At 34.1% G+C, this 57,118-nt stretch carries 75 protein-coding genes, 2 tRNA genes and 1 other annotated feature (1 of these 78 cut by a window edge); all 77 genes read left to right on the forward strand.

Going from position 1 to position 57,118, the window contains the following annotated elements; genetic code table 11:
- Positions 1–24 precede the first annotated feature (24 nt).
- Positions 25–1,134 carry a PIN/TRAM domain-containing protein gene (locus tag CLORY_RS13275; RefSeq protein WP_079425235.1) on the forward strand — a complete coding sequence of 370 codons (1,110 nt, stop codon included), beginning with the start codon at positions 25–27 and terminating at the stop codon, positions 1,132–1,134.
- 237 nt (positions 1,135–1,371) lie between these two features.
- A complete protein-coding gene (gene proS, locus CLORY_RS13280) occupies positions 1,372–2,811 on the forward strand; it encodes a proline--tRNA ligase (protein ID WP_079425237.1) in 1,440 nt (479 codons plus the stop codon).
- Positions 2,812–3,076: 265 nt separating this feature from the next.
- Positions 3,077–3,523: a Mini-ribonuclease 3 gene (locus tag CLORY_RS13285; protein WP_423236524.1), complete on the forward strand. Its 447-nt coding sequence runs from the start codon at positions 3,077–3,079 to the stop codon at positions 3,521–3,523.
- Positions 3,507–4,319: a 23S rRNA (guanosine(2251)-2'-O)-methyltransferase RlmB gene (gene rlmB, locus CLORY_RS13290; protein WP_079425241.1), complete on the forward strand. Its 813-nt coding sequence runs from the start codon at positions 3,507–3,509 to the stop codon at positions 4,317–4,319. The genes CLORY_RS13285 and rlmB overlap by 17 nt, the downstream gene beginning before the upstream one ends.
- Positions 4,320–4,341: 22 nt before the next feature.
- Complete coding sequence (locus CLORY_RS13295) at positions 4,342–4,851, forward strand: NYN domain-containing protein (RefSeq protein WP_079425243.1); 510 nt, start codon at positions 4,342–4,344, stop codon at positions 4,849–4,851.
- 88 nt (positions 4,852–4,939) lie between these two features.
- Positions 4,940–5,563, forward strand: a complete 624-nt coding sequence (gene sigH / locus CLORY_RS13300) for an RNA polymerase sporulation sigma factor SigH (RefSeq protein ID WP_139376037.1) — start codon at positions 4,940–4,942, stop codon at positions 5,561–5,563.
- Positions 5,564–5,628: 65 nt separating this feature from the next.
- Positions 5,629–5,699, forward strand: a tRNA-Gly gene (locus tag CLORY_RS13305).
- Between the two features lie 9 nt (positions 5,700–5,708).
- Positions 5,709–5,781, forward strand: a tRNA-Thr gene (locus tag CLORY_RS13310).
- A 65-nt stretch (positions 5,782–5,846) separates the two neighbouring features.
- On the forward strand, positions 5,847–7,040 hold the full coding sequence (tuf, locus tag CLORY_RS13315; protein WP_079425247.1) for an elongation factor Tu: 1,194 nt from the start codon (positions 5,847–5,849) through the stop codon (positions 7,038–7,040).
- 171 nt (positions 7,041–7,211) lie between these two features.
- Complete coding sequence (gene rpmG / locus CLORY_RS13320; RefSeq protein WP_079425249.1) at positions 7,212–7,361, forward strand: 50S ribosomal protein L33; 150 nt, start codon at positions 7,212–7,214, stop codon at positions 7,359–7,361.
- A 31-nt stretch (positions 7,362–7,392) separates the two neighbouring features.
- Positions 7,393–7,626: a preprotein translocase subunit SecE gene (secE, locus tag CLORY_RS13325; protein WP_079425251.1), complete on the forward strand. Its 234-nt coding sequence runs from the start codon at positions 7,393–7,395 to the stop codon at positions 7,624–7,626.
- Positions 7,627–7,676: 50 nt separating this feature from the next.
- Positions 7,677–8,198, forward strand: coding sequence for a transcription termination/antitermination protein NusG (gene nusG / locus CLORY_RS13330; protein WP_079425372.1), 522 nt, complete (start codon positions 7,677–7,679; stop codon positions 8,196–8,198).
- A gap of 86 nt (positions 8,199–8,284) precedes the next feature.
- Complete coding sequence (gene rplK, locus CLORY_RS13335) at positions 8,285–8,710, forward strand: 50S ribosomal protein L11 (RefSeq protein WP_079425253.1); 426 nt, start codon at positions 8,285–8,287, stop codon at positions 8,708–8,710.
- Between the two features lie 67 nt (positions 8,711–8,777).
- Entirely contained in the window at positions 8,778–9,467 is a 690-nt protein-coding gene (gene rplA / locus CLORY_RS13340; RefSeq protein WP_079425255.1) for a 50S ribosomal protein L1, read from the forward strand.
- 34 nt (positions 9,468–9,501) lie between these two features.
- Positions 9,502–9,628, forward strand: a sequence feature (ribosomal protein L10 leader region).
- Between the two features lie 31 nt (positions 9,629–9,659).
- Complete coding sequence (gene rplJ, locus CLORY_RS13345; RefSeq protein ID WP_139376038.1) at positions 9,660–10,160, forward strand: 50S ribosomal protein L10; 501 nt, start codon at positions 9,660–9,662, stop codon at positions 10,158–10,160.
- A 26-nt stretch (positions 10,161–10,186) separates the two neighbouring features.
- Positions 10,187–10,552: a 50S ribosomal protein L7/L12 gene (gene rplL, locus CLORY_RS13350; protein ID WP_079425257.1), complete on the forward strand. Its 366-nt coding sequence runs from the start codon at positions 10,187–10,189 to the stop codon at positions 10,550–10,552.
- A 248-nt stretch (positions 10,553–10,800) separates the two neighbouring features.
- Entirely contained in the window at positions 10,801–14,508 is a 3,708-nt protein-coding gene (gene rpoB, locus CLORY_RS13355; protein WP_079425259.1) for a DNA-directed RNA polymerase subunit beta, read from the forward strand.
- A 22-nt stretch (positions 14,509–14,530) separates the two neighbouring features.
- Positions 14,531–18,082 carry a DNA-directed RNA polymerase subunit beta' gene (gene rpoC, locus CLORY_RS13360; RefSeq protein ID WP_079425260.1) on the forward strand — a complete coding sequence of 1,184 codons (3,552 nt, stop codon included), beginning with the start codon at positions 14,531–14,533 and terminating at the stop codon, positions 18,080–18,082.
- Between the two features lie 116 nt (positions 18,083–18,198).
- The gene (locus tag CLORY_RS13365) at positions 18,199–18,450 is read left to right on the forward strand and encodes a ribosomal L7Ae/L30e/S12e/Gadd45 family protein (protein ID WP_079425262.1); all 252 of its coding nucleotides are present in this window, start codon (positions 18,199–18,201) and stop codon (positions 18,448–18,450) included.
- 46 nt (positions 18,451–18,496) lie between these two features.
- Positions 18,497–18,874 (forward strand): 30S ribosomal protein S12, encoded by a 378-nt coding sequence (gene rpsL, locus CLORY_RS13370; RefSeq protein WP_079425264.1) that lies wholly within the window; start codon positions 18,497–18,499, stop codon positions 18,872–18,874.
- Between the two features lie 146 nt (positions 18,875–19,020).
- Positions 19,021–19,491: a 30S ribosomal protein S7 gene (gene rpsG / locus CLORY_RS13375; protein WP_079425265.1), complete on the forward strand. Its 471-nt coding sequence runs from the start codon at positions 19,021–19,023 to the stop codon at positions 19,489–19,491.
- Positions 19,492–19,565: 74 nt separating this feature from the next.
- On the forward strand, positions 19,566–21,629 hold the full coding sequence (gene fusA / locus CLORY_RS13380) for an elongation factor G (RefSeq protein WP_079425267.1): 2,064 nt from the start codon (positions 19,566–19,568) through the stop codon (positions 21,627–21,629).
- 96 nt (positions 21,630–21,725) lie between these two features.
- Positions 21,726–22,919, forward strand: a complete 1,194-nt coding sequence (gene tuf / locus CLORY_RS13385; protein ID WP_079425270.1) for an elongation factor Tu — start codon at positions 21,726–21,728, stop codon at positions 22,917–22,919.
- A gap of 302 nt (positions 22,920–23,221) precedes the next feature.
- Positions 23,222–23,530 (forward strand): 30S ribosomal protein S10, encoded by a 309-nt coding sequence (rpsJ, locus tag CLORY_RS13390; RefSeq protein ID WP_079425271.1) that lies wholly within the window; start codon positions 23,222–23,224, stop codon positions 23,528–23,530.
- A gap of 66 nt (positions 23,531–23,596) precedes the next feature.
- Positions 23,597–24,226 carry a 50S ribosomal protein L3 gene (gene rplC / locus CLORY_RS13395; RefSeq protein ID WP_079425273.1) on the forward strand — a complete coding sequence of 210 codons (630 nt, stop codon included), beginning with the start codon at positions 23,597–23,599 and terminating at the stop codon, positions 24,224–24,226.
- A gap of 26 nt (positions 24,227–24,252) precedes the next feature.
- The gene (rplD, locus tag CLORY_RS13400) at positions 24,253–24,876 is read left to right on the forward strand and encodes a 50S ribosomal protein L4 (protein ID WP_079425275.1); all 624 of its coding nucleotides are present in this window, start codon (positions 24,253–24,255) and stop codon (positions 24,874–24,876) included.
- Positions 24,873–25,166 carry a 50S ribosomal protein L23 gene (rplW, locus tag CLORY_RS13405; protein ID WP_079425277.1) on the forward strand — a complete coding sequence of 98 codons (294 nt, stop codon included), beginning with the start codon at positions 24,873–24,875 and terminating at the stop codon, positions 25,164–25,166. Before rplD ends, rplW begins: the two co-directional genes overlap by 4 nt.
- 64 nt (positions 25,167–25,230) lie before the next feature.
- Positions 25,231–26,064: a 50S ribosomal protein L2 gene (rplB, locus tag CLORY_RS13410; protein ID WP_079425279.1), complete on the forward strand. Its 834-nt coding sequence runs from the start codon at positions 25,231–25,233 to the stop codon at positions 26,062–26,064.
- Between the two features lie 61 nt (positions 26,065–26,125).
- The gene (gene rpsS / locus CLORY_RS13415; RefSeq protein WP_079425281.1) at positions 26,126–26,407 is read left to right on the forward strand and encodes a 30S ribosomal protein S19; all 282 of its coding nucleotides are present in this window, start codon (positions 26,126–26,128) and stop codon (positions 26,405–26,407) included.
- 23 nt (positions 26,408–26,430) lie between these two features.
- The gene (gene rplV / locus CLORY_RS13420; RefSeq protein ID WP_079425283.1) at positions 26,431–26,766 is read left to right on the forward strand and encodes a 50S ribosomal protein L22; all 336 of its coding nucleotides are present in this window, start codon (positions 26,431–26,433) and stop codon (positions 26,764–26,766) included.
- Between the two features lie 16 nt (positions 26,767–26,782).
- Complete coding sequence (rpsC, locus tag CLORY_RS13425; RefSeq protein ID WP_079425285.1) at positions 26,783–27,448, forward strand: 30S ribosomal protein S3; 666 nt, start codon at positions 26,783–26,785, stop codon at positions 27,446–27,448.
- Positions 27,449–27,465: 17 nt separating this feature from the next.
- On the forward strand, positions 27,466–27,909 hold the full coding sequence (gene rplP / locus CLORY_RS13430; protein ID WP_079425287.1) for a 50S ribosomal protein L16: 444 nt from the start codon (positions 27,466–27,468) through the stop codon (positions 27,907–27,909).
- Positions 27,899–28,111: a 50S ribosomal protein L29 gene (rpmC, locus tag CLORY_RS13435; protein ID WP_079425289.1), complete on the forward strand. Its 213-nt coding sequence runs from the start codon at positions 27,899–27,901 to the stop codon at positions 28,109–28,111. Before rplP ends, rpmC begins: the two co-directional genes overlap by 11 nt.
- 20 nt (positions 28,112–28,131) lie before the next feature.
- Entirely contained in the window at positions 28,132–28,386 is a 255-nt protein-coding gene (rpsQ, locus tag CLORY_RS13440) for a 30S ribosomal protein S17 (protein WP_079425291.1), read from the forward strand.
- A 26-nt stretch (positions 28,387–28,412) separates the two neighbouring features.
- Entirely contained in the window at positions 28,413–28,781 is a 369-nt protein-coding gene (gene rplN, locus CLORY_RS13445; RefSeq protein WP_079425293.1) for a 50S ribosomal protein L14, read from the forward strand.
- A 21-nt stretch (positions 28,782–28,802) separates the two neighbouring features.
- Positions 28,803–29,120 (forward strand): 50S ribosomal protein L24, encoded by a 318-nt coding sequence (gene rplX, locus CLORY_RS13450; RefSeq protein ID WP_079425376.1) that lies wholly within the window; start codon positions 28,803–28,805, stop codon positions 29,118–29,120.
- A 22-nt stretch (positions 29,121–29,142) separates the two neighbouring features.
- Positions 29,143–29,688: a 50S ribosomal protein L5 gene (gene rplE / locus CLORY_RS13455; protein WP_079425295.1), complete on the forward strand. Its 546-nt coding sequence runs from the start codon at positions 29,143–29,145 to the stop codon at positions 29,686–29,688.
- 12 nt (positions 29,689–29,700) lie between these two features.
- Positions 29,701–29,886, forward strand: coding sequence for a type Z 30S ribosomal protein S14 (locus CLORY_RS13460; RefSeq protein WP_079425296.1), 186 nt, complete (start codon positions 29,701–29,703; stop codon positions 29,884–29,886).
- 31 nt (positions 29,887–29,917) lie between these two features.
- Positions 29,918–30,316, forward strand: coding sequence for a 30S ribosomal protein S8 (rpsH, locus tag CLORY_RS13465; protein WP_079425298.1), 399 nt, complete (start codon positions 29,918–29,920; stop codon positions 30,314–30,316).
- Between the two features lie 120 nt (positions 30,317–30,436).
- Positions 30,437–30,979, forward strand: coding sequence for a 50S ribosomal protein L6 (gene rplF / locus CLORY_RS13470; protein WP_079425300.1), 543 nt, complete (start codon positions 30,437–30,439; stop codon positions 30,977–30,979).
- Between the two features lie 19 nt (positions 30,980–30,998).
- Positions 30,999–31,361 (forward strand): 50S ribosomal protein L18, encoded by a 363-nt coding sequence (gene rplR / locus CLORY_RS13475; RefSeq protein WP_079425302.1) that lies wholly within the window; start codon positions 30,999–31,001, stop codon positions 31,359–31,361.
- Between the two features lie 15 nt (positions 31,362–31,376).
- A complete protein-coding gene (rpsE, locus tag CLORY_RS13480) occupies positions 31,377–31,874 on the forward strand; it encodes a 30S ribosomal protein S5 (RefSeq protein WP_079425304.1) in 498 nt (165 codons plus the stop codon).
- A gap of 12 nt (positions 31,875–31,886) precedes the next feature.
- Complete coding sequence (gene rpmD, locus CLORY_RS13485) at positions 31,887–32,066, forward strand: 50S ribosomal protein L30 (protein ID WP_079425306.1); 180 nt, start codon at positions 31,887–31,889, stop codon at positions 32,064–32,066.
- Between the two features lie 53 nt (positions 32,067–32,119).
- Entirely contained in the window at positions 32,120–32,560 is a 441-nt protein-coding gene (gene rplO / locus CLORY_RS13490) for a 50S ribosomal protein L15 (RefSeq protein WP_079425308.1), read from the forward strand.
- A gap of 1 nt (position 32,561) precedes the next feature.
- Positions 32,562–33,842, forward strand: coding sequence for a preprotein translocase subunit SecY (secY, locus tag CLORY_RS13495; protein ID WP_079425310.1), 1,281 nt, complete (start codon positions 32,562–32,564; stop codon positions 33,840–33,842).
- Between the two features lie 22 nt (positions 33,843–33,864).
- The gene (locus CLORY_RS13500; RefSeq protein WP_079425378.1) at positions 33,865–34,515 is read left to right on the forward strand and encodes an adenylate kinase; all 651 of its coding nucleotides are present in this window, start codon (positions 33,865–33,867) and stop codon (positions 34,513–34,515) included.
- Positions 34,516–34,670: 155 nt separating this feature from the next.
- Positions 34,671–34,967 (forward strand): KOW domain-containing RNA-binding protein, encoded by a 297-nt coding sequence (locus tag CLORY_RS13505; RefSeq protein ID WP_079425312.1) that lies wholly within the window; start codon positions 34,671–34,673, stop codon positions 34,965–34,967.
- A 9-nt stretch (positions 34,968–34,976) separates the two neighbouring features.
- Entirely contained in the window at positions 34,977–35,195 is a 219-nt protein-coding gene (gene infA, locus CLORY_RS13510; RefSeq protein ID WP_079425314.1) for a translation initiation factor IF-1, read from the forward strand.
- Between the two features lie 15 nt (positions 35,196–35,210).
- Positions 35,211–35,324, forward strand: a complete 114-nt coding sequence (rpmJ, locus tag CLORY_RS13515; RefSeq protein ID WP_009524358.1) for a 50S ribosomal protein L36 — start codon at positions 35,211–35,213, stop codon at positions 35,322–35,324.
- A 113-nt stretch (positions 35,325–35,437) separates the two neighbouring features.
- The gene (rpsM, locus tag CLORY_RS13520; protein ID WP_079425316.1) at positions 35,438–35,809 is read left to right on the forward strand and encodes a 30S ribosomal protein S13; all 372 of its coding nucleotides are present in this window, start codon (positions 35,438–35,440) and stop codon (positions 35,807–35,809) included.
- Positions 35,810–35,824: 15 nt separating this feature from the next.
- Positions 35,825–36,220, forward strand: coding sequence for a 30S ribosomal protein S11 (gene rpsK, locus CLORY_RS13525; protein ID WP_079425318.1), 396 nt, complete (start codon positions 35,825–35,827; stop codon positions 36,218–36,220).
- A 27-nt stretch (positions 36,221–36,247) separates the two neighbouring features.
- On the forward strand, positions 36,248–36,868 hold the full coding sequence (gene rpsD, locus CLORY_RS13530) for a 30S ribosomal protein S4 (protein ID WP_079425319.1): 621 nt from the start codon (positions 36,248–36,250) through the stop codon (positions 36,866–36,868).
- A 123-nt stretch (positions 36,869–36,991) separates the two neighbouring features.
- A complete protein-coding gene (locus CLORY_RS13535; protein WP_079425321.1) occupies positions 36,992–37,939 on the forward strand; it encodes a DNA-directed RNA polymerase subunit alpha in 948 nt (315 codons plus the stop codon).
- Between the two features lie 12 nt (positions 37,940–37,951).
- Entirely contained in the window at positions 37,952–38,293 is a 342-nt protein-coding gene (rplQ, locus tag CLORY_RS13540; RefSeq protein WP_079425323.1) for a 50S ribosomal protein L17, read from the forward strand.
- A gap of 123 nt (positions 38,294–38,416) precedes the next feature.
- The gene (locus CLORY_RS13545) at positions 38,417–39,262 is read left to right on the forward strand and encodes an energy-coupling factor transporter ATPase (RefSeq protein WP_079425325.1); all 846 of its coding nucleotides are present in this window, start codon (positions 38,417–38,419) and stop codon (positions 39,260–39,262) included.
- Positions 39,247–40,113, forward strand: coding sequence for an energy-coupling factor transporter ATPase (locus CLORY_RS13550; protein WP_079425327.1), 867 nt, complete (start codon positions 39,247–39,249; stop codon positions 40,111–40,113). The genes CLORY_RS13545 and CLORY_RS13550 overlap by 16 nt, the downstream gene beginning before the upstream one ends.
- The gene (locus tag CLORY_RS13555; protein ID WP_079425330.1) at positions 40,110–40,919 is read left to right on the forward strand and encodes an energy-coupling factor transporter transmembrane component T family protein; all 810 of its coding nucleotides are present in this window, start codon (positions 40,110–40,112) and stop codon (positions 40,917–40,919) included. Before CLORY_RS13550 ends, CLORY_RS13555 begins: the two co-directional genes overlap by 4 nt.
- A gap of 19 nt (positions 40,920–40,938) precedes the next feature.
- A complete protein-coding gene (gene truA / locus CLORY_RS13560) occupies positions 40,939–41,673 on the forward strand; it encodes a tRNA pseudouridine(38-40) synthase TruA (protein ID WP_079425331.1) in 735 nt (244 codons plus the stop codon).
- Between the two features lie 154 nt (positions 41,674–41,827).
- Positions 41,828–42,262, forward strand: coding sequence for a 50S ribosomal protein L13 (rplM, locus tag CLORY_RS13565; protein ID WP_079425332.1), 435 nt, complete (start codon positions 41,828–41,830; stop codon positions 42,260–42,262).
- A 24-nt stretch (positions 42,263–42,286) separates the two neighbouring features.
- The gene (gene rpsI, locus CLORY_RS13570) at positions 42,287–42,679 is read left to right on the forward strand and encodes a 30S ribosomal protein S9 (RefSeq protein WP_079425333.1); all 393 of its coding nucleotides are present in this window, start codon (positions 42,287–42,289) and stop codon (positions 42,677–42,679) included.
- Between the two features lie 343 nt (positions 42,680–43,022).
- The gene (locus tag CLORY_RS13580; RefSeq protein ID WP_079425337.1) at positions 43,023–43,292 is read left to right on the forward strand and encodes a type II toxin-antitoxin system prevent-host-death family antitoxin; all 270 of its coding nucleotides are present in this window, start codon (positions 43,023–43,025) and stop codon (positions 43,290–43,292) included.
- Positions 43,273–43,608 carry a type II toxin-antitoxin system RelE/ParE family toxin gene (locus CLORY_RS13585; protein WP_079425339.1) on the forward strand — a complete coding sequence of 112 codons (336 nt, stop codon included), beginning with the start codon at positions 43,273–43,275 and terminating at the stop codon, positions 43,606–43,608. The genes CLORY_RS13580 and CLORY_RS13585 overlap by 20 nt, the downstream gene beginning before the upstream one ends.
- A gap of 868 nt (positions 43,609–44,476) precedes the next feature.
- Complete coding sequence (locus tag CLORY_RS13590; RefSeq protein WP_079425340.1) at positions 44,477–44,935, forward strand: hypothetical protein; 459 nt, start codon at positions 44,477–44,479, stop codon at positions 44,933–44,935.
- Complete coding sequence (locus tag CLORY_RS13595) at positions 44,922–45,887, forward strand: hypothetical protein (RefSeq protein WP_079425342.1); 966 nt, start codon at positions 44,922–44,924, stop codon at positions 45,885–45,887. The genes CLORY_RS13590 and CLORY_RS13595 overlap by 14 nt, the downstream gene beginning before the upstream one ends.
- A gap of 198 nt (positions 45,888–46,085) precedes the next feature.
- A complete protein-coding gene (locus CLORY_RS13600; protein ID WP_079425344.1) occupies positions 46,086–46,322 on the forward strand; it encodes a helix-turn-helix domain-containing protein in 237 nt (78 codons plus the stop codon).
- A gap of 1 nt (position 46,323) precedes the next feature.
- On the forward strand, positions 46,324–46,620 hold the full coding sequence (locus CLORY_RS13605; RefSeq protein WP_079425345.1) for a hypothetical protein: 297 nt from the start codon (positions 46,324–46,326) through the stop codon (positions 46,618–46,620).
- Entirely contained in the window at positions 46,620–46,820 is a 201-nt protein-coding gene (locus CLORY_RS13610; protein ID WP_079425347.1) for a hypothetical protein, read from the forward strand. The genes CLORY_RS13605 and CLORY_RS13610 overlap by 1 nt, the downstream gene beginning before the upstream one ends.
- Positions 46,821–46,876: 56 nt before the next feature.
- Positions 46,877–49,333 (forward strand): hypothetical protein, encoded by a 2,457-nt coding sequence (locus CLORY_RS13615; protein ID WP_079425349.1) that lies wholly within the window; start codon positions 46,877–46,879, stop codon positions 49,331–49,333.
- Between the two features lie 702 nt (positions 49,334–50,035).
- The gene (ltrA, locus tag CLORY_RS13620) at positions 50,036–51,856 is read left to right on the forward strand and encodes a group II intron reverse transcriptase/maturase (protein WP_079425352.1); all 1,821 of its coding nucleotides are present in this window, start codon (positions 50,036–50,038) and stop codon (positions 51,854–51,856) included.
- Between the two features lie 30 nt (positions 51,857–51,886).
- Positions 51,887–52,558 carry a hypothetical protein gene (locus CLORY_RS13625; RefSeq protein ID WP_079425354.1) on the forward strand — a complete coding sequence of 224 codons (672 nt, stop codon included), beginning with the start codon at positions 51,887–51,889 and terminating at the stop codon, positions 52,556–52,558.
- A 137-nt stretch (positions 52,559–52,695) separates the two neighbouring features.
- Positions 52,696–53,514 carry an alpha/beta fold hydrolase gene (locus CLORY_RS13630; protein ID WP_079425356.1) on the forward strand — a complete coding sequence of 273 codons (819 nt, stop codon included), beginning with the start codon at positions 52,696–52,698 and terminating at the stop codon, positions 53,512–53,514.
- Between the two features lie 124 nt (positions 53,515–53,638).
- Positions 53,639–53,872, forward strand: a complete 234-nt coding sequence (locus tag CLORY_RS13635; RefSeq protein WP_079425358.1) for a hypothetical protein — start codon at positions 53,639–53,641, stop codon at positions 53,870–53,872.
- Positions 53,873–53,891: 19 nt separating this feature from the next.
- Positions 53,892–54,692 (forward strand): GGDEF domain-containing protein, encoded by an 801-nt coding sequence (locus tag CLORY_RS13640; RefSeq protein ID WP_079425360.1) that lies wholly within the window; start codon positions 53,892–53,894, stop codon positions 54,690–54,692.
- Between the two features lie 20 nt (positions 54,693–54,712).
- Positions 54,713–55,006 (forward strand): hypothetical protein, encoded by a 294-nt coding sequence (locus tag CLORY_RS13645; protein ID WP_079425362.1) that lies wholly within the window; start codon positions 54,713–54,715, stop codon positions 55,004–55,006.
- Positions 55,007–55,653: 647 nt separating this feature from the next.
- Positions 55,654–56,256, forward strand: a complete 603-nt coding sequence (locus CLORY_RS13650) for a YdcF family protein (protein ID WP_079425364.1) — start codon at positions 55,654–55,656, stop codon at positions 56,254–56,256.
- 167 nt (positions 56,257–56,423) lie between these two features.
- A complete protein-coding gene (locus tag CLORY_RS24235) occupies positions 56,424–56,717 on the forward strand; it encodes a GNAT family N-acetyltransferase (RefSeq protein ID WP_079425366.1) in 294 nt (97 codons plus the stop codon).
- Between the two features lie 59 nt (positions 56,718–56,776).
- Positions 56,777–57,118 carry the 5' portion of a hypothetical protein gene (locus tag CLORY_RS13660; protein WP_079425368.1) on the forward strand. It continues 258 nt past the right edge of the window, so only the first 342 of its 600 coding nucleotides appear in the window; the start codon lies at positions 56,777–56,779; the stop codon falls past the right edge of the window.

Here is a 57,118-nt window from a genome sequence, read left to right on the forward strand (position 1 = left end):
GATAAATATTGAGGAGGTGTAAATATGTTAAGAAGAGTATTGAGAGGAATATATACCGTTATTGGACTTATTATTGGATTTATATTAGGTACCATATTATTAAAAACTGATTATCTAAAAAATTTAAAATACTTCAAGGATAATTCGGTAGACTCAGTATTGCTGCTATTATTTTTAGCTTTATTTGTTGCCGCTATAATGTTTTTAATAACACCAATAATAAATAACGTAATGAAGAAAATGCTTGATCACATTGAAAAAAGTATACAGAAGTTACCTGCTAATGTAATTTTATTTGGTACCATCGGTGCAGTTGTAGGACTTATTATTGCATCACTTATAACAAACGTTTTAAATAGAATACCATATATAGGTATTCTAATATCACTAATTGTTAATTTGCTAATGGGGATTATTGGCGCTGATATAGCTATTAAAAAGAGAGACGATATAATACCTATCTTTTTTAATATAAAAAAGATAGGTACGGGGAAAGAAAAGAAAGCCAAAGCCGCTATAAAATCCCCTCCAAAGGTTCTAGATACTTCTGTAATAATTGATGGAAGAATATTTGATATCTGCCAAACTGGATTTATTGAAGGACCACTCGTAATACCTAATTTTGTACTTATAGAACTAAGACACATAGCCGATTCGGCAGATGGACTTAAACGTAATAGAGGAAGAAGAGGATTAGATGTTCTTAATAAGATACAAAAGGAATTGGATTTAGATGTAATAATAAGCGAGAAGGACTTTCCTAATATAGCAGAAGTGGATAATAAATTATTAAAGTTAGCTCAAAGTATGGATGGCAAAGTAATAACTAATGATTATAATTTAAATAAAGTTGCTGAATTTCAAGGAGTGAGCGTATTAAATATAAATGAACTAGCTAATGCAATAAAGCCCATAGTTCTTCCAGGAGAAGAAATGACGATACAGATTGTAAAGGATGGCAAGGAATCAGGACAGGGAATAGCATATCTTGATGATGGTACAATGATAGTAGTTGAGGGTGGAAGAAAATTTATGGGTGCCACAATAGATGTTATTGTTACATCAGTTCTTCAGACGGCTGCAGGCAGAATGATATTTGCTAAACAGAAGGATGCGTTAGAACGAGCAAATTAATTTCGCAGAATTGTATAAATAGTTGTAACAGAACAATTTATAGTATTAGATGCATGTTCAAAGTAGTTTATCGAAAGTTTAATGTCGGCAAATACGTTAATATATGAGTTACAACTTAGTAAGTACCATGATTAAATTCGCCCCTAAAAAGTGGGCGGATTTTTCATTGTATAACAAATCATAGATTAGTTTAAATCAATGATAATTATTAATATATGATGTTTGGAGGAAATACTAATGTCTAAGAATAGTAAGAAAATGGTTGAAGCAATAACTGACATGGAAAAGGATTTTGCGCAATGGTATACAGATATTGTTAAGAAAGCAGAGCTGATTGATTATGCCACAGTAAAAGGATGCATGATAATAAGACCTTATGGATATGCTATATGGGAGAATATACAGAAAGATCTCGATAGAAGATTTAAGGAAACTGGACATGAGAATGTATATATGCCCATGTTTATTCCTGAATCGCTACTTAAAAAAGAAAAAGATCATGTAGAAGGTTTTGCGCCAGAGGTTGCATGGATTACACATTTCGGAGAAGACAAACTGTCAGAAAGACTTTGTGTAAGACCCACTTCAGAAACTTTATTCTGTGAACATTATTCTAAGATAGTTCAATCATATAATGACTTACCTAAATTATATAATCAATGGTGTTCTGTAGTAAGATGCGAGAAAACTACAAGACCGTTTTTGAGAACTACTGAGTTCTTATGGCAGGAAGGTCACACTGTACATGCTACTGCTGAAGAAGCTGAAGAAGAAACAATAAGAATGCTTAATCTTTACGCCAAACATTGTGAAGAAGTACTTGCTATACCGGTAATAAAAGGTCAAAAAACTGATAAAGAAAAATTTGCGGGAGCTAAAGCTACTTATACCATTGAGAGTCTTATGCATGATGGAAAAGCACTCCAGACAGGTACTTCGCATAATTTTGGAGATAATTTTGCTAAAGCATTTAACATACAATATACTGATAAAAATGGTAAATTACAATATGTAAGTGAAACTTCATGGGGTATGACGACAAGATTAATAGGCGCTGTAATAATGGTTCATGGAGATAATAATGGATTAGTTTTACCTCCTAAGATAGCACCTATTCAGTTGGTAATAGTCCCTATCGCACAACATAAAGCAGGTGTTCTAGAAGAAGCAGATGAACTAAATAAAAGACTTAAAAGCATTGTAAGAACTAAACTTGATAAGACTGATAAGATGCCGGGTTGGAAATTTGCGGAGTATGAGATGAAAGGTGTACCGTTGAGACTTGAAATAGGACCTAAAGATATAGAAAATAATCAATGCATACTTGTGAGAAGGGATACATTGGAAAAGGTGACTGTTTCTTTAGATAAAACAGAGGAAATTATAATAGACTTATTAGATAAAATACAAAGAGATATGCTACAGAGGGCTAGAAAAAACAGAGATGAGCATACTTATGCGGTAAAGACTATGAAAGAGTTTGAAGAAAAAATAGAAAAGACACCCGGATTTATTAAAGCTATGTGGTGCGGAGAAAAAGAATGCGAGGATAAGATAAAAGATGAGACAGCAGCCACTTCCAGATGTATTCCATTTGAACAGGAAACAATAAGCAATACATGTGTATGTTGCGGTAAAAAGGCAAAATATATGCTATATTGGGGTAAGGCATATTAAATTAGATAACTGCAGTGATAAATAGACTGCAGTTTATTTATTCATTAGGTGGAAGATATGGCTCAGGAAGCGTTTTGTTCTTGTTGATGCTGTATAAGGTAAGATATACTATTAATATTATAAAGGATGAGAAGCTATAATAATTAAGAAAGTTGTAGAGTTAATGAGATTAGAAGTGATATAATTAGAATACATGTTATCAGCAAATTGATAAACATATGCAACATAAATATATATTTTAATGAAAATTGGGAGTTATAAATTGATTAATAATTATTTTGATAAGTTATTGACTAAAAATGAAGCACGAAGAATGAATCCATTATCTTTAGCTTTTATAGGAGATGCAGTTTTTGAAATTGTTGTAAGAAAGAAATTAATACTTGAGAATAGTGAGTTGTCTGCTCATAAATTACATGTTAAAGCTATAAGTTATGTTAAAGCACATGCACAGAGTTCATTCATGAAAGTACTAGAAGCTCATTTGAATGATGAAGAAAATATGATGTATAAAAGAGGCAGAAATGCAAAATCACCAACTGTACCTAAAAATGCTAATGTTACAGAATATAGAGTTGCTACTGGTTTTGAAACACTTATGGGATATCTTTATATTATTGGTGATTATAAAAGAATAGAGGAACTTATAGATATAATATTCAATCAGCAGGATGATGAAAAGGAGATAGATAAGAATGGCGTGGGACGATAGTAAAAGTAGATACTCAAAGAATAAAAATGATAAAACAGATAGAAGAGAAAAGGATTATATTGATGAGAATATCATACAAGGAAGGAATGCAATAATTGAAGCAATTAAAAGTGGTAAGACTATAGAAAGTATTTTAATTGCTAAAGGCGAGAGAGAAGGAAATATAAATGTAATATACGCTTTGGCTAAGGAAAAAGATATTGTAATAAAAGAGGTAGATAAGAGAAAACTTGATGCATTATGCGGTCAAGGCAGTCATCAAGGTGTAGTAGCTAAGACAACACCATACTCATATTGTGAGCTCGAGGATATATTAAAAGTTGCTGAAGAAAAAGGAGAAGATCCATTCATAATAATATTAGATGAAATAGAGGATCCGCATAACATGGGTTCTATAATTAGATCTGCTGAAATATTTGGAGCTCATGGTATAGTAATACCTAAAAGAAGAAATGTTGGAGTTACACCTTCTGTATATAAATCCAGTGTTGGGGCTGTAGAATACATAAAGATAGCTAAGGTTACAAATGTAAATTCAGCAATAGATAATCTTAAAAGCAAAGGAATATGGGTATATGGATGCCATATGGAAGGCAGTGTCTCAAGTGATAAAGTAAATCTTAATGGGCCTGTTGCACTGGTAGTAGGCAATGAAGGTAAAGGCATATCCAGACTTACAAAGGAAAAATGTGATGTTTTAGTCAAGATACCAATGGCAGGAAAGATAAATTCTCTTAATGCTTCTGTAGCTGCAGGCATAATGATGTATGAAGTACTTAAAAGCAGGTTAAAATAGTTATTTTAGTTAGAGGGTAGAAGTGAGAATAATTTTTGTTGATGGATACAATGTAATTAATTCTTGGCCCGAGTTAAATGATATAAAAAAGTACAGTTATGAAAAAGCTAGGCAGAAGTTGATTGAAATGTTGCAGGAATATGCTGCATATAAAGGATATAAGCTGGTTCTTGTTTTTGACGGACATAAATTACAAGGTAACCTAGGAAGTAAAGAAAGAGTAAGTGGGATAACTGTAGTCTTCACAAAAGAGAATGAAACCGCTGATAATTATATTGAAAAATCAGTAAATGATATTGGCAAAAATCAGGATATATGTGTGGTTACATCTGATGCTATGGAGCAAATGGTTATTTTTCAAAGAGGCGCGACGAGAATGTCATCCGCGGAATTTCATCTTGAAGTTCAAGATGCGAGGAAGTCGATAAAGAAGAAAATAGAAGGAATGCCATCTATTCAAAGGAATGTTTTGGAAGAAAGGATAGATAAAGACATATTGGAAAAACTTGAGAAAATTCGCAGGAACCATTGATTTTACTTGACTTATATATACTCTGAAAGTATAATTGGAATTAAGACTTTGTAATAAGTGGGGTGATAATTTGGATGAGAGGGGAAGCATGTTAAAAACGTTTACCTGCTTTAGTGATAAGCTTGATGAGGAAGTAGTCATTGAGGCGAAAAAAGGTAATAAAGGTGCACAGGAATATCTTATTAATAAATATAATTCTTTTGTTAAAGCTAAAGCGAAGTCCTACTTTTTAATAGGAGCGGATAAGGAAGATATATATCAAGAAGGAATGATAGGCTTATATAAAGCTATCAGAGATTTTAAACCAGATAAACTTGCATCGTTTAAAGCGTTTGCCGAGCTATGTGTAACTAGACAAATAATAACTGCTATAAAAACTGCTACCCGACAAAAACACATCCCTTTAAATACATATGTATCGCTTAATAAGCCTATATATGATGATGAATCTGATAGGACATTGCTAGATATACTGTCAAGTATAAAAGTGTGTGATCCAGAAGAACTTGTAATAAGCCAAGAAGAAATGAAACATATTGAAACTGAAATAGGTCAGGTTTTATCTGATTTAGAAATGGAAGTTCTTATGTCATATCTAGATGGAAAATCTTATCAAGAAATAGCATGTGATTTGGATAGGCAAGCTAAGTCTATAGATAATGCCCTTCAAAGGGTTAAAAGAAAATTAGAAAAATGTTTAAATGATAGGTGATTTATATATTGACAAAATAATTAAAGCGTAGTAAAATTTTTAATTGTTGTACTATGAGATGCTAAGCGGGTGTAACTCAATGGTAGAGTGCTAGCTTCCCAAGCTAGTTACGAGGGTTCGATTCCCTTCACCCGCTCTGGGAAATGCCCATATGGCTCAGTCGGTAGAGCGTCACCTTGGTAAGGTGGAGGTCACCGGTTCAATCCCGGTTATGGGCTTCATTATACACAACACGCCAGGCAAAGTTTATTTGAAATATAATAGATTTAAGGAGGAAAATATAATGGCAAAAGCAAAATATGAAAGAAATAAGCCCCATGTAAATATTGGAACAATCGGTCACGTAGACCATGGTAAGACAACATTAACAGCAGCAATCACAACAGTATTAGCAAAAAGGGGATATGCAGAAGCAACAAAATATGACCAGATAGATAAGGCACCAGAAGAAAAAGAAAGAGGAATCACAATAAATACAGCACACGTAGAATATCAGACAGATAATAGACACTATGCACATGTAGACTGTCCGGGACATGCTGATTATGTTAAGAACATGATAACAGGAGCAGCACAGATGGATGGAGCAATATTAGTTGTAAGTGCAGCAGATGGTCCAATGCCACAGACAAGAGAGCATATACTACTAGCATCAAGAGTAGGAGTTGACTACATAGTAGTATTCTTAAATAAAGCAGATATGGTAGATGATCCAGAGTTGCTTGAATTAGTAGAGATGGAAGTAAGAGAGTTGTTGAATGAGTATAACTTCCCAGGAGATGACATTCCAATAATAGTAGGAAGTGCATTAAAAGCATTGGAGAACCCAACAGATCCAGAAGCAACAAAATGCATAGACGAATTGATGGAAGCAGTAGATAGTTATATACCAACACCAGAAAGAGCAACAGATAAAGCATTCTTAATGCCAGTAGAAGATGTCTTCACAATAACAGGAAGAGGAACAGTTGCAACAGGAAGAGTAGAGACAGGAGTACTTCACGTAGGAGACGAAGTAGAAATCGTAGGATTAAGTGAAGAGAAGAAGAAGACAGTAGTAACAGGAGTAGAAATGTTCAGAAAGCTTCTTGATGAGGCACAGGCAGGAGATAATATAGGAGCATTACTAAGAGGAATACAGAGAACAGATATAGAGAGAGGCCAAGTATTATCAAAGCCAGGAACAGTACATCCGCATAAGAAGTTTGTAGGTCAGGTTTACGTATTAAAGAAAGAAGAAGGCGGAAGACATACACCATTCTTTGATGGATATAGACCACAGTTCTATTTCAGAACAACAGACGTAACAGGATCAATCAAGCTACCAGATGGAATGGAAATGGTAATGCCAGGAGATCATATCGATATGACAGTAGAACTAATCACTCAAGTAGCAATGGATGAAGGATTAAGATTTGCTATAAGAGAGGGCGGAAGAACAGTAGGTTCTGGAGTTGTTACTAGCATAATCGAATAGGATGTTTTTTTAGGACACACTTTTAGTGTGTCCTATGAGAAATAATTATGAGAAATAATATAGTATTACTATGTTGACAGTATATTGTATTATGTGATAAATTAGTCTAGTGGTATGGATTGATAGGTTATACACCGTTGCTACAGACAAAAATTTGGAGGTGTAAATACAGTGAGGGTTAAAGTTACATTGGCCTGCACAGAGTGCAAACAAAGAAATTATGACACAATGAAGAATAAGAAAAATGATCCAGACAGACTTGAAATGAGAAAATACTGTAAATTTTGCCACAAACACACAATTCATAAAGAGACTAAATAGTCTTTATAAATTTTAAGGATGTGAGTCATAGATGGCTGTGGGGAAAGACGTTAAGGCTAAGGGAACAAATAAGAATATAATAGCTTCATTAATTAATGTTTTTAAAGAGTATAAAGCTGAAATAAAAAGAATAACATGGCCTACTAAAGACGAGTTTAAAAAAGCAGTTATAGCAGTAGCTGTTTTATGCACAATATATGTGGTTTATGTTGGAGTATTAGATTCGGCATTTAAGTCCCTCTTTGACTTGATATTTAGTAAATAACAACAAAAAGGAGGCAGGAATAGTATTTTGGAATGACTATTCCTATTGATATGAGTGAAAGAGCTAGATGGTATGTAGTTCATACATACTCTGGTTATGAAAACAAGGTAAAGGCAAATCTTGAAAAAACAATAGAAAATAGAGGCTTACAGGAATTGGTATCTGATATTCAAGTACCAATGGAAGAGGTAGTAGAGGAAAAAGACGGAAAAAAGAAGATAAGTCAGAAGAAGATTTTTCCCGGATATGTTCTTATAAAAATGCTTATGAATGATGATTCATGGTATGTTGTTCGTAATACCAGAGGAGTTACAGGATTTGTGGGACCGGGATCTAAGCCTGTTCCGCTTACTGATGAAGAAGTTGTTTCCATGGGAATAACAGAAAGACCTGTAGATATAGATATAGAGGTTAATGAGACAGTTAGAGTAATATCTGGGCCTTTAGAGAACTTTGCGGCTGTTATACAAGAGATTAATATCGAAAAGCGTAAAGTCAAAGGACTTGTAGATATGTTTGGAAGAGAGACACCAGTCGAATTGGATTTTAACCAAATAGAAAAAATTGATTAATGTTAATAACCTAGTAATTTTACTTAGGTTTTAATATGTGGGAGGGTAAATATCCCGTATAACCACTTTATAGGAGGTGTAAACACATGGCTAAAAAAGTAACAGGAATGATAAAACTTCAACTTCCTGCAGGAAAAGCAACTCCAGCACCACCAGTAGGACCTGCACTTGGTCAACATGGTGTTAATATTATGGGATTCTGTAAAGAATTCAATGCAAAGACTGCTAATGATGCTGGTCTTATTATACCAGTAGTTATTACAGTATATCAGGATAGATCCTTTAGTTTTATATTAAAGACTCCTCCAGCTGCTGTTTTACTAAAAAAAGCAATTGGAATAGAAAAAGGGTCTGCAGTACCTAATAAGACAAAAGTTGCTAAGGTTACTAAAGCACAGCTTAGACAAATAGCTGAGACAAAGATGCCAGATTTAAATGCAGCATCTGTTGAAGCAGCTATGAGTATGATTGCTGGTACAGCAAGAAGCATGGGTATAACAGTAGAAGAATAATAATCCATGCATAGTAGTTTTAAAAAAAGTGGGAGGTATAACCGTTAATACCACAAGGAGGATAAATATGGGAAAAAATTATGTTGAAAGTTTAAAGCTTATTGATAAAAATGCATTATATTCTCCAGCAGAAGCATTGGAGCTTTCTCTTAAGACTGCAAAAGCTAAATTCGATGAAACAATAGAATTAGCTATAAGATTAGGAGTTGACCCAAGACACGCAGATCAGCAGGTTCGTGGAGCAGTAGTTCTTCCTCACGGAACAGGAAAGTCTGTTAGGGTTTTGGTATTTGCTAAGGGAGATAAGGCTAAAGATGCAGAAGCTGCAGGAGCAGATTTTGTTGGAGCTGAAGAATTTGTTGACAAAATTCAAAAGGAAAACTGGTTTGATTTTGATGTAGTAGTTGCAACACCTGATATGATGGGAGTTGTAGGAAGACTAGGAAGAGTATTAGGACCTAAAGGTTTGATGCCTAATCCTAAGTCTGGTACAGTAACATTTGATGTTAAGAAAGCTATAGAAGAAATTAAAGCTGGTAAAGTTGAATATAGAGTAGATAAGACAGCTATAATTCATGTTCCTATTGGCAAAAAGTCATTTTCTACTGAAAAGTTAGTAGAAAATTTCCATGCACTTATGGATGCAGTAATAAAGGCTAAGCCAGCAGCTTCAAAGGGACAATATATTAAGTCTGTAGTTGTTTCAAGTACTATGGGACCAGGATTAAAGGTAAACCCAGTAAAAGTATTGGAGTAACTAATAAATTTACTTTATGAAGTATTTTAAGAAAAATAAATATGGCAATTAACCGTAGACAGTAGGTGCTGTAATGGCGTAACGTTTATCAACCTACCGAGGGTTCCGATATGATTATTTGGTCTCTCTGTGTTTGCGGTGAGACCTTATTTATTTCTTAAAAGTACTATTATTTGCAAGGAGGTGGACTCAGTGGAAAATAAGAATAGACAAGAAAAAAAGGCTAAGGTTCAAGAGATTAAAGAGAAATTTGAAAAAGCTCAAGGTATTGTACTTGCAAATTATCATGGCTTAAATGTTGAAGAGGATACCGAACTTAGAAAAAAATTAAGAGAAGCAGGTATGGAATATAAGGTATATAAAAATACTTTAACAACATTGGCTGCTAAAGAGGTTGGATTTGGAGATATAGAGCCATTCTTAGAAGGACCTGTATCTATAGCTATAAGCTACGATGATGCAACAGCACCAGCAAGAGTTTTAAATGACTTCGCTAAAGATCACAAGAAGTTAGAATTAAAGGCTGGTATAATAGAAAAACAGATATATGATTCAGAGAAGCTACAAGTAATAGCTTCAATACCATCAAGAGATGTTCTTATCGCAAAATTCCTTGGCAGCATAAAAGCTCCAATATCAAAATTTGCGTGTGTCTTGGATGCTATTAGTAAAAGTAAAGAATCAGAACAATAATAAATACAAATTTGGAGGTGTCATTAATGACAAGAGAAGAAATTATTCAAGCTATAAAAGAAATGTCAGTTCTAGAGCTTAACGATTTAGTTAAGGCTTGTGAAGAAGAATTTGGAGTTAGTGCTGCTGCACCAGTAGCAGCAGGAGCTGCAGCAGGAGCTGCACCAGCAGCTGCTGAAAAATCAGAATTCGACGTAGTACTTACTGAAGCAGGCGGCGAAAAGATTAAAGTTATAAAAGTTGTTAGAGAAATAACTGGTTTAGGATTAAAAGATGCAAAAGAATTAGTTGATGGTGCTCCTAAGACATTAAAGGAAGCTGTCGGAAAAGATGAAGCTGAAGCAATAAAATCAAAACTTGCTGAAGTTGGAGCTACTGTAGAAATAAAATAATAGCTCGGTAGGAGGCACTTTTTTTAAAAAAAGTGCCTCTTTTTTGTGAGTATTATATTGACACTATATAATAGTTGTGATAATATAATAAAATGCATTATTATACCTAACTATTATAGCTTTTTATCTTTATTTATGTATAAAGGTACTGCCTTTGGTTAATAATATTATAATAAACAAAATATAGCAATGCAGGTGCTTAATTAATAGTGAGGTTTTATTCAAGTATATACAAGGGGTGATAGCTAATGGTACATCCTGTCCAAGTAGGAAAGAGAACGAGAATGAGTTTCTCTAAAGTAAAAGAAGTGGCAGATATGCCAAATCTTATTGAAGTCCAATTGGATTCATACCAGTGGTTTTTAGATGAAGGACTTCAGGAAGTATTTGATGATGTAAACCCAATAAGTGACTATACCGGTAATTTGGTTTTAGAATTTGTAGGGTATAAACTGGATATGGATAATATTAAATATTCGGTTGAGGAGTGCAAGGAAAGAGATACAACTTTTGCGGCACCATTGAAAGTTAAAGTTAGGTTGTACAATAAGGAAACAGGAGAATTAAAAGAACAAGAAGTTTTCATGGGTGATTTTCCACTTATGACTGAGCAGGGAACATTTATAATAAATGGAGCTGAAAGAGTTATAGTTAGTCAGCTTGTTAGATCTCCAGGTGTATATTATAGTTATAATGTAGATAAATCCGGTAAAAAGTTATTTGCATCTACAGTTATTCCTAATAGAGGAGCTTGGCTTGAATATGAAACTGATTCAAACGAAGTTATTTTCGTGCGTATTGATAAAACCAGAAAATTGCCTATAACTATTTTAGCCAGAGCTATGGGCCTTGGAAGCGATCAAGATGTTGTAAGTTTCTTTGGCGATGAAGAAAGATTAAAGGCTACTATTGAGAAAGATAATACCAAGACTAGAGAAGAAGCTTTACTTGAGATATATAAAAGGCTAAGACCAGGTGAACCACCAACGGTTGATAGTGCTATATCGCTTATAGATTCTCTATTTTTTGATGCAAAAAGGTATGATTTATCAAGAGTAGGAAGATACAAGTTTAATAAGAAGTTAGCTATTAACTTAAGAATAGCTAACCAAGTATCCGCTGGAGATATTATTAATCCTAAGACACAGGAAGTATTGGTTAAAAAGGGTGAAAAAATCGATAGAGAAATGGCAATGACTATTCAGAATTTGGGAATTAATTCTGTAGATATTCAAGTAGAAGACAAAGTTATCAGAATAATAGGTAATCATTTTGTCGATATACACAAGGTTGTGCCATTTAATATAGACGATCTAAATATCAGAGAGTTAGTACATTTCCCAACTATTATGGAAATTTTAAACAATAATAGTGAAGAAGCGGCTATCAAAGAAGAAATAAAGAAAAACATAACTAAACTTATTCCTAAACATATAATTAAAGATGATATATACGCTACTATAAGCTATCAAATAGGTTTAGCTTATGACATTGGAACAGTTGATGATATAGATCACTTAGGTAATAGAAGACTTAGATCTGTAGGAGAATTATTACAGAATCAGTTTAGAATAGGTCTTTCAAGAATGGAAAGAGTAGTAAAAGAAAGAATGACCATTCAAGATCAAGAAGGAATAACTCCTCAGGTATTAATTAATATAAGACCAGTAGCAGCTGCTATAAAAGAGTTTTTTGGTAGTTCACAGTTATCACAATTCATGGATCAGACAAATCCTTTGTCAGAATTAACTCACAAGAGAAGGCTTTCAGCGTTAGGACCAGGAGGTTTATCAAGAGAAAGGGCTGGTTTTGAAGTTAGAGACGTTCATAACTCACATTACGGAAGAATGTGCCCTATAGAGACTCCAGAAGGACCTAATATAGGCCTTATAAACTCATTAGCAACGTATGCTAGAGTGAATGAATATGGATTTATAGAGACTCCATATAGAATAATTGATAAGAAAACAGGTATTGTCACTAATGAAATAAGGTATTTTACTGCTGATGAGGAAGATCAGTATTTAGTTGCGCAATCTAATGAACCTATTGGTGAGGACAGAAGGTTTATTGATAGCAAAATTACAGTAAGATCTAAGGACGACGTTATTGTTATGCCTAGAGAGGACGTAGATTTAATGGATGTATCTCCTAGACAGATAGTATCCGTTGCAACAGCTATGATACCGTTCCTAGAAAATGATGATGCCAGTCGTGCACTTATGGGATCAAACATGCAACGTCAGGCGGTTCCTCTTTTGAAACCACAAGCGCCTATTGTTGGAACAGGAATTGAATTTAAGGCTGCCTATGATTCTGGAGTTTTGCCTAAAGCTAAAAATGCAGGTACAGTTATACATGTCAGCGCTAATGAAATAAAAGTAAAACGTGATAGTGACGGCGGGACAGATATTTATAGACTATTAAAATTTAAGAGGTCTAACCAGGGAACTTGCATTAACCAAAGGCCTATCGTTTCTAAGGGTGACATTGTAAATAAGGGCACAGTTTTAGCAGATGGTCCATCAACTGATTTAGGAGAAATAGCATTAGGAAGAAATATAAGAATGGGATTCATAACTTGGGAAGGTTATAATTATGAGGATGCTATGCTTATATCAGAGGAACTTGTTAGAGAAGATGTATTTACTTCTATTCATATAGAAGAATATGAAGCTGAATCTAGAGATACTAAGCTAGGACCAGAAGAAATAACAAGAGACATACCTAATGTTGGAGAAGATGCATTAAAGGATATAGATGAAAGAGGTATAATAAGAATCGGTGCGGAAGTAAGAGCTGGGGATATACTTGTTGGTAAAGTTACGCCAAAAGGTGAGACAGAACTTACAGCTGAGGAAAGATTATTAAGAGCTATATTTGGAGAAAAAGCTAGAGAAGTAAGAGATACGTCACTAAGAGTTCCACATGGAGAAGCTGGAATAATCGTAGATGTAAAAGTATTTACAAGAGAAAATGGAGATGAATTACCTCCAGGGGTAAACCAACTTGTAAGATGTTATATTGCACAGAAACGTAAGATATCTGTTGGAGATAAAATGGCTGGAAGACATGGAAATAAGGGTGTTATTTCAAGAGTTTTACCAGAAGAAGATATGCCATTTCTTCCAGATGGAAGACCACTACAGATATGCTTGAACCCATTAGGAGTACCTTCTCGTATGAATATAGGTCAGGTACTTGAGGTTCATTTAGGCTTAGCGTCTAGCAAACTTGGATGGCATATTGCAACACCTGTGTTTGATGGAGCTACAGAAGAGGATATAGAAGAATGTCTGGGAAAAGCAGGGTATGATAAAGATGGAAAGACAGTATTATATGATGGAAGAACAGGCGAACCTTTTGACAACAGAGTTACTGTAGGTTACATGTATATACTAAAACTTGCACATCTTGTTGATGATAAGATACATGCTAGATCCACCGGTCCATATTCCCTTGTAACACAACAGCCTTTAGGTGGTAAAGCTCAATTTGGAGGACAGAGATTTGGTGAAATGGAAGTTTGGGCACTGGAAGCATATGGAGCAGCTCATACTCTTCAGGAGATATTAACAGTTAAGTCAGACGATGTTGTTGGTAGAGTAAAAACATATGAAGCTATAGTTAAGGGAGAAAACATACCAGAGCCAGGAGTTCCTGAATCATTCAAGGTATTGATAAAGGAATTACAAGCATTATGTTTGAATGTTAAAGTTTTGAATGACTCTAATGAAGAAATAAAGATAAAAGAGTCAGTAGAGGATGATATTGAAGATTTGGATGTTAATATTGAAGCACCTGAAGGATTCACTCAGGAAGCATCAAATGATGAATTTCTAAATAGCGGAGACGTTGAGGAAGAAACAGATTTGGATTATGAAGATGATGAAGATTTATCTTTAGATGATTTTCAGGAAAACTTAGAGTTAGATGATTTTGGTGACGAACATTAATTTATGAAGGGAGGATGAACCCTTGTTTGAATTAAATAATTTTGATGCAATACAGATAGGTCTTGCATCACCTGAGCAAATAAGAGAATGGTCAAGAGGTGAGGTTAAAAAGCCTGAAACTATAAATTATAGAACCTTAAAGCCAGAAAGAGATGGTCTGTTTTGTGAAAGAATATTCGGACCTATGAAGGACTGGGAGTGTCATTGCGGTAAATACAAAAGAGTAAGATATAAGGGAATAGTTTGTGATAGATGTGGGGTTGAGGTAACAAAGGCAAAAGTAAGAAGAGAAAGAATGGGACATATAGAGTTAGCAGCACCCGTTTCTCATATATGGTATTTTAAAGGAATTCCATCTAGGATGGGGCTTATTCTTGATATGTCTCCAAGGTCACTAGAGAAGATATTATATTTTGCGGCATACGTTGTCCTTGACCCTAAAGAGACAGTATTACTGAAGAAACAGATTCTTAACGAAAAAGAATACAGAGAAGCAGTTGATAAATATGGTGAATCTTCTTTTGTAGCTGCTATGGGAGCTGAAGCAATTAAAGTACTTCTTCAGGAAATAGACTTAGAAAGATTATCAGCAGAACTAAAGGAAGAGTTAGAAAGTAGTACAGGACAGAAAAAGGTTAGAGTAATAAGACGATTAGAAGTAGTTGAATCTTTTAGAAAATCAGGAAATAGACCTGAGTGGATGATAATAGATGTTATACCTGTAATACCACCAGATCTTAGGCCTATGGTTCAACTAGATGGTGGAAGATTTGCAACTTCTGATTTAAATGATTTATATAGAAGAGTAATAAACAGAAATAATAGACTTAAAAAGCTGTTAGACTTAGGGGCACCAGATATCATAGTAAGAAATGAGAAGAGAATGCTTCAAGAAGCAGTGGACGCTTTAATAGATAATGGAAGAAGAGGAAGACCTGTTACAGGACCTGGTAATAGACCACTTAAGTCTCTTTCAGATATGCTTAAAGGAAAGCAAGGAAGATTTAGACAAAACCTTCTAGGAAAGCGTGTTGACTATTCTGGACGTTCAGTTATAGTTGTAGGACCTGAATTAAAAATGTATCAATGTGGACTGCCACAGGAAATGGCACTTGAGCTATTCAAGCCATTTGTTATGAAAAAACTAGTAGAAGGTGGAGTTGCTCACAATATTAAGAGTGCTAAGAGGATGGTAGAAAGAGTTTCTCCTCAAGTATGGGACGTTCTCGAAGAAGTAATTGCTGATCATCCGGTGCTTTTAAACCGTGCACCTACTCTACATAGACTTGGAATACAGGCCTTTCAGCCAATTCTTGTAGAAGGAAGAGCAATAAAATTACATCCATTAGTATGTACTGCTTATAATGCAGACTTTGATGGTGACCAGATGGCTGTACATTTGCCATTATCAGTTGAAGCTCAAGCTGAAGCAAGATTTCTTATGCTTGCAGCAAACAATATATTAAAACCATCAGATGGAAAACCAGTTTGTGTACCAACTCAGGATATGGTTTTAGGATCATATTATCTTACGATAGATAGAAGTGGTGCAAAGGGGGAAGGCAGATATTTCTCATCCACTGATGAAGCTATAATGGCGTATGATATTAAGGATATAGAGATACATGCTAAAATTAATGTAAGAATGAGTAAAATCATTGATGGCGAGGAAGTTAGTGGAATTATAAAAACTACTGTAGGTAAAATTCTGTTTAATGAATCAATACCTCAGGATTTAGGATTTGTAGATAGATCTGTTCCAGGTAATGAACTTGCTCTTGAAGTTGATTTCTTAGTTGACAAAAAGAATTTAGGTAAAATAATTGATAGATGTTATATGCAGCATGGACCTACAGAAACGTCTATTATGCTAGATAATATAAAGGCAAAAGGATTCCATTATTCTGCAATAGGTGCAATAACTGTTTCTGTTTCAGATATGACAGTACCAGAGGCTAAAAAGAGGCTTCTCGAAGAAGCAGATGCTACTGTTGATAAGATTGAAAAATTATATAAAAGAGGCTTTATATCAGAGGATGAAAGATATGAAGGTGTAATAGATAAGTGGACTAAGACAACAGAGGATGTTGCAGAAGCTTTGATGGCAAGCATGGATAGATTTAACCCTATATTTATGATGGCTGACTCAGGTGCTAGAGGATCTAAGAGTCAGATTAAGCAGTTAGCCGGAATGAGAGGCTTAATGGCAAGTCCTTCAGGTAAGATAATGGAACATCCTATAAAAGCATCCTTCAGAGATGGTCTTGATGTTTTGGAATACTTCATATCCACTCATGGAGCTAGAAAAGGTAATGCGGATACTGCTCTTAAAACAGCGGATTCAGGATATCTTACAAGAAGACTAGTTGATGTAAGTCAAGATGTTATCGTAAGACAGGAAGATTGTGGAAGTCCAGATGGATTTGAAGTTGCTGAGATAAAAGAAGGAAATGAAGCAGTAGAATCTTTAGCAGAAAGATTGACTGGAAGATATCCTTCAGAGGACATTATAGATCCTAATACTGGAGAAGTACTAGCAGCTAGAAATCAATATATTGATAGTAAGCTGGCAGCAAAAATAGAGAAGACAGGAATAAAGAAAGTAAAAATCAGGTCTGTATTCACTTGTAAAGCTAAGTTTGGTGTTTGTGCAAAATGCTATGGCATGGATATGGCCACAGCACAAAAAATAAATATTGGTGAGGCTGTTGGAATAGTTGCTGCCCAAAGTATCGGAGAACCTGGTACGCAGCTTACAATGAGAACTTTCCATACAGGAGGAGTTGCTGGAGCAGATATAACACAAGGTCTTCCTAGAGTTGAAGAATTATTTGAAGCAAGAAAGCCAAAAGGTTTAGCTATTGTTACTGAAATATCAGGTACAGTAAAACTTGAGGAAACTAAAAAGAAGAGAACAGTAATTGTTGTAGCTGATGATGGTGAGGAAGTAACATATGATATACCATTCGGTTCAAGAATGAAAGTCCTTAATGGTGATCGTGTATCAGCAGGAGATGAAATTACAGAAGGATCTGTAAACCCTCATGATATAATGAGAATTAAGGGTATAAATGGTGTAAGAAATTACTTGCTTTCTGAAGTTCAAAAAGTTTATAGATTACAAGGTGTTGATATAAATGACAAACATCTTGAGATTGTAGTTCGTCAGATGACAAGAAAAGTAAAAATTACTGAATCAGGAGATACTGAACTTCTTCCAGGTACAATGATAGATATCTTTGACTTTGAAGAAGAGAATGAAAGAGTAAGAAAGTTCGGTGGAGTTGAAGCTAAAGGTGAACAATCACTTTTGGGAATAACGAAAGCCGCTCTTGCAACAGACTCATTCCTTTCTGCAGCATCTTTCCAAGAAACTACCAGAGTATTGACAGATGCAGCTATTAAGGGAAAAGTAGATCCTCTTGTAGGACTTAAAGAAAATGTAATAATAGGAAAACTTATTCCAGCTGGTACAGGTATGAGCAGATATATGTCAATAAAGCTTAATAGTGACAATGCTGAGAAAAAAGAAGATCATGAGGAAGATATATTAACCTATAATGCATTGACATAAATAACTATAAATGATAGAATACATTCTGTATGATTTTATTAGTTTGAATTCTGTTTATATTCAGTAGTGAGGCTCATATGAGTCTCACTATGAATGAGTTATGGAGGTTAGGTGAGATGGTAGAACGACTTTTAGGCAAGAAAGTTATAGGAATAAAACAGGCTACTAAATCACTGAAAAATGGAAATGGTAAAGTCCTGTATGTTGCTAGGGATTGCGAAGTAAGGCTCGTAACACCAGTTATTGAATTAGCAGAGTCTATGTCAGTTGAAATTAGATATATAGATTCTATGAAAGAGTTAGGAAGACTTTGCGGCATTAATGTTGGTGCATCTACTGCACTAATATTAAAAGGACAAAATAGCTAGTTACAAAATTTAAATAGATTTATATTAAATCCAAGGAGGTGAAAAAATGCCAACAATTAACCAGTTAGTAAGAAAAGGTAGGAAGACAATCACAACAAAGTCAACTGCACCAGCTCTTAAAGAAAGTCCTCAAAAAAGAGGAGTATGTACAGTAGTAAAAACTATGACACCTAAAAAACCAAACTCAGCACTAAGAAAAGTTGCAAGGGTAAGACTTGTAAATGGATATGAAGTAACAGCTTATATACCAGGTATAGGTCACAATCTTCAGGAACATAGCGTTGTGTTAATAAGGGGAGGAAGAGTAAAAGACCTTCCAGGTGTTAGGTATCATATTATAAGAGGTGCATTGGATTCAGCTGCAGTTGCTAATAGAATGCAAGCTAGATCTAAGTATGGTGCTAAAAAACCAAAGAAAAAGTAATTCCTTAGTATTATAAGGAATATGGTGCGATGTCTTCACATTTATATAGATATAGAATATATTATTTGATGGAGTACAAAGCACTTTGCGGCCTCAAGGCCGAGTACCGATGAACTTAAATTTTAATTGTTAAGGAGGGAAGAAAAGTGCCAAGAAAAGGACATATTGCAAAGAGAGATGTATTACCAGATCCATTGTATAGCAGTAAAGTAGTTACAAAACTTATAAACAATATAATGGAAGATGGTAAAAGAGGGGTTGCTCAAAAAATTGCATATGATGCATTTGAGATAATCGCTGAAAAGACTGGAAAAGAAGCCTTAGAAGTATTCGAAACAGCAATGAACAATATCATGCCACTTCTTGAAGTAAAAGCTAGAAGAATAGGTGGAGCTACTTATCAGGTGCCAATCGAGGTAAGACCTGAGAGAAGACAAACACTTGGAATAAGATGGTTGTTATTAGCCGCTAGAAAAAGAGGCGAAAAATACATGAGAGAAAGATTAGCTAATGAATTATTAGATGCAGCAAATAATACTGGAGCAGCAGTTAAAAAGAGAGAAGATACTCATAAGATGGCTGAAGCTAACAAAGCATTTGCTCACTACAGATATTAGCAAAAAAACTGTTTTGGCTGAAAAGCTGAAGCAGTTTTATAAAATTTATTACTCAATTGAGAGGAGGAATAATATTGGCAAGGCAATTTCCTTTAGAGAAATATAGAAATATAGGTATTATGGCTCATATCGATGCTGGTAAGACTACAACAACTGAAAGAATATTGTTTTATACAGGTAAAACTCATAAAATAGGTGAAGTTCATGATGGTCAAGCAACAATGGACTGGATGGTTCAAGAACAAGAAAGAGGTATTACAATTACTTCTGCTGCTACTACATGTCAATGGAAGGGCTATAGCATAAATATTATAGATACGCCTGGACACGTAGATTTTACTGTTGAAGTTGAAAGATCGCTTAGAGTTCTTGATGGAGCAGTTACAGTATTAGATGCAAAAAGTGGTGTTGAACCACAGACTGAAACGGTTTGGAGACAGGCTGATAAGTATAAGGTACCAAGAGTAGTTTATGTTAATAAGATGGATGCTACAGGAGCAGACTTCTACATGTGTGTAGATACATTAAGAAGCAGACTTCACTGTAATGCAGTTCCTATACAGATTCCTATCGGAGCAGAAGAAAATTTTAAAGGAATAGTAGATTTAATCACAAATACTGAGATTGTTTATACTGATGATTTGGGAACAACTACTGAATCTTTGCAAATTGCTCCAGAGCTTAAAGATAAGGCTGAAGAGTATAGAAATAAAATGGTTGAGGCTATTGCAGAATTAGATGAAGAGCTTATGATGAAATACTTAGAAGGTGAAGACATAACTACAGAAGAGCTAAAGGCTGCTTTGAGAAAAGGTGTAATAGCAAATGAAATAGTTCCTGTTGTATGTGGATCTTCATATAAAAATAAAGGTGTTCAGCCAATGATCGATACTATTATTGATTATTTACCATCACCACTTGACATACCTGATGTTAAAGGTACTGATCCAGAAACTGGTGAAGAAGATACAAGAAAAACATCTGATGATGTTCCACTATCAGCTCTTGCATTTAAAATAGCAACAGATCCATTTGTAGGAAGGTTATCTTTTGCTAGAATTTATTCAGGAGTTATGAAGAGTGGTACTTATGTACTTAACTCTACAAAGAATAAAAAGGAAAGAATAGGAAGACTTGTTAAGATGCATGCAAATCATAGACAGGAAGTTGATGAATTTCTTGCTGGTGATATAGGTGCGGTTATAGGTCTTAAGGACACTACCACTGGAGATACTCTTTGTGATGAAGATAAGCCAATTATACTTGAAAGTATGGTATTCCCTGAACCAGTTATAAAAGTAGCTATAGAGCCAAAAACAAAAGCTGGTCAGGAAAAGATGGGTATAGCATTAGCTAAACTTGCAGAAGAAGATCCTACTTTTAAGACATATACTGATCAAGAAACAGGCCAGACAATTATAGCAGGTATGGGAGAACTTCATCTTGATATTATTGTTGATAGACTCCAAAGAGAGTTTAAAGTTGAGTGTAATGTTGGTAATCCACAGGTTGCTTACAAAGAAACTATCAGAAAAGCTGTTAAAGCTGAAGGTAAATTTGTAAGACAGTCAGGTGGTAGAGGACAGTATGGTCACTGTTGGATAGAGATGACTCCACATGAAGGTGAGTACGAATTTGAAAATGCTATAGTTGGAGGAGCTATTCCTAAAGAATATATTCCAGCTATTGACAATGGTATTAGAGAAGCATCTGAAAGCGGTGTTGTTGGAGGATATGAAACAATAAACTTCAAGGTAAAACTTGTAGATGGTTCTTATCATGAAGTCGATTCATCTGAAATGGCATTTAAAATTGCCGGTTCAATGGCATTCAAAAATGCGATGTCAAAAGCTGATCCAGTTCTTCTTGAGCCTATAATGAAAGTTGAAATAACTGTTCCTGAAGAATACATGGGAGATGTTATGGGAGACGTTAATTCAAGAAGAGGTAGAATTGAAGGAATGGAGCCAAGAGCTGGTGCTCAGGTTATAAGAGCATTCGTTCCTCTTTCAGAAATGTTTGGGTATGCAACAACTTTGAGATCTAGAACTCAAGGAAGAGGAGTTTTCATAATGGAATTCGATCATTATGAGGAAGTTCCAAAAAATATTCAGGAACAAATAGTTGGTAATAAATAATTAATTAATAGCATTTTTAAGATATAAAACATGTCTATTCACGTTTTATATCTTGAACTATAGATATTATATAATAGATTTAAGGAGGAAAATATAATGGCAAAAGCAAAATATGAAAGAAATAAGCCCCATGTAAATATTGGAACAATCGGTCACGTAGACCATGGTAAGACAACATTAACAGCAGCAATCACAACAGTATTGGCAAAAAGGGGATATGCAGAAGCAACAAAATATGACCAGATAGATAAGGCACCAGAAGAGAAAGAAAGAGGAATCACAATAAATACAGCACACGTAGAATATCAGACAGATAATAGACACTATGCACACGTAGACTGTCCAGGACATGCTGATTATGTTAAGAACATGATAACAGGAGCAGCACAGATGGATGGAGCAATATTAGTTGTAAGTGCAGCAGATGGTCCAATGCCACAAACAAGAGAGCATATACTACTAGCATCAAGAGTAGGAGTTGACTACATAGTAGTATTCTTAAATAAAGCAGATATGGTAGATGACCCAGAGCTGCTTGAATTAGTAGAGATGGAAGTAAGAGAGTTGTTGAATGAGTATAACTTCCCAGGAGATGACATTCCAATAATAGTAGGAAGTGCATTAAAAGCATTGGAGAACCCAACAGATGCAGAAGCAACAAAATGCATAGACGAATTAATGGAAGCAGTGGATAGTTATATACCAACACCAGAAAGAGCAACAGATAAAGCATTCTTAATGCCAGTAGAAGATGTCTTTACAATAACAGGAAGAGGAACAGTTGCAACAGGAAGAGTAGAGACAGGAGTACTTCACGTAGGAGACGAAGTAGAAATCGTAGGATTAAGTGAAGAGAAGAAGAAGACAGTAGTAACAGGAGTAGAAATGTTCAGAAAGCTTCTTGATGAGGCACAGGCAGGAGATAATATAGGAGCATTACTAAGAGGAATACAGAGAACAGATATAGAGAGAGGCCAAGTGTTATCAAAGCCAGGAACAGTACATCCACATAAGAAGTTTGTAGGTCAAGTTTACGTATTAAAGAAAGAAGAAGGCGGAAGACATACACCATTCTTCGATGGATATAGACCACAGTTTTATTTCAGAACAACAGACGTAACAGGATCAATCAAACTACCAGATGGAATGGAAATGGTAATGCCAGGAGATCATATCGATATGACAGTAGAATTAATCACTCAAGTAGCAATGGATGAAGGATTAAGATTTGCTATAAGAGAAGGCGGAAGAACAGTAGGTTCTGGAGTTGTTACTAGCATAATCGAATAGGATATTTTTTAGGACACACTTTTAGTGTGTCCTATTTAAATAATATAAGGTATTTTGCAAAAAATATACTTGTCAAAAATCACTATATGTTATATAATGAAAGAGTTGTGATGCTATAACAGTGATGATTCAGGAGGTTGCCGGACTTCCGGGTAATTCCTGATGAATATGTCTGGGTCTGGAACCCGGCGACGGTTTTTGTGTACTGTTTTGTCAAGTGTGAAGAAACACCAGGAACAGTTTACAGAACATCCGCTGTTGTGCGTGAGGAGTAATGCGTACATGAAAAGGAGGGAAAGTTAATGTCAAAGCAAAAAATTAGAATTAGGTTAAAAGCATTTGATCACAATATACTTGATCAATCAGCTGAAAAAATTGTTCAAACTGCTAAAACATCAGGAGCTAAAGTTGCAGGTCCAGTACCACTGCCAACAGAAAAAGATGTAGTAACAATTTTAAGAGCTCCACATAAATATAAAGATTCAAGAGAGCAGTTTGAAGTAAGAACACATAAAAGATTAATAGATATCATAAACCCATCGCCAAAGACTGTTGATGCGCTTATGAGATTAGACTTGCCAGCAGGCGTTGATATTGAAATTAAACTTTAAAAATCATATAAACAGCAAACTATTATGATTGCATGCAATCCGCTAATATGTTTAGGAGGTGTAACAATGAAAAAAGCCATCATAGGTAGAAAAGTAGGTATGACTCAGATATTTGATGAAAATGGCAAAATTATTCCTGTTACTGTTGTAGAAGCTGGTCCATGTGTTGTAGTTCAAAAGAAGACTACTGATAAAGAAGGTTATGATGCAATACAGGTTGGGTATGGTGATGTGAGAGAAAAACTAGTCAACAAACCAGCAAAAGGACATTTTACAAAAGCAGGAGTTACTGTTAAAAGATTTGTAAAAGAGTTAAGGTTAGAAGATATAAGTGCTTATGAAATAGGACAGGAAATAAAAGCAGATGTTTTCGCGGCAGGAGACAGAGTAGATGTTTCAGGAGTATCTAAAGGAAAGGGATTCCAAGGAACAATAAAAAGATGGAATGGAAACAGAGGACCTATGTCACATGGTTCTAAATTCCATAGAGCAGTTGGTTCAATGGGAGCTTCTTCAGATCCATCAAGAACATTTAAAAATAAGAAAATGCCAGGACATATGGGTAACGTAAATACAACAGCTTTAAATTTAGAAGTTGTTAAAGTAATGCCTGAGAAAAATGTTATATTAATCAAAGGCGGAATACCTGGTCCAAATAAGGGCATTGTAGTTATTAGAAATACAGTAAAGGCGTAGTCTTTTAAAGAAAGGAGGATACAGAGATGCCTACAGTAGGATTATTTAATAAGGAAGCAGAAAAAGTTGGAGATGTACAATTAGCTGATAATGTTTTTGCAGCTGACATAAATGTTAATGCAATGCACCAAGTTGTAGTTGCTTTACTTGCTAATAAGAGACAGGGGACACAGAGTGCAAGAACAAGATCTGAAGTTTCTGGAGGTGGAATAAAGCCTTGGAGACAAAAGGGAACAGGAAGAGCAAGACAGGGTTCAATAAGATCACCTCAATGGATACATGGTGGTATAGTATTTGCGCCAAAGCCACGTGATTATAGAATATCTGTTCCTAAGAGTATTAGAAGAGTAGCAATTAAATCAGCTCTTAGCAGTAAAGTATCAGATAACGAAATCATTGTTTTAGATAGTTTAGAAGTAGAAGCTCCTAAAACTAAGGAAATAGTTAAAATGTTAGATGCATTTAAAGTTAAAAAGGCTCTTATAGTAACAGCTGATAGCAATGAAAATGTATATAAGTCAGCAAGGAATATACAAGGAATAGCTGTTATGCCTGTTAACAATATAAATGTATATGACATACTTAAGTATGATAATTTCATCATAACTAAAGATGCTGTATCAAAGATTGAGGAGGTGTATGCAAAATGAATTTAACAAATTATGATATCATCAGAAAGCCAGTCGTAACTGAAAAGAGCATGGCTAGTATGGCAGAGAAAAAATACACCTTTGTAGTGCACATTGATGCTAATAAAACACAAGTTAAAAAAGCTGTTGAAGAGATATTTGGAGTTAAAGTTGAGAGTGTACACACTATGAAAGTCCTTGGAAAGACAAAAAGGGTTGGCGTACATGTTGGAAAGAGACCAGATTACAAGAAGGCTATAGTAAAGCTTACAGCAGATAGCAAAACTATAGAGTTCTTTGAGGGAATGTAATAATATTTAGTATAGCTACTATTGGTTTGAAAACCAGATAAGCGTAAAAAAGGAGGAAAATGTTATGGCAGTTAAGGCATTTAAACCTACCACACCATCTAGAAGACAGATGACTGTTCCAACTTTTGAAGAGATAACTACAGATAAGCCTGAAAAATCTCTTTTAGTTGATTTAAACAGTAAAGCTGGTAGAAATGCTCAAGGAAAAATAACTGTTCGTCATAGAGGCGGCGGTGTAAAGAGAAAGTATAGAGTAATTGATTTTAAGAGAGATAAAGATGATATACCAGCGAAGGTATTAACTGTAGAATATGATCCAAATAGATCAGCATACATAGCTTTAGTTGTATATGCTGATGGGGAAAAGAGATATATATTAGCTCCTGCTAACTTAAAAGTTGGTGATCAAGTAATGTCAGGTGCTAATGCTGATATAAAGACAGGAAACTCATTACCACTTAAGAATATACCAGTTGGTACAATTGTTCATAACGTAGAATTATCTGTTGGCAAAGGTGGACAGTTAGTAAGAAGCGCAGGTTCATCAGCTCAACTTATGGCTAAAGAAGGCAAATATGCAACTTTAAGATTACCAAGTGGTGAGATGAGATATGTTTTAATAGATTGCAGAGCAACAGTTGGAACAGTATCAAATTTAACTCATGAAATAGTTAACTTGGGTAATGCTGGTAGAAAGAGACATATGGGTTGGAGACCAACTGTAAGAGGTTCTGTCATGAACCCAGTAGACCATCCACATGGTGGTGGTGAAGGTAAATCACCTGTAGGACATCCAGGACCACTTACTCCATGGGGTAAACCTGCTTTGGGCTTAAAGACTAGAAAACATAAGAAATATTCAGATAGAATGATCGTTAAGAGCAGAAAGTCGAAGTAGTATAAGAAGAGAATGAAAACTTCTCTTCCATTGCTTTATATTATGAAGGGAGGCAAAAATAGTGAGTAGATCAACTAAAAAAGGACCTTTTATACAAGAATCTTTGTTGAAAAAAATCAATGAGATGAATTCAAAGAACGAAAAGAAAGTAATAAAAACTTGGTCAAGAAGTTCAACAATATTTCCACAGATGATAGGTCATACTATAGCTGTACATGATGGAAGAAAGCATGTTCCAGTTTACATTACTGAGGATATGGTTGGGCATAAGCTTGGAGAGTTTGTGCTTACTAGAACTTTCAGAGGACATGATGACAATGCAAAGTCAACATCAGTTAAATAGTATGGAAAGGAGGTAATCAGACAATGGAAGCTAAGGCAATTGCGAGATACGTAAGAATGTCTCCAATGAAAATCGGAATAGTACTTGACTTAATAAGAGGTAAGAATATTAGTGAAGCTTTTGCTATTCTTCAATATACTCCAAAAGATGCAGCTGTAGTCGTTAATAAAGTGCTTAAATCAGCTGTGGCTAATGCAGAAAATAATGCTAATTTAGATACAACAGCTTTATATGTTTCAGAAGCTTATGTTGGAGCAGGTCCAATACTTAAGAGAATGCAGCCTCATGCACAAGGAAGAGCATTTTCTATAAAGAAGAGAACTAGCCATGTAACAGTTGTTGTTAAGGAAAGAGCTTAAAAAGGAGGGAAATAGATTGGGACAAAAAGTACATCCACACGGTTTAAGAGTTGGTGTAATAAAAGATTGGGATGCTAAATGGTATGCTGATAGCAGAAATTTTGCAGACTATTTAGTTGAAGATAATAAAATAAGAGAATATATAAAGTCATCACTTTATACTTCAGGAATTTCAAAAATTGAAATAGAGAGATTCGCTAAAAGAGTAAGAATAAATATCTTTACAGCAAAACCAGGAATGGTTATAGGTAAAGGTGGTCAAGGAATAGAAGCTCTTAAAGCTGCAATAAAGAAGTTTGTTAAAGAAGAAAACTTGTTAATTAATATAGTTGAAGTTAAGAATGCTGAAAGCGATGCTCAGTTGATGGCTGAGAATATAGCTTCACAACTTGAAAAGAGAATTTCATTCAGAAGAGCTATGAAACAGACTTTACAAAGAGCAATGAGATCTGGAATAAAAGGAGTTAAGACTTCTTGTGCTGGAAGATTAGGCGGAGCTGAAATAGCTAGAACTGAACAGTATCATGAAGGAACAATTCCACTACAGACTTTAAGAGCAGATATTGATTATGGTTTTGCAGAAGCAGATACAACCTATGGTAAAATAGGAGTAAAAGTATGGGTTTATAGAGGCGAAGTACTTCCTACAAAGAAGGTTGAAAAGAAAGAAGTTAACGCTTAAGAAAGGAGGAATGGACCATGTTAATGCCAAAAAGAGTAAAGCATCGTAAAGTGCAACGTGGTAGAATGAGTGGAAAAGCTACAAGAGGTAATTTTATTGCTTATGGAGATTACGCAATTCAAGCAACTGAATGCGGATGGATCACAAGCAACCAGATAGAAGCAGCCAGAGTAGCTATTACTAGATATGTTAGAAGGGGAGGAAAAATTTGGATAAAGATTTTTCCAGATAAACCTGTAACAGAGAAACCAGCTGAAACTCGTATGGGTTCAGGTAAAGGTTCACCAGAATATTGGGTAGCTGTTGTTAAGCCTGGCAGAGTATTATTTGAAATGGCAGGTGTTCCTGAAGAAGTAGCAAGAGAAGCTATGAGACTAGCAGCACATAAGCTACCTATAAAAACTAAGTTTGTAACTAGAAGTGATTTTGAAAAAATAGGTGGTGAAAAAAATGAAGGCTAGAGAAGTGAATGAACTAAGAAGTAATAGCCCTCAGGAATTGAGTGGTAAACTCAATGATTTGAAAGCAGAGCTTTTCAATTTGAGATTTCAATTGGCAACTGGTCAATTAGAGAATCCAATGAGAATAAGAGAAGTAAAAAAATCTATAGCCCAGATTAAAACCATCATTAGAGAGCAAGAACTTAAAGCTGTTAGACAGTAAGCTGAAAGGAGGTTCATCCTGTGGAAAGAGGAAATAGAAAAACAAGAATAGGCAGAGTTGTTTCAGATAAGATGGAAAAGACAGTTGTTGTTGCTGTAGAGACAAAAGTACGTCATCCTTTATATGGTAAGACAGTGAATAGAACAACTAAATTTAAAGTTCATGATGAAAATAACGAGGCAAAGTTAAATGATACAGTACAAATAATGGAAACAAGACCACTATCTAAAGACAAAAGGTGGAGACTGGTTCAGATTGTTGAAAAAGCTAAATAGCATTTAGTCTGAAAGGAGGGTTATTTATGATACAACAGCAGACAATTTTAAAAGTAGCAGATAACTCTGGAGCAAAAGAGATTATGTGCATTAGAGTATTGGGTGGTTCCAAGAGAAAGTTTGGAAACATCGGAGACACTATTGTCGCTAGCGTTAAAAGTGCAACACCAGGCGGAGTTGTTAAAAAAGGTGAAGTTGTAAAAGCAGTAATTGTTAGGTCTGTAAGAGGATTAGGAAGAGCAGACGGTTCATATATAAAATTTGACGAGAATGCAGCAGTAATTATCAAAGATGATAAACAACCAAGAGGTACACGTATTTTTGGGCCTGTTGCAAGGGAGCTAAGAGATAAAGAATTTAATAAGATATTATCACTAGCACCTGAAGTTCTATAGGATAGGGAGGTGTCTACTATGATGAATAAAGTTCACGTCAAAAAGAAAGATACAGTAATGGTTATATCTGGTAAAGATAAAGGCAAAGTTGGCGAAGTTCTACAGGTTATACCTAAAAAGGGTAAAGTGCTTGTTCAGGGAGTTAACGTTGTTACTAAACATCAGAAACCTAATAGAGCTAATACTAACGGAGGCATTGTGCATGTAGAAGCTCCTATTTATAGCTCAAAAGTAATGTTATATTGTAATAAGTGTAAAAGTGTTACAAGGATTTCTAAGAAAATATTAGATGATGGAACCAAAGTAAGGGTTTGTAAAAAGTGCGGAGAAACATTTTAGTGATTGAAAGGAGGGTTAATTAATGATCCCAAGATTACAAGAAAAGTATAATAATGAAGTAGTACCAGCTTTAATTGAAAAATTTGGATATAAGAATGTTATGGAAGTTCCTAAACTAGATAAAATAGTTTTAAATATGGGCGTAGGTGAAGCTAAAGAAAATGCTAAAGTTTTGGAGTCAGCTGTAGGTGATATGGCTTTAATAACTGGTCAAAAACCAATCATTACAAGAGCTAAGAAGTCAGTAGCTAACTTTAAAATAAGACAGAATATGCCTATAGGCTGCAAAGTAACATTAAGAAAGCAAAAAATGTATGAATTTGCTGATAAGCTAATGAATATAGCTCTACCAAGAGTAAGGGATTTCAGAGGAATATCAGATAAATCTTTCGATGGAAGAGGAAACTATTCATTAGGAATAAAGGAACAGTTAATTTTTCCTGAAGTTGAATATGACAAGATAGATAAAGTAAGAGGTATGGATATCATATTTGTAACAACTGCTAAGACAGACGAGGAAGCAAGAGAATTACTAAGATTTCTTGGTATGCCATTTGCTCAAAAATAAGGAGGGGAAACTGTGGCACGTAAAGCAATAATTGAAAAATGGAAGAAAGAACCTAAATATTCAACTAGAGCTTATACAAGATGTAGATTATGCGGAAGACCACATTCTGTATTAAAGAAATACGGAATATGCCGTATTTGCTTTAGAGAACTTGCTTACAAGGGACAGATTCCGGGTTGTAAGAAAGCTAGTTGGTAACAGTAGGTAAAAAGGAAAGGAGGCATAAATAATGGTTATGACAGATCCAATAGCAGATTTGTTAACTAGAGTAAGAAATGCAAATACTGCTAAACATGAAATAGTTGAAGTACCTTCTTCTAATATAAAGAAGGCTATCGTGAATATAATGCTTCAAGAAGGTTATATAAAAGGTGTTGAGGAATATAGTGACGGCGTAGTGCCAATGCTTAGATTGACTTTAAAATACGGACCTAATAAAGAAAAAGTTTTAAGCGGACTTAAGAGAATTTCTAAACCTGGATTAAGAGTTTATTGCAAGAAAGACGAAGTTCCAAAAGTTTTAAACGGACTTGGAGTGGCTTTGATTTCTACTTCCAAAGGTATTATGCCAGATAGAGATGCAAGAAAACTTGGTCTTGGCGGTGAAGTATTGTGCTACCTTTGGTAGTATTGAATATATAAGTTTTCATTAATGATATTTTGAAAATTATATTTATATCAATATAGATAAATGGATAAACTTAAAATAATTACTAGAATGTAGTGAATAAATACAGGAGGTGTAACAATGTCAAGAATAGGAAAATTACCAGTAGAGATACCAAATGGTGTCACTGTTACAGTTACTCCGGACAACGTTGTTACAGTAAAAGGCCCTAAAGGTCAACTTACTAAAGCAATGCATAAAGATATTACCATAGCAGTTAATAATAATGAAGTTGTAGTTACTAGACCTAGTGATGATAAGAATCACAGAGCACTTCATGGATTAACTAGAGCTCTTGTTCATAACATGGTAAATGGAGTAACAGCAGGTTTTGAAAAGAATTTGGAATTGATCGGTGTTGGTTATAGAGCACAGGTTCAAGGTAAAAAATTAGTCATGAATTTAGGTTATTCACATCCAGTAGAAATAAATGCTGTTGAAGGAATAACATTTGAAACTCCCGCTCCAAACAAAGTTGTTGTTAAGGGGATCGATAAAGAGTTAGTAGGTCAAATTGCAGCAAATATTAGAACTTGGAGAAAACCAGAGCCTTACAAAGGTAAGGGAATTAAGTATGATAACGAAGTTATCAGACGTAAGGAAGGTAAGACTGGTAAGAAATAATTGAAAGGAGTGAGAAGCTATGATTAATAAGTTAGACAGAAAATTGTCTAGACAAAAAAGACATTTAAAAGTTCGTAATAAGATAACAGGTACAGCAGAAAGACCAAGACTTTGTGTATATAGAAGCGAAAAGAACATATACGCTCAGATTATTGATGATGTTGCTAGAAAAACTATAGTATCTGCATCTTCTATTGATAAAGAATTTGGCGATAAACTTGGAAGTAACAAAGAAGCTGCTAAAATAGTTGGAGAATTAGTCGCTAAGAGAGCAATTGAAAAAGGAATTAAAACTGTCGTATTTGACAGAGGTGGATATATATATCACGGAAGAGTTCAACAATTAGCTGAAAGTGCGAGAGAAGCAGGCTTAGATTTCTAAAAAGGAGGGAAATAAATGAGAATAGATCCTAGCACACTAGACCTTAAGGAAAGAGTAGTTAACATAAGCAGAGTTGCTAAGGTTGTCAAGGGTGGTAGAAACTTTAGATTTAGTGCCCTTGTAGTCGTAGGTGACGAAAACGGCCATGTTGGCGTAGGTATAGGTAAATCAATTGAAATTCCTGAGGCAATAAGAAAAGGAATTGAAGATGCAAAAAAGAACATTGTAGAAGTTGCTTTAGTTGAAAATACAGTTCCTCATACAATAGAAGGAATTTTTGGTACAGGAAAAGTTCTTATAATGCCAGCAAGTGAAGGAACAGGAGTTATTGCGGGTGGACCTGCAAGAGCTGTTTTGGAATTAGCAGGCTTAAAAGATGTTAGAGCGAAATCTTTAGGATCAAATAATCCTAAGAACATGGTTAATGCTACTATAAACGGATTGTCAAGATTAAAGACTGCTGAGCAGATAGCTAAGCTAAGAGGCAAGATCGTTGAAGAGATACTAGGTTAGGAGGGAAAGACCTTGGCTAAACTTAGAATAACTCTTAAAAAGAGTTTAATAGGAAGAAAAGATGATCATATTGCAACAGTTAAAGCTCTTGGTTTGAAGAAAATAGGATGTGTTGTTGAACATGAAGATACACCTCAAATCAAAGGTATGATTAATAAGGTTTCTTATTTGTTAGATGTTCAAGAAGCTTAATCAATCACTGAAGCAAAATTGATTTTATTTATAAAATTAGGAGGTGTAAATAGATGAAACTTCATGAATTAAGACCAGCAGAGGGTTCTAAGAAGGCTCCAAAAAGAATAGGAAGAGGAACAGGTTCTGGCCTTGGAAGAAACGCTGGAAAAGGAGAAAAAGGACAGAAAGCAAGAAGCGGCGGCGGAGTAAGACCTGGCTTTGAAGGCGGTCAGATGCCACTATTCAGAAGATTACCAAAAAGAGGTTTTACAAATATATTTTCAAAGAAGTATGCTGTTATTAATATAGACAGATTAAATGTTTTTGAGAATGGAACAGAAGTAACACCCGAGGTATTAGTTAGTACCGGGATAATTAATAAAGTTTATGACGGAGTAAAGATACTAGCTAATGGTGATTTAGAAAAGTCATTAACAGTGAAAGCTACAAAATTTTCAAAAACTGCAGTTGAAAAAATTGAAGCAGCTGGGGGAAAAGTAGAGGTGATTTAATATGTTATCAACTCTAAAGAATGCCTGGAAAGTTCCTGATTTAAGAAAAAGGATTTTGTATACATTGTTCTTAGTAGCAATATATAGACTAGGGAGTCATATACTTGTACCAGGAGTAGATACAAGTAATTTGAATCAACAGGCAAGTGACACAAACTCACTGATCAGTTTTTACAATCTGATTTCAGGAGGAGCATTTAGGCAATTCAGTATATTTGCATTAGGAGTTCTTCCGTACATTAATGCATCAATCATAATGCAACTTCTTACTGTAGCAATTCCGTACTTGGAGCAGTTGTCTAAAGAAGGAGAAGATGGAAGAAAGAAGATACAGAAATATACAAGAAATTTTTCTGTTGTTTTAGCAGCTATTCAGGCATGGGGTACCTATGTCTTAATAGTTAATCAGGGTCAGATGGCTACAGACAATTGGTTTAACACTTTTGTTATTATCTTGGTTTTGACTGCAGCATCTACATTTTTAATGTGGCTTGGAGATATGATAACTGTAAAAGGTATTGGTAATGGTGTTTCAATATTAATTTTTATTAATATAATATCAGGTATACCAACAGGTGCTATTAAATTAATATCTCTACAGCAAGCTGACACGGTTGATATTGTACAAATAATAGGATTTATAGCTGCTCTTGCAGTACTGCTATTTATTGTTATTTTCATGAGTTTATCAGAAAGAAGAATAACAGTTCAATATGCAGGTAAGACCGTAGGCAATAAGACATATAAAGGACAATCATCACATATTCCTTTTAATCTTATATCTACAGGAGTAATTGCTATAATATTTGCAATGTCTGTAATGCAATTCCCTGTAACTATAGGCCAGTTTTTTAAAGATGCAAAGTGGAGCCAGTGGATAAGTACCAGCCCATATAGTATCTTTAATGATAAGAGCTGGTTATATCCGATAATATATGCTTTATTGGTAATATTCTTTTGTTGGTTTTATGGCGAAGTTACTTTTAAACCTGAAGAAATGGCGGAAAACATTTATAAGTCTTCAGGTTTCATACCAGGAATAAGACCAGGAAAATCAACGGTTGAATATATTGAAAAAGTGCTTTTGAAAGTATCCGTAATTGGAGGATTATTCTCAGCTATACTAGCTATAGCACCTATAATTGTTGCTACTAGAACAAACTTTACAAACATATACTTTGGTGGAACTTCAATACTTATATTAGTTAGTACTGCAATGGATACTTTTAGACAATTGGAGTCACAATTAATAATGAGGCATTATCATGGATTTCTAAAATAATTAATATATGGGGATGAAAGCAGTGAAAATTGTAATAATGGGACCACCTGGAGCCGGTAAAGGCACCCAAGCAAAATCTATTAGCCATAAGTATTCTATACCACACATTTCTACAGGAGATATATTTAGAAAAAATATATCTGAAAAAACGGAATTGGGAAATAGAGCTAAAAGTTACATGGATAATGGGGAGCTTGTGCCGGATGACATAACTATATCTCTTGTTGTTGACAGGATTACTCAAAGTGATTGTAAAGATGGTTTCTTACTGGACGGATTTCCCAGAACCACATTTCAGGCCGTTGCACTAGATGAACATTTGAAAAAGAATGAGGATTATCTTGATGCAGTTATACTCCTTGATTTGCCTAAAAAATTCATATTGGATCGTATGACAGGAAGAAGAGTATGTACTACTTGCGGAGCTAGCTATCATATAAAATATAATCCTCCTAGAGTGGCAGGAAAGTGCGATGTTTGCGGAAGTGCTATAATCCAACGCAAAGATGACATTGAAGATACTGTAAAAGAGAGATTAGAAGTGTATGATTTGCAAACTCAGCCTATGCTTGAATATTATAATAAGAGAGGAATACTAAAAAATATCGATGGTACTCAATCCATTGATTCAGTATTCCAATCTATTTGTAATGTTCTTAATAGTATGGTTTAACAAATAGGCATGAAGTTGTAGTAAGTTCACTTAAAAAAGCTTCAAGAAACCGAGGCAAAAATTTCAACTGTACAATACATTATATATTGGAAGCTTGTGAATCTGAACAAAATACTGACCTCTTCTATAAGATAAAGTACATTGAGGTGAACCAGATGAATTTGGATAATTTAATAGGAAGAATTGTTATTTCTAAAGCAGGCCGCGATAAAGGGAAGTATTTTATAGTTGTTGGTGCAGTGGATGAATATTATGTGCTGATCGCAGACGGAAAATTAAGACCGGGAAGTAAACCAAAGAAAAAAAAGTTGAGGCATTTAGAAATTACTGATATAATAGCGAATGAGATAGCAGACAGCATTTTATGTGGTAATAAATTAACTGACTCGATGATTAGACAATATTTAAAAATAAATGTTTTGCAGTTGAATGACAGAAATAAGGAGGTTTGATTATACCTTATGTCAAAAGAAGATGTAATAGAGATGCAAGGTACTGTACTTGAAGCTTTACCAAATGCGATGTTTTTAGTAGAATTGGAAAGTGGCCATAAGATTTTAGGTCATATATCAGGAAAATTAAGAATGAATTTTATAAGAATACTGCCAGGTGACAAAGTGACGGTTGAGTTATCACCATATGACCTAACTCGCGGTAGAATCACCTGGAGAGCAAAGTAATGAGGAGGGTTAACTATGAAAGTAAGACCGTCAGTAAAACCTATGTGTGAGAAGTGCAAAGTAATCAAAAGAAAAGGTAAAGTAATGATTATTTGCGAAAATCCTAAGCATAAGCAGAAACAAGGATAATTTAATGAACGTGTAATTATTTTAGGAGCGGCTGCGATGAGTATGTACACTCATCAACCTAAAATTTTATATAAATATTAATTCAACTAGAAACCTAGGAGGTGTAAATTTTAATGGCAAGAATCGCTGGTGTTGATATACCAAAAGAAAAAAGAGTTGAGATTGGTTTAACTTATATATTTGGAATCGGATTACCAAGTTCCCAGAGAGTATTGAAAGAAACTGGTATTAATCCTGATACAAGAGTTAAGGATCTTACTGAAGAAGAAGTTAATAAGCTTAGAGATTATATCAATAAGAATTTTAAAGTTGAAGGTGACTTGAGAAGAGATGTCGCTTTAAACATAAAGAGGCTTATTGAAATTGGATGCTATAGAGGAATAAGACATAGAAAGGGCCTTCCTGTTAGAGGACAGAAAACAAAGACTAATGCAAGAACAAGAAAAGGTCCAAAGAGAACTATTGCAGGTAAGAAGAAGAAATAGTAAGGAGGGACATTGATGGCAGCTCAAAAGGTTAAAAAGACTAGAAGAAGAAAAGAAAGAAAGAATGTAGAGCATGGTGCAGCACATATTAAGTCAACTTTTAACAACTCAATTGTTACAATAACAGATGCAGTTGGTAATGCACTTTCATGGTCTAGTGCTGGAGCACTTGGATTCAGAGGCTCAAGAAAAAGCACTCCATATGCAGCTCAGATGGCAGCTGAAACTGCAGCAAGAACTGCAATGGAGCATGGTTTAAGAACTATTCAGGTTTACGTAAAAGGACCTGGTGCTGGAAGAGAAGCAGCAATTAGATCTCTTCAGGCTGCAGGATTAGAGATAACTATGATAAAGGATGTTACTCCAATACCACATAATGGATGTAGACCACCTAAAAGAAGAAGAGTTTAGTAATTAAGGATCAGGAGGTGTAAGTTAATGGCAAGATATACAGAAGCTGTATGCAGACAATGTAGAAGAGAAGGCATGAAACTGTTCCTTAAAGGGGATAGATGTTATACAGGTAAATGTGCTATAGATAGAAGAAGCTATGCTCCAGGACAACATGGCGCAAGCAAAAAGAAGCTTTCCGATTATGGAGTTCATTTAAGAGAAAAACAGAAAGCTAGAAGAATATATGGAATTCTTGAAGGACAATTCAGAACTTATTATGAAAAGGCTGAAACTATGAAAGGCATAACAGGTGAAAACTTGTTAAAACTTTTAGAATTAAGATTGGATAATGTTGTTTATAGAGCAGGTTATGGAGATTCAAGAAATGAAGCAAGACAGCTTGTTACTCATGGACATTTTTTGGTTAATGGAAAGAAGGTTAATATACCTTCCTATAAAGTGTCAGCAAATGATGTTATTACTGTAAGTGATCAGAGTAAGCAAAAAGAATTATTTAAAGGCTTTGCTGAAAACCAGAAAACACTTCCAGCATGGCTAAATGTTAATGCTGATAACTTTGAAATAAAGGTAATTTCTGAACCAGCAAGAGCTGATATTGATGTAAATATTAATGAAACATTAATAGTCGAGTATTACAGCAAATAATATTTTATATTGGTATTTGCTTGTGGTTTTTTTGATGGATAGGTAGTTTTTATTACTTATCAGCAATAGAATCAGTTGCCCTCAAAATAAAGTTGCCATTTAAATTATAAGGAGGGTTTGTTAATGTTAGAGATAGAAAAGCCAAAAATAGAATGTGTAGAAGTAAGTGAAGACGGAATCTACGGTAAATTTGTTGTTGAACCTTTAGAGAGAGGTTATGGAATAACTCTTGGCAATGCGCTAAGAAGAATTCTTCTCTCTTCTTTACCAGGAGTAGCTGCAAATGCAATTAAAATAGATGGTGTACTTCATGAGTTTTCAACCGTTACAGGAGTAAAGGAAGATGTTCCTCAGTTAATCTTAAATATTAAGAGTCTTGCACTAAAGATGACTGGAGATGGTCCTAAGACTATCTACATAGATGCTAAGGGTGCTGGAGAAATAACTGGAGAGGACATAAAGACTGATGGCGATGTAGAAGTTGTAAATAAAGATTTACATATTGCCACACTTGATGACGATGGAAGATTATACATGGAGATAATTGTAAATAGAGGAAGAGGATATGTATCACAGACGAGAAATAAAAAAGATGATCTACCTATTTCCACTATTCCAATTGATTCTATTTATACCCCTGTAAAGAGAGTTAACTTTAAAGTTGAGAACACAAGGGTTGGTCAGGTAACTGATTATGATAAATTAACTCTTGAGGTTTGGACTAATGGAACAATAAAAACAGATGAAGCAATTAGTTTATCTGCTAAAATTTTAATAGAGCATTTTAAACTGTTTATGACACTTACAGATCACGCAAATAATGTTGAGATAATGGTTGAAAAGGAAGAAGACAAAAAAGAGAAAGTCCTTGAGATGACCATAGAGGAACTAGATCTTTCCGTTAGAAGCTACAACTGTTTGAAGAGAGCGGGAATTAATACAGTACAAGAACTTACTGAAAGATCAATGGAAGATATGATGAAGGTTAGAAACCTTGGTAAGAAATCATTAGAAGAAGTTGAGAAGAAATTACGTGATCTTAGTTTGAGTTTGAAAGAGAGCGATGAATAAGGAGGTATAGACATGGCTATAAATCGTAAATTAGGTCTTCCTAGTGATCAAAGAAGAGCAATGCTTAGAAACCTTGTAACCAGTCTGCTTAAGCATGGTAAGATTGAAACAACTGTAACAAGGGCAAAAGAGACAAGATCAATTGCTGAAAAAATGATTACCCTCGCAAAAAGAGGAGACTTACATGCAAGACGTCAAGTGTTATCCTATGTAACAGAAGAAACTGTTGTAAAAGAGTTATTTGAAACTGTTGCACCAAAGTATGCTGAAAGAAAAGGTGGATACACTAGAATTTATAAAGTTGGTCCAAGAAGAGGCGATGGAGCTGAAGTAGTTATACTTGAGCTAGTGTAGTGATAATTAACAGGGATTAAGTGCAAGTCTACTTAATCCCTATTTTCTTATATGTATAGAAAATTATAGAATTCTTGGCTTTCAATTTCACTAAAGTAGACAGTATTGGGGGTGTGTAAGAATATGATCAAAGAAATGGTATCATGTGATAATGTTACTTATAAATACAGTGAAGAAGGAAATGAAGAGAGTAAAGTTGCAATAGATGGTGTGAATCTAAAAATTAATAAAGGTGAATTTGTTGTTATATTAGGACACAACGGTTCTGGAAAATCTACACTTGCTAAACATATGAATGCGTTGCTTGTACCATACAGTGGAAATGTATATGTAGACGGAATGAATACATCAGATGATAAGTTGTTATGGGATATAAGAAGTAAGGCAGGAATGGTTTTTCAAAATCCAGATAATCAACTTGTAGCCACTATTGTAGAAGAGGATGTAGCCTTTGGTCCAGAGAATATAGGAGTACCAAGTGATGAGATACGAAGAAGAGTTGATGATAGTTTAAAAACTGTAGGAATGTATGAGTACAGGAAACACGCACCTCATTTGCTGTCTGGTGGTCAAAAGCAGAGGATAGCCATTGCTGGTATCCTTGCTATGAATCCTGAGTGCATAATACTTGATGAACCAACAGCGATGTTAGACCCATCAGGGAGAAAAGAAGTAATATCTACTATTAAAAGGCTTAATAGAGATATGAATATAACTATAGTATTAATTACTCATTACATGGAAGAGGCTATTGAAGCCGATAGAATAGTTGTTATGGATAATGGTAAAATTAAACTTGAAGGTAGCCCTAAGCAAGTGTTTAGCAACATAGACATGATGAAATCTATTGGGTTAGATGTACCGCAAGTTACAGAGTTAGCTCATAAACTAAAGAAAAATGGATTAAATATCGATACACATATATTATCAATAAGTGAGATGGTGGATGCTCTATGTCAATTAAAATAGAAAACTTAACACATATATATATGCCAGGAACACCTTTTGAGAAAAAAGCTTTGGATAACGTATCATTAAATATACAAGATGGAGAGTTTATAGCACTTATTGGACATACTGGTTCCGGAAAATCAACATTAATTCAGCATATGAACGGACTTCTGAAACCAACATCGGGAAAAATAATAATAGATGAAGTAGATATAACTAATGAAAAGGTAAAACTTTCAGAAGTACGAAAAAAAGTTGGACTTGTATTTCAATATCCTGAATACCAACTCTTTGAGGAGACGGTCGAAAAGGATATTGCTTTTGGTCCAGAAAAGCTTGGCCTTACCGGCGAGGAAATTAGTGAAAGAGTCAAAAGAGCAATGAACATAGTTGGTCTAGATTATGAAAAATACAGGAGCAAGTCGCCTTTTGAATTAAGCGGTGGAGAAAAGAGAAGAGCTGCTATTGCAGGAATAGTTGCTATGGAATCTAAAATTCTAATATTAGATGAACCTACTGCTGGATTGGATCCGAAGGGTAGAGATGAAATTTTAAGTCAGATAAAGGAATTACATTCTAAATATAATATTACTATTATTATGGTATCCCACAGTATGGAAGATGTATCAAAACTAGCTGATAGAATATTGGTGATGAATAATGGAAAATGTATATTAGATGATACTCCTGTTAATATATTTAAGCAAATAGATTTATTAGAATCCGTTGGATTGGCAGCACCACAGATAGCATATGTGATTCGTGAACTTAGAAAAAGAGGAATAAGTATATCTGATGAGATATTTACTATTGATGATGCGGCAAGAGAGATACTTAAAATCTTTAGAAGCGAGGGGGAAGGTAAGTGATTAGGGATATAACTATAGGACAGTATATACCAGGAGATTCCTTTGTACATAAACTAGACCCCAGAACAAAAATAATATTGTCGTTTCTCTATATTATAGAATTATTTATTATTAAAAACTTTACGGGATATTTGTTCGCTTTTGCCTTCATTCTTATCACTGTTTTACTGGCTAAAATACCATTGAAATATATATTTAGAGGGTTAAAGCCTATATTTATATTGCTGTTATTCACTGCAGTATTAAATTTGTTCATGGTTAGGACCGGAAAAGTGATATATAGTTATGGATTTGTCACCATATATTACGGTGGCCTAAGAACAGCATCATTTATGACTATAAGACTAGTACTTCTTATTATAGGTACATCAGTATTAACGCTTACGACATCTCCGATAGAACTAACGGATGGAATTGAGAGACTGCTTAATCCATTTAAAAAATTAGGATTGCCTGCTCATGAATTTGCTATGATGATGACCATAGCATTAAGATTCATTCCTACGCTTATTGATGAAACAGATAAAATTATGAAAGCGCAGATGGCTAGAGGAGCTGATTTTGATTCAGGAAATATAGTTCAAAAGGCTAAGAGCCTTATTCCACTTCTTGTACCTCTTTTTGTTAATTCATTTAGAAGGGCAGATGAACTTGCTATGGCTATGGAAGCAAGATGCTATAGAGGTGGAAAGGGTAGAACCCGAATGAAGGTCCTTAAATTTAGTTGTAACGACTTAATTGCATCGTTAGCTTTTGTTTTGCTTATAATTATAACTATAATAACAAACATTATAGCACTTATATAAGATCAGGCAGGTAATATACATGAAAAATATTAAACTAATTTTAGAGTACGACGGCGGTAAATACTCAGGCTGGCAAAGACAAAAAAATGCAGTAACTATACAGGAAATGATTGAAAATGGAATTTTAAAAGTGACTGGTGAAAACATATCTGTAGATGGTTGCAGTAGAACTGATGCAGGGGTACATGCAAAGGAGTTTGTATGTAACTTTCACACGAATAGTAGAATAGAAGCTGTAAAATTCAGAGGAGCTATAAATGCAAGTATTCCTAAAGATATAAGAGTTCTTAGTTCCTGTGAAGTTGATGAAAAATTTCATTCTAGATATAATTGTAAGGGTAAAACATATAGCTATACTATTATTAACAGAGATGTTGCACCAGCTATATTTAGGAACTATATGCATCATGTAAGAGCTAGTCTTGATATTGATAAGATGAAACAAGCATCAGAGTGTTTGGTAGGAACTCATGATTTCAAAGCTTTTAGAAAAGAGGGAAGCTCAGTCAAGACTACTGTACGGACTATAACAAGAATTGATATCGAAAAATCACAAGATATTGTTAGAATATATGCTACGGCTGATGGGTTCTTATATAATATGATGAGAATAATATGTGCAACGTTAATAGAAGCTGGTACCGGCAAAAGAAAACCGGAGTCGGTAAAAGAGGCATTAGAGTCACTTGATAGAAATATGGTAAGAAAGGCAGCACCAGCTCATGCACTTTGTCTGGAAAAGGTATATTATTAGTTGGATTATTGTTTTAATTGCAATAATATTGTTGACACACTTGGTTAAGTTATATTATAATTATTATGTTTGTTAATGAAAGTGAGTAAGATCCACTAGCCCCGGGTCTTCATATAGAATAAGTTAATAAGCAAGATTTCTGGGAGGGAAAAAGATGAAATCATACATTGCAAAACCTAATGAGATTGAAAGAAAATGGTATATTGTTGATGCAGCTGATAAGCCTCTAGGTAGAGTTGCTAGCCAAGTAGCATCAATTTTAAGAGGAAAAAATAAGCCTATATTTACTCCAAACGTAGATACAGGAGATTATGTAATTGTAATCAATGCTGAAAAAGTAGTTTTAACAGGTAAGAAATTGGATCAGAAGATGATGAGACATCATTCATTATATCCAGGTGGACTTAAAGAAGTTCCATATAGAGAAGTACTTGCAAAGAAACCTGAATTTGTATTTGAGGAAGCTGTTAGAAGAATGATACCAAGTGGTCCTCTAGGAAGAAAAGTTCTAAAGAAGCTTAAGGTTTACAGAGGTGCAGATCATGATCATGCAGCTCAAAAACCAGAAGTTTTAGAATTAAAGTACTAGTTTTAGTGGAAGGGAGATATATCAATGGCTAAGGTTCAGTATGTTGCTACTGGAAGAAGAAAGAAGTCTATCGCAAGAGTAAGACTTGTTCCAGGAGATGGAAATGTTATTATTAATAAAAAAGATATGGACAATTATTTTGGCTTAGAAACTTTAAAGATAATTGTAAATCAACCATTAGTTTTATGTGGTATTAAGGATAAATATGATGTCCTTGTTAATGTACATGGAGGCGGATATACAGGTCAGGCAGGAGCTATAAGACATGGAATATCCAGAGCACTTTTAAAGGCTGATGAAAATTTAAGATCAACTCTTAAGAAGGAAGGTTTCTTAACTAGAGATCCAAGAATGAAGGAAAGAAAGAAATACGGTCTTAAGAAAGCAAGAAGAGCACCACAATTTTCAAAGAGATAATATTGTACTTATTGGAAAGCCACGCAAACTTTATGTTTGCGTGGCTTTTTGTTTTAGCTATAATAACAGGACTTTTCGTATTAAATACGAAAAATCACATGTTTATGAAATGTCCTGGGTGTGAAATGGCTTGCAAGCAACATAGTATGAATCAACATGATTCAGAACCTCTCTCGATATTTGGCCTAGGAGGTTTTTTATTATTAAATTGAGCAAAGCGCTAACGGTAAAAAGTACTTTTTAGCTTGTGAATAACATTATTGAATAAATATCATAATAATGATAAAATTATGATAATAATAGTAATATGATAAAGTTAATTATTTATTAGGAGGCGAATATTATGATACAAATTAGACCGATTTCTGATTTGAGAAACAAATTTACGGAAATAGAAAAGGAAGTTAGTACTGGAGAGCCAGTGTATCTGACGAAAAATGGATATGGTTCAATGGTTGTTATGAGTTTGGAAAAATATTCAGAACTTACTGACGAAGTTGAAATGAAATTGGATGAGGCTGATAGAGCTGCAGAAGAATCTGATACTAGATATTCAAATGATGAAGTGTTTGGTGGGATACGGGAGGCATTGCATGGCTCCAAAGAAATATAAACTTAGTTATCTTCCGTTGTTTTATGAGGATCTATTGGAGGCAGTTAATCATATAAGGCTAAAACTGAAAAATGAGCAGGCGGCAGAAGAATTGCTTAATTTAGCTGAATTAGCAATTAGAGAAAGATTAGTTGCTCCAGAAGCTTTTGAAACATTTCAGTCAATGAAAGAACGTAAATATCCATATTACCGGATATATGTAAAAAACTATATTATATTTTATGTAGTAATTCCTAATGAAAGTGATAGCAACTTTGCGACAATGGAAGTACGAAGATTTATATATAACAGACGTAATGTGAAAAAACTATTATAAAGAGCAGTTTTGGTTCAGTTTAAGAGTAAGCTGCGCAGGCAGATAGCATTATTCAAGTTTGAAAGTAACAATTAGCATGAAGAATGAGTAAAGTTTTAGTATTCAAATAGTTGCAAGACAACTTATGACACAAGATGAAATCAGGAGAAAAAACATATAAATTATTAAAGATACTAATGGAAAAAACTTTTGTGGAGAAGCATGTAAATTTTTATGAAGCGATATTGGTGACAATATCGCTTTATATTTTTTTAGTGATAAGGAAGGTTGGTCACATGAAAAAGGAAGTTGTTTAGAATATAGTTAAGGTTATAGAAAGGCATTTGAAAATTTTATAGGGCACTGTAGTTTTCAGGTAAAGAAGAGAAATTGAAGGTACTAGACAGTACAATTGATGAGTTGCGAAGTTTTATAAAAGAGCATAATTCTATAGAATATTAGATGTATTCTAATCATACTAGAAAGCTATATATGGAAATGTAACAAGCTAGGGGAATATATGATGGAGAGTATAGCCAGATGATCTGAAAGCTGCAAAAGAAAATTATGTGACTGATAAAAGGTATGAGAATGCAAAGAAAATTAGGGAGGCGTTGAAACAATAATAATATTATGCTTAAAAAACTTATTACTTTATCAGTACTTTTGACATGAACTTAAACATACCTGTGATTTTTTAGTTAATCATGTTGAAATTTCCCAGTAGTTATAATATAATACTAATTCATTAAATATGAGAGATTCTAGTATTAATCTATAAAGCAATTTGCGTTTATAGTCGCTTTGAGTTTAGTTCAGAGGATGGGAAATTGGTACGCAATCGGGCAAAGTTTAATGTAGAATCTCTCTTTTTATAGAGGTAAATAAAATGGAGTTATTAAGAGATAAATGTGTTTTAGAGATGATTGAAGACTTGAAAAAGCAATTAAGAACAAGAGGAATCGAGGATAAAGCAAATCCTCGATTTATTTTTGTTTGTGGTGAACAAATTGATGTAGAAGCTTACTATAAGTTCTTAAATGAGCTTAATGCTACTAAAAGAAGCTATAAGATTGAATTAGTGCATACCAGCAGGCTTGTATATCCTAAGGGTACAGATGATTTTCAGGTTAAGTATGTGGAGCATGGAAGAAAAGAAATACTTAGTTCAATATTTAAAAATCAGAAGTACTACATGCGCTATGGTGATGATTTCTCCATAAGATTAACAGAGCAGCAGGAAGAACCAAGCAGGCTGCTGCAAAGCAGTATGTATTTTATAAATAGCAGCTATAACAAGTACCTTTCTTTTAAATATGGGGGTATGGTAGAAAATGAAAGTGTTTAGTTTGGTTTTCTCCGTTATATTTGCAATGCTGCTTTTAATGCCTGGAAAGCTAAATCAAGCTGCTATGGTAAAGGCTGAAAATACTAAAAATGAGTATCATGAGGCTATAAGCAGTGCTTGCCAGGATGCTGCAAAGGCACTTATGATTTTCAATGATAGTTATTCTACAGAGCTTGGAGCGCAAGGAAAAAAAGAAAACTTTCAAAAGATAGCTTTAAACTTGAAGGAAGGCCTAGATAGGTTCTATAGAAGTATGTATATTGATCTTGATATTGAAAACAGCTATTCACAGCAGCAGGCTTTAATGTCTCAGTTTCCAGTAATAATAGCAATAGGTTACGACGGTTATTTTGTTCACACATGGAATGAAACTAAGGAGAATGGTAAATATACAGTAACTAATAAATGGACAGATAAAAAGAAATACTCAATTTTTGATAGCAAGTTTGATATTAAAATATCCTATACACTTGATGATTATGTTTATATAGAGGACTATAAAAATAATAAAAAGCTTGAGGGGGATAGAAAGAACTTCGCAAGCCTTTATCCAAGCTATTTTAGTGATAGCAGTTTTAAAAAAGTTAAGCAACAGGTTATTAATCAGCTGTTGCAAAAGGATCTTGAATATTACACCTATTACTGTAACAGAATTGCAAAGCAGAATGGGTGGAAACTTAAATTTAAAGTTCCTTACTGGGGAAATCGCTCAATAGATACAATTTCATTTCTGGCATTCTATCAGGGAAAGATTTTTCAGGCACAAGATAGGTATGATTCTTATGGATATGGTGCAGCTAAAATAGTAGAACACAAACAACTTTATGGATACGAAAAGAATGGACATAAGTATTACTCAAGGCATAAGAATGGAACGAATCTAACGGCTTACTATGATGAATATGAAGCTGCAGAGAATGGGTGTTCTCCTGATCCAGAGTATTATAAATAAAAGTTTATAGACTGGTAATATATAAAAAGTTACAGGAGGTACGAAATTGACAAGGTGTCCATCGATGAAAGCGGTAGAAAAACTTATATTTTAGATAAAAATGTTGCTTCAAGGTATTTACATTTAAAGAAAAAAAGAAATATAATTATAATGAGAGATACGTTAGCGTTACTTTTAATATAATATGTGAGGTAAACTATGAAATTTGAAGAACTTGCTACACATAAAGATTTAACTACATATGATTACAAAATAGTTTTACTTTTAATGTCTAAAAGCTTTACGATATCAATGATGTCAGAAAGACTTGATATTAATAGAACAAATATGTATAGTCACATACGTAAGCTTGAAAAACTGAACTTTATTAAGATTGACAGAATAGAAGGAGCTAATAAATTTTACAGATTAAATATAAAATTGGAGAGTGATTAATATGAAAAAAACTAAAAAAATAGTTACTATGCTTCTCACATTAATATTTATGATTGCAATACCTTTTACTACTGCATATGCAGTACCTAAAAAGAGTGGTGTAGATAAATCAATGTCGTTGCAACTAACCAAAAAGCTCAAATGTTACGCCTACAGCTATAAAGGGAAAAAGCTTTCATACTTTAAGAGCTTGACGTATAAGTGGGCAGAAGGAAAGATAAGCAAGAAAACTTTACTTAAGAAAGTATATGGAATGAAAGAGCTTATTTTCCTGATAGTGAAGGTGGACATCCAGTAATGACATATGAAATTGGTCGTTGGAATGTAAGATGTGTTTCTTACACAACAACAGCAACTACAGCTTCAGGGATAGTAAAGGTTGGATACGGTGCACCAGCAATTGGTAGAGGTTACTCAGTAGAAGTGAGTGTAGCAGTATGGAACAAAAGCACTAGACGATATACAATTTATTTCTTTGCTACAACATTACTTAGTTAAGACAAATAAAGAAGTTATCCGAAAGGATAGCTTCTATTTTTTTAGGAGGTTGAAAATTGAAACGATTTTTCAGTGCAATTCTAACTATTTTATTTGTCATTACAACTTTTGTAGTGTCAAAATCGTACAAGGTAGAAGCAGCACCGACCAATGCATATACTTTTTTCCATAGTGGAAATCAGTATCACATAGACTATTTCAAAGATACTGGGAAAATATATTATGCTGCTGAAGCAAAAACCGCTAGTACGAGTACCAGGTTTCGTACATTAGGATTCCAGGTACTTGTTAAAAGAGGTGGAAAAAAATTTTTTTGCAGGTTTAAACTCGGAAGTGATTATTTACGTCAAGTTGATTCAAGACATCATGGAGGTTACACATATACAATGTGGGCTATGGACTTAAATTCAGGCGATAGTGATTTAATATCATACTTGGAAAAACATTTTCCTAATGATAAAAAAATATTTGAAAGTATTCCTTATAGTGATAAAACCGAACTTGAACTTAATGCGATAATCACTATAAACGAGATTGATAAAAAAGGAGTAAGCCATCTTCAAGGCTCTATGTATGACAATGGAAATACAAAGGGTGAAATATATTTAACTCAGCTTGGTTATCCTGATTTTAAAACAAGTGGAATTAAAAGTGCTAATAGTTCTTGGGATTATGAGACTAGCTATGATACTAAACATAATGGAATACATGGAGCTAGGGCGTGGCCATCATTAGATTTTAGTAGTTATTTTGGAATTCCATTGACGATAAATCCTCCTGATGTAAGAGTTACAAAGACAGTAAAAGCTTATTACAAGGATTGGGATTCAGGGAAAAATATAATTCCTCCTGAAAAGATAAAGACATTAACTGTGCTTGAAAGTGATAAGGTCAAAGTTTCTGTACACTATCAGAGGCTTACTGGATATAAATTCTTAAAGAGCTATTTACGTTATGATGGTAAAACAAAAGAAAGTGAAGCTTCCAGTAAGACAAAGACCAGGACTATATACGTAAAGAAGTCAAATAAGTCGCATGATGTAATATTCTACTATCAGACTGGAATTAAACCAACTAAGCCGGGTGACATTAAATTTGACCCTGATGGTTCTGACGATTGGACAAATGATGGCAAAATAGGTGATGGCAAAGGTAAATACCCTGTTAAGGTTTATTATAAAGGCAATGACCCTGTTACTCAGGCAGGAAGTGTAAGTGTCAATCATAAAGTAACAACAACAGATAAAAAGGGAAAGAAAACAACTACAACGACCTCATATACTGTTCCAGTAGGTGTAGAATATACGATTGACCATATAAACGTATCAGGTGCAGTAACAGACACTATAAACGGAAAAAGTGGTACTGTATATCTTCACAAAGAAGGTGATGAGCAGTATCTTCATGCTAAAGGATATTTTAAAAAGAGTAAAGTTAATTGGCCAACAATTGCATCAACTGAGGACTCTATTGATAAAAGCAGTTTATCTGTTGAAGAGCCAAAGAATCCAACTGAAGATAGTGACGAATATTTACTTGACTGGACAAAGCCACCTATAGAGATTACACCTTCAGCTGATAATAAATGGCATAATGATAATCCATATAATATTCATGTGAAAGTTAGTGACCTATTATCAGGTATAGACAGTGTGAAATCAATGCTTTCAGTGATAGACAATAGTCATTACAAACATATGATATTCAACGACGAGGATGCTGATTCCAACGATGATGATAATACAGGCAGTGACACTGACGACAGCAAGGCCACCAATGTTGAAGCTATACACGACGATTTTGACGAGGACGTGTCGCTGGATAAGGATGGTATGTATTCTGTAAAAGTAAATGCTGCAGATTTAGCAACCAATAAAAACAGTGAAAAGAAGGAAACATATCTTGTAGACAGCACTCAGCCTGATGTAGATTTCAGTGTTGAGCCTGGAATATTTTCTGAAAGCAATGGAGCTGTACGAAAGGAAAGCAAGAAAGGTTTAGATTTTGCATACTACGGGAAATTGTCATTTGCTGATAATCTTTCAGGAGTTGCAAGCGTGGCTTATTCTTGGACGTATGGTGAAGCTGATGGAGGTACTTATGAAACAGTATATACAAGTCAATACACTACGACAGACCGCTATGGTGAGCTTGTAAAGGATGATGCAGGCAATATGACAGGAACCAAAGGCGAAGTAAATACAGCAGAGATTGAAAAGCCGGTTGGTGATAATGAATATCTTCACGTAAAGGAGTTCGACACCGCAGGAAATGAAACAGATGCAACTTTCGGACCATATGAAGATCCTATAAAAATGAGAGATTTTCAAGTCAATGATATCAGAGACCCGTTGTGGGATAGTGTATTCTGGAAAGATAGTAATTACACTGAGTCAACAGGTGTAAGTTATAAGGCAAACCAACTTCCTATTGATAAAAACAGTCATCCGGCCATAAAAAATGCAGCACCTAAACTTGGATACAGTTTTTACTTTAGTACGACACGTTCCTAGTTGAAAAGACTAGGCATTAACCCGTAGGGTTAAGAGAACTGATATTTCGAGAAGTCAAATGAGAGAGTAACGTCTTGAAGGGCTTCCTTTGATACTCCGACTAGCACTGACGCTAATAAGAGTTTTGGTGTTAGAAGTTCGGTAAAGACGGCTGAGAGTGCATCCTAACAGGCTATGCTGAGGAAAAGCGAACCAGAGGTGGTCGAATGTATGATAGGTCGGGAGTCCATAAAATACATATGGCGAGAATGTTACATATAGAGAATGTAACTGACGAAAATCCGAATGTACGGGTCTAAAAGAAGAAATAATAGAAATGTTATTCCTACCTAAGATGTAGGGCTTGTGAGGTGAGTAAGATTTGAAATTATGAAAATCCTTATATTGTTAAAGGCAATATCAAGCAAGCAAGACTATAGGATTCGCCTAAAGGTATATGTCAAGGATAGAAATATCGGAACGTGGAAAGCTGATAACATGGAGGTCTTATTACCAATGAAGTGGTGATAAGGAAAAGTCAATAGACTATAACTTATCTTTATATTAGTGAGAGCGGTGGCACAGTACCACTGAAACCGTGATAACAAGCGGGGGAGGGATAGCCACTAGTCAATATTTACATTAAAACTTACACACACAGTAATTTATTAGGTTCCTGTAAGACTAAGAGAAGCTTAACCTATTAAGGAGAAAAGCTGACTAATGACGACTTTTAAACCGAGACAATTTAAGAAGAAACAAAAACTAAGAAACAATGAATACTATGATATGCAGAAAAAGTACGATGAACTCTATGAGCGAAGCCAAAAGGGAGATATATTTAAGAATCTCTTAAACTTAATATGCGATGCAAATAATATCCTAGAGGCCTACAGAAATATAAAGAACAATAAGGGTTCAACTACAATAGGAGTAAACTCCAAAACAATCAAAGATATTGGAGAAAAACAATCTGAAATTATAATTAACTATGTACGAAATAGATTGGAAAATTTTAAACCACATAAAGTGAGAAGGGTTGAGATTCCAAAGCCAAATGGAAAAACAAGACCTTTAGGAATACCAACAATTGAAGATAGACTAATTCAGCAATCCATTAAGCAAATATTAGAACCAATATGTGAAGCAAAGTTTCACAAACATAGCTATGGATTTCGACCAAACAGAAGTACTCATCATGCAATTACAAGAGCAATGTACTTGGTACACATTAACAAGCTGCATTATGTAGTAGATATAGATATAAAGGGATTCTTCGACAATATAAATCATGGCAAATTATTAAAGCAAATTTGGTCGTTAGGAATCAGAGACAAGAAACTAATATGTATTCTAAGCAAAATGTTGAAAGCTGAAATCAAAGGAATTGGAAAACCAGTAAAGGGTACTCCTCAAGGCGGAATAATAAGCCCAATATTATCCAATATAGCATTGAATGAACTTGATTGGTGGATAAGTGACCAGTGGCAAACATTTGAAACAAGTCATAAGTACACAAATACACATAAGTTCAGAGCCTTAAAAACTACCAAAATGAAAGAAATGTATATAGTAAGATACGCAGATGATTTTAAAGTATTCTGTAAAGACTACAAGTCAGCTCAAAAGATTTTTATAGCAGTAAAAAGCTGGCTAAAGGAGAGATTGGGGCTTGATATAAGCCCTGAAAAATCAAAGGTTATTAATCTCAGAAAAAATTATTCAAACTTTTTAGGATTTAAACTAAAAGTAGTTGAAAGGCATCATAAAGGAATAGTACAATCGCATATCAGTGATAAAGCAGCAAAGATAGTGCAGAAAACAATTAAACAGAAAATAAGAGATATAAGAAATAGCCCAACAGTGAGTAGCGTGACTAGATATAATCAAACCATACTGGGAATTCATAACTATTATAGTCGAGCTACAAAAACAAGCTATGATTTCAGAAAAATTGCTTTCTTAGTTAGCAGGTATCTATACAATCAAACTAGAAGAATACGGAGTAATAAAGGAGTTAAAACTCAAGCATTTATGCAGTATTATGGTAAGTACAATATAAGAACGGTGTATATAGCCAATATAGCATTATACCCTATAAATGGTATAACACTAAAGGAAAATAAAAGCTTTCCTAATAAAGTATGCAATTATACAGAGGAAGGCAGAAAATATATACATCAAAGCCTAAGTAAGAAATTTTCTAAGACATTAAGGTACTTACTAAACAACCCTATAAAACATGGAGGAACAGAATTAAACGACAATAGAATATCAAGGTTTATAGGGCAAAACGGTAGATGTGGAGTAACTGGAGAAGCATTGGAAATAGCAGATATGAAAATGCACCATGTTATCCCTAAGCATAAAGTCGGTAGTGATAAATACAGTAATCTAATACTTGTCAACTCCAGCATAGATAAATTAATCCATGCGAAAAGTGGAAAAGTAATAGCAAAATACTGTAAAGAATTACCCCTAGATGAAACCATGCTAGAGAAATTAAATGAACTTCGCTTAAAGGTTGGAAATTGTGTGATTTAAGTAAATAAGTAAATATTGATGGAAAGCCGTATGCGAGGAAACCCGCATGTACGGTTTGGAGGAGGGGAAAAGACGGAGATAATATCAAACTCTTACCTATTCCTATATTTAACAACAGAATTTTTATATAGGGAGGAGGATAGAATTGAAGTCCAGCCTACCTTTTTTTATTGGGATGGAAAAACTAGAGTACCAGTGGACGTTTATTATAATTCAGCAAACAATGAACTTACAAGGCTTGGAAGTCCACAAGATTTACAGAAGATAAATCTTAATACATCAAGATATGGAGATGTTTTGATAGGAAATCTTTCAGATTTAACACTTACTAAGGGCGTAAGAATATGTAAAGGCCGAGAGTGGACAAATGGTTGGAAAGGCGAGATTCAATATAGTGATGGTAAAATACAGTTTTGGTACGGTAAATATTTTCTGCCAGCTACATCAGTCTTTGTAAAACAGGGGGATCAGCCTAATACTGAGAATTTCTTGAGAAATAAAAATATAATTATTAATTTCGATATTGTAGCTTATAAAAATGGAATAGAGACATTGAGCGACGATCAAGAATATTACTATTCACCAGGACAGTGGAAGACAGAAGGAGGCCCCAAAAGCTCGGAATATGAACCGGGGGACGTTATGGTCTATGATAATAAACATACTGTTTTAAGTGATTTTAGATCGTTTATAATTCAATAGAAGGTGGGATATATGAGTATTCACTTCGAATACGATTCTACTGAAATGCCATGACAGTCTATGTAAGGTGTGGTATAATTATCCTAAAGTTAAGACGTAGTAGTAAGAAATTATGTAGAAAGAAAGGATAGACAACTGTGGAATGCAAAGTAAAAGATATATCAATAAATTATGAAGTTATAGGTAGTGGAAAACCAATTGTTGTACTACATGGATATTATATAGATCATAGAGCGATGACAGCGTGTATGGAACCGGTATTTAATAGTAAAAACGATTATAAACGAATATATATTGATTTGCCAGGTATGGGTAAGTCAGGTAGTGCTGAATGGATTACAAATTCTGATATCATGCTTGATATTGTAATTGATTTTATTAACCAAATTATTCCTAATGAGAAATTTCTACTTGTAGGTTATTCTTACGGTGGATATTTATCAAGAGGAATAATAAATAAAATGGCAAATCGAGTGGACGGGCTATTGCTATTATGCCCTGTCATTGTTGCAAATTTTAAGAAACGTAATAATCCAACACATATTATTTTAAAGAAAGATAATAAATTATTATCGGAACTTGAACCATCTGATGCTGAATTTTTTAATTCGGCACACGTAATACAAAGTAAAAGAATTTGGGATAGATGCAAAAAAGAAATTTTATCTGGTATAAAATTAGCTGATAGCAATTTTTTGGCTAATATTAAAAAGAATGGGTATGAATTTTCTTTCAATGTTGATGAACTAAATGAAAAATTTGATAAACCTTCCCTTATATTATTAGGACATCAAGATTCAACTGTAGGGTATAAAGATGCATTCGAGATTTTGGACAACTACCCAAGGGCAACATTCGGTATATTGGACGAAGCAGGACATCATTTACATATAGAACAAGAAGATTTGTTTTATTCATTAGTTAGTGAATGGATTACAAGAGTAGAAGAATCATAATTTTATTATTTAAAGAAAAAGCAGTAAAACCAAATATTTTTCTAAAACACCACAGCATTCATAAATGGATTCTGAGGTGTTTTTTAGTCAGCAATAGAATATAGTAAAGTCGGAGGTGAAAATAATGTCTAGGTATATAGTGATATTTAACATGATTATTATAGGTGTGATAGTTACCATATTCTTTATGAAGTATAAGAAAAATATTTTTCCTAGCAAGATAAACAGGATATTGAGAGAAATACTGAGTATTACATTTGATAACGATGAGAAAAACCAGTATTACAAAATCATACCTATATTAAAAAAAATATTACAAAATAGATTACTGCACAATAGTTTCCTTCGAGGAAGATAATAATATTCTGGCAAGCAATGTGAATGAGCTATATTATGAAGATTTGAAGAAACATATTTTAGAAAAAATAAATATAAAAGATGGAGATGCAGAAATCAATACTACTAGCAATGGAACACTTTCCTATAGCTCTGCACCAGAAAGAAATATAAGCTATAGCTATCTTATACCTTTAAAGGGAAGTGAAAATACGAATGGAGCATTGTTTATCGAAAACAGTGCTCCATTTAAATATAATAGAGAGATGTTTCTTCTAATCGTTGAAACAATTAATATTGTTGTTCAGAACCTTAAAGCTAACGACAAGATACTTGATCTTGCAATGAAGGATCAGCTAACTCAGGTTTATAATCGAAATTATATGCAAAAGCATATAAAGGAAAAGATAAGTCGTGGAGAGAAGTTTTCTCTTGTGCTTGGAGATATAGATTTCTTCAAGAAGATAAATGACACTTACGGACATCTTGCTGGTGATGAGGTACTAAAGTCTATAAGCAAGATATTGAAAAATAACTTAAGCAAAGAAGATAGGATATACAGATATGGCGGAGAAGAGTTTCTGATATATCTCGAAGGGATGACTGAGATTGAAAGTTTTGCACTGGTTAGTAAGATAAAGAACGATATAGAAGCAGCAACTATAGTATCTGATGATATTACACTGAAGGTAACTATGAGCTTTGGCTGCTATGAGACCGTTTCAGGTGAAAGCATGAAAGCAGCTATAGAAAAAGCAGATGAAGCGTTATATTATTCTAAAGAAAATGGAAGAAACAGGGTTAGTATGCATAGGCAATTAAAAAATATCGGTAATGTATAGAAAAATGAGGAGTGATGGAGTTGGATAATGAAATTTATCAGAATGTGAGAGAACAGCCTAAAGAAGATTATTATATATATAATGGTGGTAAGAAAATTTTAGCTTGGAATGGTTACTATAAATGTTTTACTGCTGAATATTGTAGGCATATAGGGTTACCAATGTTAAATAAAGAAAACTACAGTGAATATGCAGATAAATGGCTTAGTAAATCAAGGCGTAAAAAGATAGGTAAGCCGGTAAAGGAAGATGAGGTACCTGTGGCATTTTATAGAATAAATAATCGATACTGTGCATTGTATGATAGAATATGAAAAATATGATACAATTATGACAGTATTGAGATTAATTGTAAGAATTAGCCAATGAAGTTGAAAAGCTTACTATGGAGAATAAGCGACTAGAATCAAAAATTGTTCATAGAAATGGACTTGATCTTACTCGCTAATAAATGGCTACGGAGTCAGAACACAGTAAGAAAAATGGAAGTAAGATAATAGAAAGGAAAAATAAAAATATTTAAGTAATATTAGCGGAGAATTTTATCTCATTAATTATTAAGGGAAAAAGAATGTTTACCTAGTACCTGCTTGCCATTTAAATTTTTCAAAATCAACTGAATATTGCGGTGCTGAGAAGTTTCTTTCAAATGTAATTTGGTTACAGCATTATGGAAATGGGTGTAACATATGTTATAATTATCCTGAGGGTAAGACGTAATAGTAATATATGATGGAGTATAGATAATTGGATATTTATTCAAGAGTATTAGAAAGGAGACAAGTGCAATGGGGGACTTTTTTATGGTGCATTTCCTTGGATTGCTATGGGACTTGCTATTGCTATAATCATCTCATATTTTAATTCAAAAAAGAAAACACAAAATGAAAAAGAACAGTAAATTAAAAACCTTTTTAGATATTATTTTAGTTCTTTTCTTATAATGCGAAGGAGTATTCAAATGAATAATAAGATTATTAATGATATTACTAACTATATATTCGTTGAGGACAAACCTGAAAAAGTTGACATTATTTTTATGCCAGGCTCTTCTGACCCAACCATTCCTGAAAAAGCATCACAACTTTATAAGGATGGATATTCACCTTTATTGTTACCATCTGGAGGGGTTAGCGTAAAAAGTAGTAAATTTGGTGGCGTCAAGATAAAACAAGATTTATACAATAAAGACTATCAATCAGATTGTGAGTTTTACTCAGATGTCTTAATTAAAAATGGTGTACCTAAATCATCAATTCTTTATGAAGATAAGTCAGGTCATACAAGAGACAATGCTTTTTTCTCTCGAATTGTTACTGATGAAAATAAGCTTTCAATAAAAACAGCGATAGTATGTTGTAAATCTTTTCACGCAAGGCGGTGCTTAATGCTTTATCAACTTGCGTTTCCTGAAGCGAAAATACTTATTGTTCCAGTTGATTGTTATGGAATTAGTCGTGACAACTGGTTTAAACAAGAATATGGGATTGATAGAACGCTTGGGGAACTGGCGAGATGTGGAAATCAATTTGTTGGGGATATAAAAAAGTATTTGTCCATTTGATGTGCTTGAGTGAACAGTATATGCATAATATACAGTAAACGTAATATGCAAGAGATTTAATAAAATCAGATAGTTGCAGCGAAGAAACTGCTTTAAAAAGAGCAGAAGAAGAATTCAATGATATTCTTTTTAAAGGAATTTAAACGCCTAATAATTTTTTATTTTCTATAGTTGATGAGAATAAAATAAATGCTGGTTATATTTGGTATATAATAAAAAGTAATGGAGAAGCTTTTATATGTGACTTTTATATAAATGAAGTTTTTCGCAGAAAAGGTTATGCGACTCAAGTACTCACTCTTTTAGAATATGAGGTAAAACAAGATGGCTGTAATGAAATAGTTTTGAATGTTTTTGATTATAATATTGCAGCAAACGCATTGTATAGAAAAAGCGGATATCGTCTACATTCAGTTGATAAAGATGGTTGTAAATATTTAAAAAAATGCTTAGATAAGTAATGTAATTATTTTGATATTACTATATCAGATTAAATATAAGATTATTTTGGGAGGTAAAAATGAGTCAAACATCATTTAGAAGACCAACTAAACATTATGATGAAAGAATTAAGGGTATTGATGAAAAAATATGTGAATTGATAAAGCAGCGCAAGGAAGTTTCAAGCAATGATCCAGGTTATCCACCACTTGAGGTTATAAAAAGCTGGGCAGAAAAATATGATTTATATGAAGATTTATTAAATTCAATATTTGGTACCTTATGGGATGAAGAATCATATAAACCTAATGTGAAGCCAGAAGACTTTAAAAAGCAAATAACAGTATTAAAGGCGATAGAAGCGAATAATAAAATTTACTCTGTAGCTTGTATCCTTCAATATTCTAATTCAAGTGTTGTG

It is taken from the genome of Clostridium oryzae (assembly GCF_002029235.1).
Classification (GTDB): Bacteria; Bacillota; Clostridia; order Clostridiales; family Clostridiaceae; genus Clostridium_AE; species Clostridium_AE oryzae.

Bases quoted from the DNA above. Each gene is read 5' to 3' on its own strand.
- CLORY_RS13275 (WP_079425235.1), top strand. From the start codon at position 25: ATGTTAAGAAGAGTATTGAGAGGAATATATACCGTTATTGGACTTATT.
- proS (WP_079425237.1), top strand. From the start codon at position 1,372: ATGTCTAAGAATAGTAAGAAAATGGTTGAAGCAATAACTGACATGGAA.
- rlmB (WP_079425241.1), top strand. From the start codon at position 3,507: ATGGCGTGGGACGATAGTAAAAGTAGATACTCAAAGAATAAAAATGAT.
- sigH (WP_139376037.1), top strand. From the start codon at position 4,940: ATGTTAAAAACGTTTACCTGCTTTAGTGATAAGCTTGATGAGGAAGTA.
- tuf (WP_079425247.1), top strand. From the start codon at position 5,847: ATGGCAAAAGCAAAATATGAAAGAAATAAGCCCCATGTAAATATTGGA.
- secE (WP_079425251.1), top strand. From the start codon at position 7,393: ATGGCTGTGGGGAAAGACGTTAAGGCTAAGGGAACAAATAAGAATATA.
- nusG (WP_079425372.1), top strand. From the start codon at position 7,677: ATGAGTGAAAGAGCTAGATGGTATGTAGTTCATACATACTCTGGTTAT.
- rplK (WP_079425253.1), top strand. From the start codon at position 8,285: ATGGCTAAAAAAGTAACAGGAATGATAAAACTTCAACTTCCTGCAGGA.
- rplA (WP_079425255.1), top strand. From the start codon at position 8,778: ATGGGAAAAAATTATGTTGAAAGTTTAAAGCTTATTGATAAAAATGCA.
- rplL (WP_079425257.1), top strand. From the start codon at position 10,187: ATGACAAGAGAAGAAATTATTCAAGCTATAAAAGAAATGTCAGTTCTA.
- rpoB (WP_079425259.1), top strand. From the start codon at position 10,801: ATGGTACATCCTGTCCAAGTAGGAAAGAGAACGAGAATGAGTTTCTCT.
- CLORY_RS13365 (WP_079425262.1), top strand. From the start codon at position 18,199: ATGGTAGAACGACTTTTAGGCAAGAAAGTTATAGGAATAAAACAGGCT.
- rpsL (WP_079425264.1), top strand. From the start codon at position 18,497: ATGCCAACAATTAACCAGTTAGTAAGAAAAGGTAGGAAGACAATCACA.
- tuf (WP_079425270.1), top strand. From the start codon at position 21,726: ATGGCAAAAGCAAAATATGAAAGAAATAAGCCCCATGTAAATATTGGA.
- rpsJ (WP_079425271.1), top strand. From the start codon at position 23,222: ATGTCAAAGCAAAAAATTAGAATTAGGTTAAAAGCATTTGATCACAAT.
- rplC (WP_079425273.1), top strand. From the start codon at position 23,597: ATGAAAAAAGCCATCATAGGTAGAAAAGTAGGTATGACTCAGATATTT.
- rplD (WP_079425275.1), top strand. From the start codon at position 24,253: ATGCCTACAGTAGGATTATTTAATAAGGAAGCAGAAAAAGTTGGAGAT.
- rplW (WP_079425277.1), top strand. From the start codon at position 24,873: ATGAATTTAACAAATTATGATATCATCAGAAAGCCAGTCGTAACTGAA.
- rplB (WP_079425279.1), top strand. From the start codon at position 25,231: ATGGCAGTTAAGGCATTTAAACCTACCACACCATCTAGAAGACAGATG.
- rplV (WP_079425283.1), top strand. From the start codon at position 26,431: ATGGAAGCTAAGGCAATTGCGAGATACGTAAGAATGTCTCCAATGAAA.
- rplP (WP_079425287.1), top strand. From the start codon at position 27,466: ATGTTAATGCCAAAAAGAGTAAAGCATCGTAAAGTGCAACGTGGTAGA.
- rpmC (WP_079425289.1), top strand. From the start codon at position 27,899: ATGAAGGCTAGAGAAGTGAATGAACTAAGAAGTAATAGCCCTCAGGAA.
- rplN (WP_079425293.1), top strand. From the start codon at position 28,413: ATGATACAACAGCAGACAATTTTAAAAGTAGCAGATAACTCTGGAGCA.
- rplX (WP_079425376.1), top strand. From the start codon at position 28,803: ATGAATAAAGTTCACGTCAAAAAGAAAGATACAGTAATGGTTATATCT.
- rplE (WP_079425295.1), top strand. From the start codon at position 29,143: ATGATCCCAAGATTACAAGAAAAGTATAATAATGAAGTAGTACCAGCT.
- rpsH (WP_079425298.1), top strand. From the start codon at position 29,918: ATGGTTATGACAGATCCAATAGCAGATTTGTTAACTAGAGTAAGAAAT.
- rplF (WP_079425300.1), top strand. From the start codon at position 30,437: ATGTCAAGAATAGGAAAATTACCAGTAGAGATACCAAATGGTGTCACT.
- rplR (WP_079425302.1), top strand. From the start codon at position 30,999: ATGATTAATAAGTTAGACAGAAAATTGTCTAGACAAAAAAGACATTTA.
- rpsE (WP_079425304.1), top strand. From the start codon at position 31,377: ATGAGAATAGATCCTAGCACACTAGACCTTAAGGAAAGAGTAGTTAAC.
- rplO (WP_079425308.1), top strand. From the start codon at position 32,120: ATGAAACTTCATGAATTAAGACCAGCAGAGGGTTCTAAGAAGGCTCCA.
- secY (WP_079425310.1), top strand. From the start codon at position 32,562: ATGTTATCAACTCTAAAGAATGCCTGGAAAGTTCCTGATTTAAGAAAA.
- CLORY_RS13505 (WP_079425312.1), top strand. From the start codon at position 34,671: ATGAATTTGGATAATTTAATAGGAAGAATTGTTATTTCTAAAGCAGGC.
- infA (WP_079425314.1), top strand. From the start codon at position 34,977: ATGTCAAAAGAAGATGTAATAGAGATGCAAGGTACTGTACTTGAAGCT.
- rpmJ (WP_009524358.1), top strand. From the start codon at position 35,211: ATGAAAGTAAGACCGTCAGTAAAACCTATGTGTGAGAAGTGCAAAGTA.
- rpsM (WP_079425316.1), top strand. From the start codon at position 35,438: ATGGCAAGAATCGCTGGTGTTGATATACCAAAAGAAAAAAGAGTTGAG.
- rpsK (WP_079425318.1), top strand. From the start codon at position 35,825: ATGGCAGCTCAAAAGGTTAAAAAGACTAGAAGAAGAAAAGAAAGAAAG.
- rpsD (WP_079425319.1), top strand. From the start codon at position 36,248: ATGGCAAGATATACAGAAGCTGTATGCAGACAATGTAGAAGAGAAGGC.
- CLORY_RS13535 (WP_079425321.1), top strand. From the start codon at position 36,992: ATGTTAGAGATAGAAAAGCCAAAAATAGAATGTGTAGAAGTAAGTGAA.
- rplQ (WP_079425323.1), top strand. From the start codon at position 37,952: ATGGCTATAAATCGTAAATTAGGTCTTCCTAGTGATCAAAGAAGAGCA.
- CLORY_RS13545 (WP_079425325.1), top strand. From the start codon at position 38,417: ATGATCAAAGAAATGGTATCATGTGATAATGTTACTTATAAATACAGT.
- CLORY_RS13550 (WP_079425327.1), top strand. From the start codon at position 39,247: ATGTCAATTAAAATAGAAAACTTAACACATATATATATGCCAGGAACA.
- truA (WP_079425331.1), top strand. From the start codon at position 40,939: ATGAAAAATATTAAACTAATTTTAGAGTACGACGGCGGTAAATACTCA.
- rplM (WP_079425332.1), top strand. From the start codon at position 41,828: ATGAAATCATACATTGCAAAACCTAATGAGATTGAAAGAAAATGGTAT.
- rpsI (WP_079425333.1), top strand. From the start codon at position 42,287: ATGGCTAAGGTTCAGTATGTTGCTACTGGAAGAAGAAAGAAGTCTATC.
- CLORY_RS13580 (WP_079425337.1), top strand. From the start codon at position 43,023: ATGATACAAATTAGACCGATTTCTGATTTGAGAAACAAATTTACGGAA.
- CLORY_RS13585 (WP_079425339.1), top strand. From the start codon at position 43,273: ATGGCTCCAAAGAAATATAAACTTAGTTATCTTCCGTTGTTTTATGAG.
- CLORY_RS13590 (WP_079425340.1), top strand. From the start codon at position 44,477: ATGGAGTTATTAAGAGATAAATGTGTTTTAGAGATGATTGAAGACTTG.
- CLORY_RS13595 (WP_079425342.1), top strand. From the start codon at position 44,922: ATGAAAGTGTTTAGTTTGGTTTTCTCCGTTATATTTGCAATGCTGCTT.
- CLORY_RS13600 (WP_079425344.1), top strand. From the start codon at position 46,086: ATGAAATTTGAAGAACTTGCTACACATAAAGATTTAACTACATATGAT.
- CLORY_RS13605 (WP_079425345.1), top strand. From the start codon at position 46,324: ATGAAAAAAACTAAAAAAATAGTTACTATGCTTCTCACATTAATATTT.
- CLORY_RS13610 (WP_079425347.1), top strand. From the start codon at position 46,620: ATGACATATGAAATTGGTCGTTGGAATGTAAGATGTGTTTCTTACACA.
- ltrA (WP_079425352.1), top strand. From the start codon at position 50,036: ATGACGACTTTTAAACCGAGACAATTTAAGAAGAAACAAAAACTAAGA.
- CLORY_RS13625 (WP_079425354.1), top strand. From the start codon at position 51,887: ATGCGAGGAAACCCGCATGTACGGTTTGGAGGAGGGGAAAAGACGGAG.
- CLORY_RS13635 (WP_079425358.1), top strand. From the start codon at position 53,639: ATGTCTAGGTATATAGTGATATTTAACATGATTATTATAGGTGTGATA.
- CLORY_RS13650 (WP_079425364.1), top strand. From the start codon at position 55,654: ATGAATAATAAGATTATTAATGATATTACTAACTATATATTCGTTGAG.